The sequence below is a fragment of the candidate division WOR-3 bacterium genome (assembly GCA_039804025.1).
Classification (GTDB): domain Bacteria; phylum Hydrothermota; class Hydrothermia; order Hydrothermales; family JAJRUZ01; genus JBCNVI01.
In genome coordinates, this window is the sequence record JBDRZP010000004.1 from 1 (window position 1) to 57,671 (window position 57,671).

Genomic DNA, 57,671 nt, shown 5'->3' on the forward strand with positions numbered 1-57,671 from the left:
GGCATCAAAGTTTCCAAATCTTATTGCACGGAAATGGTCACTTTTTACATATTCTATGTATTCCTTTTCATGACATTTTGAACAGGTTTTAGGAACATTCTGTTTATAAATTGTTGATAAGATATCTCTATGAGTAGCAATATTATGAACTCCATGACAGTCAGAACAGGTTGCTGCTCTTTTGCCTTTAAGTAACATTTCATGATGAATGCTTTCTTCATATAAAGCATAGGGATTTTTTATTGTGATTCCCCATTTTTCAGCAAATTCAGGTTTTGAATGGCATTTTCCACAAGTTTCAGGCAAATTTACATAATAAACTTTTGAATTTTTATTAAAAGTTTCAAGTATTTCGTGGCTATCATGACAGTCCCAGCATTTTGCAGCAGGCTTTTTTTCCTTTATACCTGTTCCATGTATGCTTATCTCATGTTCTTCACATTCCTTCCTGTGACATAACCCGCAATCCTTACAGTTTAATTTTTTTACATGTTTTTTGTCAGGTTCAAGACTGTATACAGTTCTATGACAATCAACACACTCATGATTTTTGTGAACTGAATTTCTTAGTTTTTCTTTTATTTCTTTGTCATGGCATTCAAGACATTTTTCTGAAGGGTACAAAACAGCATGGTATTTTTCAGGAACAGAAACTGAAGGATGGCATGTTGTACAAAATTTATCCAGATTAAGGGGATGAAGTTTAGATTTTACTTCTATCACAGGTTCTATATCATGGGTTCCATGGCAATCTGTGCAACCAGGAGCTTTCAAATTTCCCTTTTTCCTTGCCCTCTCATGTGGATCCATTTCAAAAACTCCCATTTCCTCTTTATGACAGAGATTACAATTTACATTACTCAATGGAACTTCATGGGGTAATTCTTTAATCCCGGTATGACAGTCAATACAATTAATATTCTCATGGGCTCTTCCTGGCATTTTTATATCTTCGTGACATACCAAACAATCACTGTTTTCAAATAAAATTAAAAAAAAGATTAAAATCATTTTCCCCCTCCTTTTAGTTAGTAATTATACTTTTTAATTTTTTCTAAAAATTCCTCCATAAACATTATATTGTGTGTTCCGTAAGAACCTTCTTTTTTGAATTTTTCATATTCTTCAAGAAAATTGTAAAAATCAATAATTTCTTTTTTATTTCCCCTTTCTTTTAATTTATTTACTATTTCTTCAATTTTAAATTCAAATTTTCTTATTTCTGATTTGATAGAATTTAATTTCTCAGTAAAGTCTTTTTCATAACTTGTTTCATGGCAATTGGAGCAAACATTTGGTTCTGGTTTAATGATTTTTCCTCCTTCAATGTGACAATCCGAACAATCTATTCCAGCTTCTTTCATTACATCCATTGATTCTGAAAGATATTCACCACTATAAAATTCCTTCTGTATTTTATGGCAATCTTCACAATTTTTTTCCTTTTGGTGATGACAGGAATTACAGTCTTCCGATATTTTTTTTAAATTGCCGTGAAGATCCTTTGAAGGTTCATCTTCTATATGACAGTCATTACATTTATAATTAAATAGATGGGGACCGTGTAAAAATTCTTTATTTTTAAAATATAAATTTTTATTTTCTATACCAAAATGACAATCAATACATTTTGGATTATTACTATAAATTCTTTCAATATCTGGTTTTTTTGTATCAATTTTTAATTCTTTTTCAACTTCATCAAGTAAAAGATTTATATATCTTATGTTATGGGCTCCGAAACTTTTATCCTTATTAACAAGTTCAAGATTTAATTCAATCTTTTTTGAATCATATTGAAGAATTTTTAAATCTTTTAACAGGGAATAAATTTTTTCTCTCTTCTTTATTCTTTCAATTCTCTCTTTTACAAGGTTTTGCCATTTTAAAAGGAGTTTATCAAAATTTTTCCCATGGCAGAAAACACATTCAGAAGGATTAGCCTTTGGTAGTTTAAAATGAGGACCAGTTAAAGTTCTCTCTAAATTAACTTTATGACAGCCCTGGCATATAACACCTGCAATAAACATTCTATCAGGAAGATTTGGTACTCCAATTCCTCCTGTTCCTGAATAAATTTTTTCCTGAACAAAGTGGGCATTTCCGTGACATTCCTGGCATTGTGGTGAGAAAACCTGTGTCACCATTATTTTTCCGTGTTTAATTTCCTCATGACACCTGAAACAAGAAATATTTTCTTTTCTGACATGAATATCATGTATTTTTCTTCTATCAAGAAATTCCCTTTTAACTTCAATGTGACAATCAAGACATTTTTCCGATTTTACATCGCCTCTGCCGGATATAACATTTAAGTGACAAGTAAGACAATCAACACCACCCTTAATATATTCATAGTGTTTAAAAGGAACCCCCCAAATAAGAAGTTCTTCCTTTGGCGGTCCGTGACAGATTCCGCACTCACCCTTTTTCCCAAATTCTCCACCAATAAAGTGACATAAAATACATACCTTGATTGAAACTGCAGTATGTTTTCCCTGAACAAGTTCTGAATGACAGTTCTGGCACCTGAAGTTAAGGTTATCTATTTTATCATTTAAATGGAAATTGTGGTTAAAACTTATTTCTTTCTCAGTAAATTTAATTTCCTTATCTAAAAATTCTTCTTTTTTATGGCATTCTAAACAAACCTCGTCCTTTACTTTTGTTTTTATTTCCTTTGAATAAAATCCTGCAAAGTATCTTAATATTTCTCCTGTTAACCTCAATTTTCCCCCTATGTAATCCTTTTTTCCTGGTCCATAATGGCATTTATAACATGGGACTGTATTATGTGAAGAACTTGCCCAATTATCATAATAGGGTTTCATAAAATGACAGCTATTGCAGAAATCCGGATTATCGGTTGCTTTAAAGAAAATTATCGAGAGGTAAATTAGGAGTAAAAGGGATAGTAGAGAAAAAAAAGTAAATTTTCTCATTTTTTAATCTCTTTTTCTTTAATTATTTTTTCATATTCAAGGGGATGTTCCTTTAGCATTCTTTCCTTTGAAATTTTTCCAGTAAAAATGGTGGGATTGAAGGGAAATACCTCAGGGTTAAAATGGGCATTATACCAGTGCCATATAACAATGGCAAGAGTTGCGAGCATTGCTTCATCTGAATGGGCTTCTTTTGCAATATCTATTACAAATTTTGGAAGAATACCGAGAAAAAAGTTATGAAACCACAGGATAGAACCAGTAGAAACCATTATAACCATTCCCCAGTAAACAGCCCAGTAATCAAATTTTTCTATGTAGGAAAATCTACCAAATTTTGGCTTTTCCTTTGTAAGTCCTAGAAAATATCTGATATTCTGGAAGAAATCTTTAAAATCTTTTATTCTGGGTAAAAGTTCCCAGAATTCCCTTCTGCCTTCTTTTGTAAAAAGAATGTAAAACATATGCCAGAAGGAAACGAAAATAAGTATACTTGCTCCTATTCTATGAAGCACCCTTGATACCTGTATTCCCCCCATTATTTTAAGGAACATCTTGGCCCATCCTGCTTCATGAAACTTTATAGGCAGACCTGTAAATATAAGAATCAAAACACCAATAGCAAGAAATAAATGCTGAAGTCTTACATTTAAGCTGAATCTTATAAAATATTCTTCTTCTTTTATCTTTTTTTCCTTTTCTTTTTTTTCTTTTTCCTTTTTTAACCTTTCAAATTCTTTTTTATATTTTTCCTTGATTTCCCTTTTTATTTTTTCCTTCAATTTTTCATCTATTTCAATTTTTTCTTCCCTTTCAATTTCTTCAATTAATTTTTCTTCTAATTCTTTATTCTCCATGCTTTCTCCTCCTTAATCTACCATAGAGGTCAAGTAATATATGGATTATAAGACCTGTTATAACAAGAAAGGTAAAGATTTTAAAAAAGTTATAAACATAAAATATAATACCTGATTCCTTTTCTTGGGGTAAAACATGAATTCTTCCTTTTGCTACATTCTGTGAAGCATTGGGGTGACATTTGCCACATGTTTTGGGGAGATTGTCAGGATGAATTGGAGATCTGGGGTCTCTTTGAGGCAAAATTTTGTGATATTCATGACAGGAAGTGCAGTTTGCAGCTTTTAAAACACCAAACTCAAGGGCAATCCCATGAAAACTTTCCTTGTAAGCTTCTACCTGTTTTACAGGCACACCGGTTTTTTTCATTAACTCTACATTTGCGTGGCATTTCTCACAGGTTTTTATAACATTCCTTGGATTTAGACTTGACCTTGGATCCTCAGGTGGCAAAACATCATGTTCTCTATGGCAATCATTACAAACAGCAGATCCCATTATTCCTTTATTTATACCCTGCCAGTGAATTGATATTTCATATTCTTCCCTCTGATTTACATGACATTTTCCACATGTTGAGGGAACATTCTTTTTATATACACTTGAAAGGCTATCCTCAGGTGCTCTTACATTGTGAATTCCGTGGCAATCCATACATTCAGGGACTTTTTTTCCTTCCCTTTTTCCCTTTTCATGAATACTTTCTTTATATTTTTCAGGTTTTTTCTCAGTGGGTGCTCCAACAACATTTCCTTCAAAATGACATTGTAAACAGTGAATTTTTTTTGGTTTTATAAGGTGAGGTATTACTCTAACATCATTATGACATTGTTGACATAAAAATTTTTTATGGACAGAATTTTTAAGTTCTTCATAACTTACATATAGACTTTTAAATTTACCATCTTCAACAATTCCAAAATCTTTTTTACCGTGACATAAAAGACACCTTCTATCTTCTTCTAAAGGTGCCTGTAAAATAAAAATGAAAACTAAAAGTAAGCTCATTTCTCCTTTATCTTTTTATATTCTAAATAATGATTTTCTTTTAACCAGTCTTCATCTACATAACCATCCCAGAAGGAAAAGTTTATAGGAAAATTTGAAGGTGAAAGATGGACTATATAAAAATGCCACAAAATTAAAAATATTATAACAATTGTAGCAGTCCATGAATGAAGGGAAAAGGAAAGGTCGATAATCCATTTTGGAAAAATAGTGAAGAAGTAGTTGTGAAACATAAGAATTATACCAGAAAGAACCATTATAAGTATTAAAAAGGAAATTACCCAGTATTGCATTTTTTCTTTGTAGGAATACCTATCAAATTCGGGTTTTTTATCTGTTTTTCCTATATCATATAAAATACTATCAATGAAATCTTTAAAATCCTTTTTGCATGGTAAAAGCAATTTAAATTCCCTTCTGCCTTCTTTTGTAAAAAGTATGTAAATAAAGTGATATATTGTTGTAAAAATTAATAAAAAAGCTGACATTCTGTGAAGTGCTCCCCTTGCTTCAAATCCTCCTTCAAGAAAAATCAGTATTTTACCGAAAGTGGTGTGGGAATATTTAAGTGAGAATCCCGAAAGTATGAGTAATAAAACGCTTATCATTAAAAGCATATGCTGAACTCTCCAAGACCTTGAAAATCTTAATATTTTATTTTTCATTTTCCCTCCTTTTTTTTCTATATCTTATAATATCAAAAATTATATGCATAATAAAACCAAGAACAAGAATTGAAATAAAAATTGTATAAAATAATCTGACTGCGTAAACATAGGGGGCTATTTCTCTTTTGGCTTCCACATGGATTTTGCCCTGTGTAAATTTTATATCTGCACCAGGATGACATTTTCCGCAGGTTTTTGGAAGATTTAAGGGGTGTATCGGACTTCTATCATCCTTTGCTGGTAAAATTAGGTGATTTCCATGACAGGAAGCACAATTGGCAGATTTTAAAATGCCTTCCTCTAAATAAAGACCGTGATAACTTTTTAGGTAGGTTGAAAATCTTTTAGGTGGTAATCCATATTTTTCAGTTATGGCTTTATTTTCATGACAGTTAGCACATGTCTTTGGAACATTTTTGTAGTAAACAGGCGATTCTCTTTTTAAGGGGGATAAAATATAATGTTCTGAATGGCAATCAATGCAGGATGGTGCATCCTCTATGCCCTTTTTAAGAGATAAAAAGTGTATACTTTTTTTGTAATCATCACCTTCTTTTAAGTGACAGGTTGAGCATTTTTCTGAAATTATAATTTTAGAACCATAAATTTTAAATGATAAAGTTTTATGGCTTCCGTGACAGGAATAGCAATTAAGATGTTCAAAATGGTCACTTCTGTAGAAAAAGACAACAACATCTGTGTGACAATTTTCACAAATTTTCCCCTTTTCTGGATGCGGATATTTATCAAAGGATATATGGCAGTCAAGACAATTTAAAATTCTATGGGGAGATTGAATAAGGGAATCATAAATGCTTTTTAGGTGGCAGTCTAAACAGTTTATTGAAAAAATTAAAATTAAGAGTGACACTGTGAACAGGTATCTTCTTTTATTAAAAGATTTTTATCATGACACTCATTACATTTTAACTCCATTTCCTTTACATGGATTTTGTGGTAGGGGTTTATTTCTTTACCATGACAGGTAATACAATCTTTTTTTATATTCTCTTTATGATGGCAGGGCACACAGTCTTTTTTTTCTTTCAAAAGGGTTATCATATGTGGTTTTTCTTCCTTATTTTCGTTGTGGCAGTTATTGCATTCTATTTTATTTAAAATATGTATATAGTGAGAGAAAGTTTTTCCGTCAAAGGTGCTTATTTTCCTTTCAACTCCGTAGTGGCATCTTGTGCATTCAATTATTGCTTCTGTTATAATAAAAGTTTCAGTTTTATAAGGGCTAATTCCTTTTTCCTTTAAACCTTCATTAATAAAATCAACTGCTTTTTTCAATAATTTTTCAGAATACAAAACATTGTGCAAACCACCTCCTTCTTTTACAAGTTTGAGATTATATTCAGCATTTTCTAAATATTCTGAGTTCTTCAATTTACTTTTTGCTTCATTTATGATTTTCTCAGTCTCCTTTATTCTTTTTTCAATATTTTCTTTCCAGGAGTTGTATATTCTATAGTAGGAAGCACCATGACAGTTCATACAGGAAAAAGGACCTGATTTTTTTATTTTCCCTTCTTTACCTATTATATGGCATCCTTCACATCTTACACCTGAAAGAAACATAACTGAAGGAGTTGGTTCTACACCTTTTCCTCCAATTCCCATATAAAGGTCCTTCTGCGGGGTATGTCCCTCCAAATGGCATGTGGAGCATGGAGTTTTTATTACCTCTTCTATTTCTCTTGGTTTTCCATGATAAATTTCCTGATGACAGTTTAAACACTCCACCTTATGTATAGTGACATGAATTTCGTGTATTTTTTCAGTGTTTTTATACTCCGATATTCTTGCTGGTTCATTATGACATGTAAAACATCTTTCTTCAGGAACTGAGCCAGATCCTTCAACAGAATGAGCATGGCATAAGAGGCAATCCATACTGTATTTTTCAACATCGGAGTGATCAAATGTAAAAGAGGCGATTTCTATTTTTTTTCTTGGCATACCATGACACATTGTGCATTTTGCAGTTTTTTTCCCCAGTTCTGTTCCCTTGAAGTGGCATATAAAACATGTGCTTTCAGTAACTTTTATATGTGCTCCCTGAACAATCTGAGAGTGGCAGGAGGTGCATTTCAATTTTTTCCCCCTCCTTAGCATTGTCAAGTGGGGTTGATGGTCAAAAAGAATATTTTTAAAGTACACCTTTCCGTATAAAAGTCTCTTTTCATGACACTTTAAACAGGCAGCATCTTCAATTTCAGCCCATGGATTTGTGCTATAAGTTCCTGTAAAATACCTTACAACCATTGCAAGGGCTTCATATTTTTTTCTAAATTCAGAAGTTATACCAGGGGGAATGTGACATTCAACGCATGGAATACCATTATGGGATGATGTTTTCCAGGATTCAAAGTAAGGTCTCATATAGTGACAGGAACCACAAAAATTAGGATGGGAGGTAATTTGAAATGAAAAAATTATAAAAATTATAAAAATTGTGAAGGTAAGGAAAGAAAAAAAGATTATTATGTAGACTTTTCTCATGCTTTTTCTACCCTCTTTTTGAATTCAAAAATTAAAAAAACTGTAACTATAATTAAAATCCATAAAATAGGTATTATTATGTATCTTGTCTGGAAAAGTTTATATTTATTTATTGCTTCATGTTTTACATCGTCGTAAACTCCCTTGTATTGAAGATAGGTTTCCTTTATTCTTTCAATATTTAATGTATGAAGAATACCTATTTCTTCTGCAAGAGAATTATTTGCATCTTTAATTCTTTCCTTTAAATCCTTTGTTTCAAGAGGAATTTTTTCTATTTTTGAGACCCATTCAGTTGCATCTTTATAGGAATTTTCAGTTTCAATAAGAAGTGTTTTGATCTCTTCTTTTAATTTTAAGGAATTATTATCTTTTTCGTGACAGTTTATACAGCTTTTATCCCAAGTGGTAAGATCGGCTTTGCCTATATTGTGATTTCCATGACATACTTCGCATTCTTTAATTTTTATCTCAACAAATACCTTATAATGGGGACTTTTCAAAAAATTTGCTCTTACATTTTCATGACACTTACCACAAATTTTATCAATATCTCTGAAACCTGGCGGATAGGCTCCATGGGAACCATGGCAATCAGGACATGTGGGAGAGTCTTTTATTCCTCTTCTAACATATTCAAAATGTATGCTTTTAGAATATTCTTCAAATTCTTTTTTGTGACAATTTCCGCATAAATATGAGACCTTTGATTTATTTACAGGAGAATTTATATCATTTGCTTTGTAAACATTGTGGTAATTGTGACAATCGGAGCAGACAGGAATATTATTCTTTTTATCTAAAAATCTTCCGTGAGCGGAAAGCATATAAAGTTCAAATTGGTCAAAGGGTATGCCGTAGGGAGCCATTTTTTCTGCTGAGGAATGACATTTAGAGCATAAATTTAAAATTTCTTTTTTTGAGAATTTGCCTTTAAAATTCCCTGAATGGGCTTTTTTTATGTCAAAGGATTTTTCATTTCCACCATGGCAATCAGAACAGTAAACATTTTCATAATAGTGAATGCTCTTTGTGTAGTTAAGTCTTATTTCACTGTGGCACAAAAAGCAACCTGTTGAATCTATCTGTGATAAGAATGATAAATAAATTATTATTCCTTTCATTTCAGGAATTCTAAAAGGGATATAAAAATTAATACACTGAAAAAGAAGATATAAAGAAAAAATGTAATTGGTTTCTTTATGAGGGGAATTGGTGGGGTTCTATCAATCCAAGGGAGAAAGAATGGAAAAATAATAAGGATAAAGGATATAATTGAATAAGAAATCTGGTTAAGATTTGTTCTCAGAAAATCAAAAAACAGTAAAAAGAATGGAACTTTATAATTTACATAGTTTTTATAAGGAACAAAAGGTTCTGAGATTTTTCTCGGGAAAATGTTGCTGAGTGTGAAAATTATAGCGAAAGCAAGGAACACTATTATTAAAATTTCAAAAAAGTATCCAGGGAAAACTTTATCGCCCCTAAAGTATCCATCTGATAAACCCAGTTTTCTTACAGAAAGAAAATGTAGATAGAAAAGGAAAAAAATAAAAAAGGGTAAGATAATTATGTGAAAAATGTAGCTTCTTAAAAGGAAAAAATCTGAAAGTTCGCCTGCAAATAGAAAAATTTTATAAAGGCTCCCGATAATTGGTATTGGTGAAATTATTTCATAAATTCTAAAACTTAAAAATCCTGAGCTTCCGTCCATTGGTAAGGAAATTCCTGTAATATACTCAAACACAATAAAAAGAAAAATAAGGTATGCTAAAATCCAGAAAAATTCCCTGGGTGGGGAGAAGACTTTATGATAAATAAATCTTATAAGGCGGAAGATAAGTATAACAAGTAGTGTTATGCTTGAAAAGTAATGGAAATTATATATGAAAAAGCCAAAGGGTTTATTTATTATTGTATCCACAGTGGAAGAGTATGCATTTTCCTTTGATGGAATGTAATAAAAAAGGAGCATAGTTCCTGATACTACACAGAAGATAAATAAGATAAAAGTTAGAATTCCGAGAAGATATGGCCATCTTGTATATGATGGAGAAGGGGTTTCCATTGCATCTTTTATTGCTTCTTTAACAGGTTTATCATGGGGAACGGGTGTATAGAAAATTCCGAAGGAGGTTATAAATGATATAAGCTCATTAAGGGAAATTCTTTTCTCAAGAAACTCAAGTATTTTATTCAATAAGGACATATATTTTCCCTCCCTTTATTCTAACTTGATACTTTTTGAGTGTTTTTAATTTTTTATTTAAAGGATTACCGTTAAGGTCAAATTTTTCTCCGTGGACAGGACAAAATAAGACATTTTCATTTTCCTTGTATTCAAGTATAGCCCTTCTGAATGTGCAAATAGCTGAGATAGAAAAAAATTCTGAGCCATTAAAGTATAAAAAAATAGGTTTCTCTAATTTATAAAATTTTACTTTTGGTTCATGAAAATTTTTTAGTTCATCTATCATAACCCACAGGGGTTTTTTATCATCCCTTGAGCTTAAATATGTTAAAGAAGTTCCAAAAAGGACAATTATCCAGAAAAAAATAAAAAACCAGAAAAAAAGTTTAATAAAGTCAATTTTTTTCATAATCCCCTCCAGAATTTAAATTAATTAATTATGTTTAATTATACTCCCCCATTTTTTAAAAATTCAATTTATATTTTGAAAATAACTTCCTGATTGATAAAAGAAAAGAGCTGATTATCCTTTAAGTTCAATAGATGAGGAGGCGGGGAATATTATATTTCCTTATGAAAGTCAGGAAGGATGGGGATATGAGATAGGGGAGAGGATAGAAAAGGTTCTTAAAGAATATTATGGGAATAACTGGCAAGATAATCCTAATGCAAAAGTAATAATTATTTCACACTTAATGGGCGCACATTAATATGAAAACTTGGAAAAAATTTATCATCTTGTTTGAAAATAATAAAAAAGATTTTTTTAAATTAAATTTTAAAGTAAGAGAAAATATGAAAAAGTTAATTTTTATTTTTTTAGTAGTTTTATTTTTGAGTTGTAATTACAAGGAGGAAGTGTCAGTTAAGTATTTTGCGCCGAGTTGGACTTCAGATAATAAGATAGTGTTTATAGAGATTTATTGGTATCAGAAATACAGGGAGGGTCCGATTGGGACTGATCTTGTTGAGAATAGGGAAATAGGTTATCTTTGGGAGGTTGATACAAATCAGGTTTATAGGAGGATAGCGAAGTTATGGGATAGTGAGTATAATCTTGCTTTAACGAATACGACAAGTGCTTTGGATTGGGTAGCGTTTTCAATACTTGGGGAAGATGGGGAATATGAGATTTGGGTTATAAGGAGGGATGGGACAGGTTTAAGGAGATTGACAAAAGGAAATTGGCCAGACTTCTCACCAGATGCAAAAAAAATCGTATTTGAAAGAGATGACGGACTATATATAATAAACATAGATGGGACAGGGGAGCATAGGATAGTAAATGATCCAAGAGCAAATTATCCTGATTGGAGTTCAGATGGGGGGAGAATTGCATATGTAATCTTTTCTCCTGTGAACGATAATCTTATAATAATAGATACTATGGGAAATTTTTTGAATAGTTATAATACAAAAATAATTGCACCTGATTGGGGGCCTATAGATTCAAATGCTATTTCCTTTAATAATTGGGATTATGGATGTATCCTACACTTAACCAATGGGAAAATAGATACTTTTTATACTGAAAATACTTGGGAGGGTTTATTTTTGTGGTCCCCTTCGGGGAATTTATTTCTTAGAAATACAACTGTTATTAAATATGATGGCACAACACTTTTCAAAATCAACCCTAAAGGAAAACTATGAGGAAAATATTAATATATATTTTTTCATTATCTTTTCTTTACACAGAGCCATATAAGCCTTATCCTATTCTTTTTGTTCATGGAGCAGCGGGTTCATCTAAGGACTGGGGAGTAAAAATATATAAATTACCAGATAATCCAAGGCCAGATACAATCATAAAGGATTCAATTATCCCAGGGCATACTTTTAAATTCTTCCTAAATGAAATGACCCCCTATTGTATAGTTTGGGATGCGATTGATAAGACCTATACTAAACCTGGGGACACTTTTCCCATTCTTTACCCTAACAAATCTTTTTTAGAGGTTATTAATTTTGCTGATCCTATAGGGTCAGTGGATCCTGACTCTGGGAATTATCCTGAACCTTATAAAGGATGTGGTGATGAACTCTCTCACAGAATTCAAGAAGTCCTTAAAGAATATTATGGAAATAACTGGCAAGATAACCCTAATGCAAAAGTAATAATTATTGCCCACTCAATGGGTGGTGTTGCAACCAGAGAAGCATTGAAAGAAAAACCAGAGCTTATTCCCCATGTCTCGAAAATAATTACACTTAATACCCCCCACCTTGGGACAATCAATGCGAATTTAGGAATGAGAGACTGGATGCTACTTACTTTTTTCGTATGGCATCCAATAGTGCCCCCTTTGAAAGTGTTTGTGGAGAAAATAATACCAGATAATTTACGATTACCTGATTGGCTTGCAAATTCAATAAAAATTGATCTCCAAAAACACTCTATTATAATAGGAGGGAAATTTGTACTTACCTTACATGGTGATAAAATAGCAGAGATAATAATAGAACACCTTCCCTCTTTTGTATATGAGATACCCTATTTGGGAGAGTTTTTCACAGCTTTTGCTCTTTTTGAAGGTATAGGCGCACCACTTATTATTGAAATGTGGCGAAAGATGAAGATTACAAATGGCGCTATTCCTGATTTAGCCGAAGGTTCAACATTTATAAGAAATCTTGGAACCTATGGAGCAGGCAAAATTCCTTTTGTATCAGTGATGGGAAGAGGTTTTTATGATGATGATAAATATCTCTTTAAAAAATCTAAATTAGCGGTCACCCCTTCGGATATAGGAAAAGGACTAAATAGAGGAATTGGACTCCCACTTACAGCATTTTACTGGATTAAGAGTATATTCGAGCCTAAACCATTTCTGGAATGGGCAATAAAATCTACTATTTCTGAGGTTATGTGGGAATGGTGGAATTCTGATTCAGATTTCTGGGTTAGATGGGGTTGCCAGAGTGTCAATCATGTCTCAACAGAATTCAACGCTGAAGAGATACAATTATGGGGAATGTTTCACGGAAGAATAACAAGAGAACCTAATATTATCCTAAAAGCTCTTGAAGACCGTCCCTTCATTGACTCCGTCATACTCATACAAAAAATTAAGGATTCAACAGGTAATATTATTAAAATTGACACTCTATTCCTCTCCGAAAATAAAATTGACACAATCATCGCTGACCTTAAAAACACTAAATTCAGAATTGAAGGTGTCCTTAAAAATGTATACTTCTTAGCTCAAACCGACTTTAATTTGTTAATTAACGGATTAGGGAGTAGATTCAAATACCCGGATAACCTTGGATACCAAAACAGAAGGTTCTTTGACACAACCTCATTAAATAACTTCCTCGGAGCAGGAATGAATTTAGTCCAGATAAAAGCTAAAAACATCGTCGGAGAAGAATTCACAAGAAACTATAAACTATGGGTAGTCCCAGCCGGATGGTTCTGCATGCAAGAAAACCCTGAATACAGAAAAGTCTTACCAACAATCAACACAGAAGATACCTTCAAAATAAGACTTATTAAACTCGGAACATCAGATTCACTTGAAAGAATTGCATGGGATACACTAAAAATAAACTTCGTAAGATTAATAAAAGATACAAGCGGAAACTACACACCCAACCCCATTGATACCTCCTTAATTTTAATTCCAAAAAACTATTATAACTATCAGGACGTAGAAGGAAATGACATAGAATGCTCACAAAATAGAAACTATTTAACCTGTCCAGGGAAAAGACTTTTATTACCTTTCACTAACCTAAAACAAATCATACAGGAAAAATTCCCGGATATTTCACCCGATACATTTGAGGGAGTTATCAATATATTTTATAAAGTCAATGATTACTATAAAACCTTTAAATCATTCTTCCAGTTCTATGTTGATAAAAAACCACCCGAAATAAAAATAATAGGACCAAAAGGCTCATTCTCAATTAATAGAGATACAACTTTACCAGTTATCATAAAAGCAAAAGATAACCTTCAATCTGAATGCATGACCCCTGACTCACTTTTAATTGAAATAAAAGATAAAAATAATAACATGATATATAAAAAGAAATTTGATACCCCAGGCTTTTACTACTACGGAGACCTTTTCTTCCACAATATTCCAAAATATATATTCCAAAACCTAAATGACGGAATATACAGAATCTTTGTAAAAATAACAGATAGGGCAGGAAATTTTGATACCTTAACTAAAAAATTCAAAGTAGATAATACACCACCTGAAGTAATACTTGTTGAAAAAATGGATTCTATTTTAAATACAAAAAAGAATTTCCTTGGAATAAAATTCAAAGTAAATGAATGGGCAAAAGCTAAATTAATTCTTTTTAAAAATAATGAAATAAAATATGAAAAGGAAATAAATGCATTACGAGAAAACTACTATGAACCTCAACCAATGAATAATGATTTTGAATTTGTTAACTCCTTTGTTATTATGAAAAATGAAATAATAGAAGACGGAATTTATACAGCAAAACTTGAAGTGCGCGATTCCGCCGGAAATGTAATAACACTAAATACTAACGATTTAACTGGAAATGCTTACTTAAGGATAGATAGAAAACCACCTGAAATGAAAGATATTTATATCCAACCACTTGTTGTTGATGATAACGATAACCTTAATCTTTATTTTAAAGTAAGCCAGAAAAAAGATGATAATGATAATAAAAAAGGAGCAAAAGTAAATGTTTATATAGATGAAGATTCAATAAATACATTTATTCTGAAACCTGAAGATGATACATTAAATATTCAAACATATTTCAGAATTAATTCATCACTTACAGATGGAAAACATAATATAAATCTCATTGCCCGCGACCCATTTGGAAATGAAAAAAGAAGCTCGTTAATTTTCTTCAAAAAAACATATGGAACTGAAATAACCTTTCCTGATAGAGACACCCTTAAAAGAGGAACTGTTGTTATAAAAGGAAGAGCTTCTGACCCTGATATATTTGATGAAATTCCCTTTAAAAATTTTGAAATTTACTGGACAAGAATTATAAATGCACAGGTTAACCCTGAAAATATAGATACAACAATCTGGAAAAAGAATTTTATTAAGGTGAGGGAAGATTTAAGAAGGGAAAATGAGCTACTTAATTATGGATTTAAAGAAGTTATTGAAAATGGAATACTTGCAACCTTTGATATACAGAATATTTTCCGCGATGACCGTAAGCCACAGCCCTTAACATTGCCAAGAATTAAAATTCTTTTAATATCAAGGTCAGAAAAAGATGGAATAAAACTTTCTGCCTTTGATACCACAACAATGTATATTTCTAATGAAATTGCTCAAAATCCTGATATTGATATTTATTTAAGTGTTAAAAAGATAAGAGAAAGAGAAGAAGAAGTCTCACCTTTGAGCAATGACACCCTTATCCTCAATCTAACAAAAGGGGATACATTGCTTGCAAAATATTCTTTAAAAAATGTTCCATCAAATATCTATTTCCAGGTTTTAAGTAAAAGTGGAGATATTCTTAAAAGTGAAATGGATGCTGATATTTATCCAATAAATGGAATACCATCTTTATTGGATAAAAATGGATTTTATCTATTCTCTGATAATCCTGATGAAATTAACATTTGCTACAGGGGTGATTCAACTCAATTTGGTGGTCTTGAGATAAAAGCTGAAAAGATTTTTGATATAGATTCAGTTTCAGTTGACTCAGGATTTGTTGTGAGCTCTTATATGAATACGGTTAATATAATGGCAATAAAAAGCTTTGAAAGAAATCAACAGATAAAGATAAAAGGAAGGGGACCTTTTAAGATAAGTAATTCATATTCAAAAATATATCTCGGAAAAAATAAATTATTAACTGAGGGGAATATTTATGTAGGTTCAAAGCTCCACAAGTGGGATGGCAAGATATTCCCTTCAAATACGATTGTTCCTCCGGGTATATACAGGATTAAGTTTATTGCCTATGGGAAGGATGGTTCAGGTTATGCTGAGAAGGAAAGATTCGTTAAGGTTAAATCAAAATTTGAGATTGATACTATTTATGTGGAACCAAAGGAAATAACTCTCTATGACCCCAATGTTTCAAAAGTTTCTCTTTATTTCAAGTGTAATATGGATTTAAAGGCTGATATATTTGTTGTAGATAGTTATGGGAAAGTTATTGATACTGTTTGTCTTGATAAAAAGTTTTATGGTAGAACAATTACGCATTCAGTTTTATGGAATGCTTATAAAAGCCCAATTATAGTTAGTGGTAATTATTGTTTTAAGCTAAAATTAAAAGCGTTAATGAGTGATAGAGATACTTTATGTTATTCTCCTTATTTTTCAGTTATTAATGTTCCTGTTGAATATGATACTACATCTATTTATATTCCTGATAAATATGCTGAGGGTAATGGTTTTTTAAATGGGGAAAAAATATACGATGCAAAGCCAGAATATTTATTTAATTTGAAGGCAAACGGCATACTTTATAACAGGGTCCCTTATACTCTAACTATAACAAGAAAATCTAAAAAATTACCTTTAGAATTGATATGGAAGACAGAATATTTTACTAAGACAAAAAAATTTTTACCAAGAGAGTTTAAATATATATGTTCTATATCAAAAGGTGGTTCATGGGTTCCAGATAGTTTAGGATCTTATAAAATAATTGGATTAAATCAAGACTCAACAAAGATTGATTCGTTCCAGCTTACTCTTAGTAAAGGTCTACTCTGTGTTTTTAATACTTTGAATATATTAAATAATTGTAATGATACACCACCTTGTGAAGAGGGACTTTACTTTGCACAAGTTATAGAATCTGTTAATTGTGGATCTAAAAAATGTTATAGGGCTACTGCTAAATATAGATTTAATTCTTTAAATGTTGTTAAATTGAAAATTTATAAAGAAAAATATCCCATAGGTTTTATAATTTATGACTCCCTTCTTTCAAATCTCACCGATTCTTCAAAAATAATCTTAATAGATACTGGTGCTATTTATAAGGATTACTCAAATTTCTTCCCAAGCTCTGATTCAAAACGCTACTTTTCATCTATACCAAAATATCCAAAAGCTGAACCTTTTACAGATGTAAATGAATTAACTTACTTTAATCCTTATACAAAGGATAGTGTAACACTCTCTAACTTAGGTTCTGTATCTTTATCCTGGGATATTTTAAAAATAAAAGGTGATACATATGCAATTGTTATATTGAATAATATAAATAATAATAAACTTGATACTCTGATAAAAGTAAGGAAAATTAAAAAATATGATATTTATGTTTTCACAGAACTTAATAACACTAATAAAATAATTCATCTTTCTAACAAAATTCCCTGTAAAGTTTTATTAAATATTTCAAATAAGCCTGTTAATACATGGCGAGTAAGATTTATTGTAAAATACAAAAATCAAAAAATTGATAGTTTGAAATCCAAAATTATAAAGATAAGTAATGAGATATCCGATACCTCTCTGATTAATCCCTCCCAGTTTATAACATTGATAACACGAAGTTCAAACTTCTTTAGAGAATTACAATTTAAAATGAAATCAATACCTGAATTTGTTGAAATGAAAAGAATAAGCGGAATGCTCTCTCAGGGAAATAAAGAAGATACAATTTATTTAGACCAGCTTGGTTGGAATGGAAGTGATGTTTTAGTTAATTACAACTATACATTAAATCCAGGAGCCAGAAATTCTATTAAAGATACTTTTTTAGAAATACCAAATAAGGGGCGGGCTGTTATATTAAAATTGAAATCAAATTCCTTTTACTCTAACTGGAATAGCAATATGGACTCCCTTCTAACCAATGGTGAACTTTTCACTAAAAAACCATTAACATTTGAAAATATCTTTCCAGATTATGGCTATGTCAGTGGAGCTCTTATATCCCAGAAATATAAAGAAAATTTCAGAAAAAATATACCACAGAGATTAAAGAAAAAACCTACACAGATGTTCCACTTTGATTCATGCGGGACCCAAGGTATGTTTAATGAACCACCGGAAGAAGAACCAGGTGTGCCTCCAGGACATGGAGGAGGGAGAATAAACCCACCACCAGTTGATACATGTATTGTTTCTAACCCTGACCTTGATATACAAAATTATGTTGCTCAAATATTTTATATAAATAAAAAAACACACCACGACCTTGTTATCGGAGAAAATTCATTCAAAAAACATGGGAAAGGAAATGGAGCAATGGATAGCTTAAGACCCCTTATTAAACTTACATATCATCCGCGTGAATTCATTCCTTTAAGAGGAAAATTGAAACAATATCAAAAATATAAAATATACATATCAAGGGAAAATAAAATTTATCCACAACATGATTCAATACGCTCAAGACCCTTAAATAAAGATACATTATTTGGGTTCATTGAATGTTCTGAAATCGGTGAAAAAATAAAAGTTTTATTATATGAATACGATAATTCAGGAGATCTTAAACTTATCAGATATAGGGAATTTCAAATCGGAGACCTTTTTGATCCACAGGATAATAATTTCTTAACAGCAAAAAGTCCTTATGCAAGAGCTGTTATTCAATTTTCAAAAAATTCCTTTAATTTTAAAACTCTTACAGGAATATGTCCTATATACCCTGACTCAATCTATCTTGAAGGTGATGAACCATACATAGGTGGAAACTTCGGTCCAATATTTTTCCTCAAACCAAGAGGTGCTAAATTTTATCACCCGAATAAACCAACCCTTTACTACTACTTTACACCAGAAGAAATAACGAAATACAATATTGACCTTAATAATATAAAAATCTATGCAATAAAAGAAAATGGTGCCCTTATACCCTTAAATACCACAATTCACCAGGAAGAAGGTAAAATAACACTAAGCGTAATGGCTGACTCCTTCCCTGGAGATTCCTCACCATACTTTGTAGCCCTTGACAGAAGAGAAACAAAAGATGGAAGAATAATAATAACAAGGGAAAGAATTCATAATGATACAATAAAAATAAGCGGTAAATACATACCTTACAGAAGTGAAAAAGGTGGAAATGTGATATTTCTTGGTTATTCACAAAAAATTAAAAATATTTACAATTTACTTTATAATAGAATTAACAGAAAATTTTATATATCAAAATCTTCTAATATTGGCACAAAAGATGGGAACTTTACTTTAAAAATTCCTCTTGATAAATTATTAGAAAATAGATATGAAGATACAATTTATTATTACATAATACCATGTGATACAATCCCACCTTTAAGGGAAAAAAGTGATACATTAATAAGAGATGATTCCTTTATATTAAGGGGAATAAGAAAATATTTCCTTAACTTTCCTGTTGCCTCAGGTAAAATTGAAATTGGAATCCCTTCAATAACTATTTTACCTCCTTTAAATCCTTCAACTGGAATTGAAATTGGAAAGCTCAAATTCTTTTTAAATAAAAAAGGAAAAATATTTTATACCCTATATAACTTAAATGGAGATATCATAGAGCACTTTGAGTTCAATGTCCTTCCATACGATACAATAACTGTAATATGGGACGGTAAAATAAATAACCTGCCTGCTGAAGAAGGTGAATACATCTATACCCTTAAAGGACTTTCCGAAAACGGAAGATATTCTGATGTAAAAACAGGATACTGGCAGGTAAAATGGAACTATTATGCTGTTATCCTTTCTCCAGAAGAAGGAGAGAGATTCATTCCAGGAAATAATATTAATCTCAGAGCAAAGGTAATAGGCTTCAATAAACCTTTAAAATGGGAAATGATAACACAAAAGACAAGGATAATAGGAATACAGGAAGATACATTAACTTCAATTAACTTTACAATACCTGACACAATATTTGAAAGAATTATTTTTAAAGCAACCCCATTACCAGAAGGATCCCCTGATTACACAAGTATATACCCGCTTATTTATAACTACTTAGTGGCAATTAATGTGGATACACCAAAGGTAATAAAAAATCAAAGAACTTATATTTCATCAAAAACAAAAATTTCTTTTAAAACAATTCCAGAAGATAATTCACCAAAACCTGCGGAAAGATACAAAATTTACTATAAAATAAATGAAAATCCATATAAGCTTTATGAAAATCCCTTTACAATTAATGGTGAGGATGGAAAGTATCATATTTCCTATTACCTTGTCTCAAATCGTGGAATAACAAGCGGTGAAAAAGACCTTTACCTTGATAATTCTCCTCCTATTTCACAATTGATTCCGCCTGTTCCTTTCATAAATAAAGAGGAATCAATAATATTTAAAGATGGGAAAATTCAAATAAAGGCTTTAGATCCAATAGGTGTTAAAAAAATACTATATAGAATAGGCTCTGAAGAAATAGTCCCTAATTGGAAAATATATAAAGGACCTTTTGAAATTAAAAAAAGGAATTTTACTGTTGAATTCTTTTCAGTAGACAGTCTATCAAATAAGGAAAATGTAAAGGCGATAAATTTCATAAAAGATACAATACCGCCTTCTATATCAATTTTAATTAAAAAGCCAAGCTGGAATAACAGAAATATATCAACTAAAACACCAATTTCAATTTTATCTATTGATGAAGACGCAGGAGTTTTAAATGTATTCTATTCCATCGATGACTCAATAAATTATTCCCCCTACAATAAAGAATTCTTTTTACAAGGAGAGGAGGGAATCCACAGGATATACGTAAAAAGTGAAGATAAACTTGGAAATGTTATAAAAATCAATAAATCTTTATACCTTGATAAAACACCACCTAAAGCAAATATATTTATTCTTGGAACACACCTTGATTCAATTTTAGGACCATTGAGCAGAATAGGTTTTGAAATCTTACCTGACTCAACACCATCCTATGTAATCTATAAATTGGATGAAAATGAACCTGAAACATATACAGATCCCTTTATCCCACCCCTTATAAATGGATTGCATCAAATAAAATATTATGCAGAGGACTCTGTTCTTAACAGGGGCGGGTTAAAATTCTTCAAATTCTATGTGGATGCTCAAAAGCCTGAAATAACAATTTTATTTCATCCCTTTTCAATTTTTAAAAATTCAATATTCTATATAGGTGATAGTTTTAAAATTATCATAAAAACCAATGATGAATTTACAGGTATTGATAGTTCAATATTTAAAATTGATGACATAAGTAGAATCAGATTTATTGACTCTCTTGAATATAGATTGAGAGGTTCTGGTTTTCATAAGTTAAAAGTTTTATCATACGACAGAGTAGTAAATAAAAAGGATACTTCCATCAATATCTTCATAGATTCTTACCCACCCACAATTAAACTGAAAATTGGTAATCCTCAATATATCTCAGATAAAATATATATAAGCTCAATAACACCCTGCTCTCTTAAAGCAAAGGATAATGAAACATATGTAAAAAATATAACATATAAAATAAATTCTGACTCATTCATTATAAATGCTTCTTCTTGCAAATTCAACCTGCAGGGAAAGGATGGAATATATTTAATAAAATATTATTCAAAAGATACCTTTAATAATAAATCATTCACTGAAACTGAATTCTTATATCTTGATAATACACCACCATCCCTTTCCCTTGAAATACCATCTCCCTTTATAAGAAAAAATGATACCATATATTATAAAACAGGATTTTTCTCAATCTTTGCATCTGATACTGGCTCAGGATTAAAAAATATCTATTACATAATTAATCCAAGAGAAACGATTGAATGGATGGAATATACAGGACCATTCAATGTAGAACTTAATAAATTCATACTCGGTATAAAGGCAGCTGATAACCTTTCCAATATGAGTGCTCCTAAATACTATATCATCGTAAAAGATAATAAACCACCAAAAGGTGAATTCTTAATTGGAAAACCAAGATGGCATAATAATATATCAAATAAAACACTGATTAGCATAAATTTCAAAGATTCTTTATCAGGTGTGGATACTGTATTTTATTCAATTGATGATTCTCTTAACTTTTCTATATATACAGAAAGCTTCAATATTCAGGAAGAAGGGAGACATAAAGTTTATGCAAAAGCAAAAGATAAACTGGGGAATATATCGGGTTTGATTAAGAGGAGTCTTTATGTTGATAATACACCACCAAAATGCTCCCTTGTTATAGAAGGACCCCATAAAGATACAATTTTTGGAAAGAAAACTTTTATTTCATTTATCATATCAGAAGACTCAACATTTTCTTTTGTAAAATATAAGTTTGATGATGACACATTTAATCTATACACAAAGCCTTTTAATCCCATTTTATCACATGGGCACCATTTTCTTTCCTATTTTGCACAGGATTCTGTATTAAACATATCAGAAATAACTACAATAAAATTCTTTGAAGACACAATACCACCTATTATAACCTTTAAGGTTGATTCACCTTTTTATATTTTTGAGGGGACTACTTTTATCTCTGATTCTTCAAAAATTCATATTTACGCCCTTGACAAAAATGCAGGTGTAGAATCTTCCTTTGTTTATGAACCTATAAACACTTTCTTTACTGATAGCATAATTTTTAAAGGTAATATTCTTCAAAGTGGAGAAAATACAATTCAGGTGATTTCAAAGGATTTTGTAAAGAATGAAAGAGATTCATCTTTTTATGTCTTTCTTGATGACAATCCTCCTCAGGTCTTTTATAAAATAGGAGAACCAAAAAGAAGAGTAGGTGATACAATTCAGGTTTTACCCTGGACTCCTGAAACATTATTTGTAGAGGATAAGGAATCAGGGGAAAGGGGGATTTTTTATCAAATAAAAACAAGGGGGAATACAATATCAGGTTTTGTTGAAAATTACTTCTTTATTCCTCCCCTTTCTTCACCAGGGTTTTACACAGTTAAATTTTCAGGAGTTGATAATGTTTTAAATAAATCTGATACAATGAAAATATTTATAAGGGTTATTGAACCGTTGCCTTCAATTGTTAAAATCACTTTCCCTTATGATTCTTTAATTGTAAATAGAAATTTCTCAGTAAGGGGATATGCTTATAGACTTTCAAAATGGAGATTAATGTATGGTATAGGAATAGAGCCTTCAAATTACATACTTTTAAAAGAAAAAAATTATGAGGTATTTGATTCCTTAACAATCCTTGATACATTTCCTTCTATTTTCTTAAATGACGGAATTTACACACTTAAACTTGAGGGAATAACATGGTGGGGAGATACAAACTTCCATAAAAGGATTTTATATAAGGGTAAATTTAGAAAATTTTTAAAAACTGATGTGCCTTACGCCGGAGATATTGACGGTAATAAAGAAATTTTATATTATGTAGAAAGAGCATCTCCGGTAACAAGGGATACTTTTCAGATAAGAAAATACATAATTACTGATTCTTTCAACCTTGTTAGAGAGGATACTATCCTTGCCCCATCCATGAAACCCTGTGACATATCATTTTTTCCTGATGACAAAGTTTATATTTTAAGTAATCTTGAAACATCATTAGAGGGAAGTGTAATAAAATATAAAAATGGTATTAAGAATGTTTACCGTCTCTCTCCAAAACCTTTAAGGTGTGAGCCAATGGGAAATAAACTAACTATACTTATGCATAATGAAATAGATTTTGAACACTTTTTAATTCTTGATACATCAAATTTACAAGGTGAGATGTTTGGTGAATTTTACTTTGGAATTAGGGATTTTTCTGTTAAAGATTCATATTACTTTTATATTAAAAGTAATAATAAAATTTATAAATTAAAAATTAAGAGGAATTCTCCTGAAGATTCAATTAAGGTTGATATTACACCAATAAGAATAAAGGTAAATGAAAAGGGAATAATATGGATAAGTTCTGATAATGGAATTATTGCATCATACTCTCCATTTAAAGAAAAGATATTTGAGCAAAATCTTAATTCTCAAATTTTCTCCTTTTATATAAAAAGTAGATATCTTTTCGTAAATGAAAAACCTTTCGAACTTCCAAATTACTATTTAACACTATATACCTACGATATGGGAATTCCTAAATTTCTTGAAGTTTTCTCAAAAAGTAAAAATGAAGATGAAATTAAAATAGGTGAAATTATTCCTTTCCCATCCCCTTATAATCCTAAAAAAGGATTTTTAAATATAAGTTTTTATCTTTCAACTGATTGTGAAGGTGAAGCTCTAATCTATACTCTATCAGAAAAACTTGTTAGAAGAATAAAATTTTTCGGAAGAAGAGGAGAAAATAATATAATGTGGGATGGAAAAAATGAAGCAGGAATTGATGTTAGAAGTGGTATATATGTTATCTTTATTAGGGTTAAAAATGGAATATTTAAAGAAGAAAAATATACTAAATTTCTTGTTATAAACAAATGAATATATTTTTAATTCTTTTGTTCCTCAATATAGGAGGAATTGGGTATGATATTTTTGAACTTGCAGGTTCTGCAAGAGCAAAAGGAATGGGTGATGCTTTCCTCTCAATAAGTGATGACCCTTCCCTTATTTTTTATAATCCAGCTGGACTTTTATCAATAAATAAAATAAAAATTCTTTATATGCATTCTGAACTATCCTTTGATTCCTACTTTGATAACATATCAGTTTCAAGAAAAGGAATTGGTATTGCATACCTTAGACTTTTTTCAAGTGATATACCCATAATTATTTCAAAAGATACAAATATAATTGATAGCACAAATATTTATATAGAAAAAACTAAATACATATCACATGCTTTTTACCTTTCAACAGGATTTTCTTTAAAAATCATTAATTTTGGTATATCAGCAAAATTTATTGAAAATAAAACAAAATTTTTTTACGAAAAGAAATTTTTATACGATATAGGAACTTTTAAAAATATTAAAAAAATTAATTTTGCCTTTGTTTTAAGAGACATAGAATTTGAAAAAAATAAGATGTCATTTATTGAAGGAGGACTTTCTCTATTTCCTTTTGATGACCTTTTAATATCATTTACAGTTCAGAGAATTTTTGAGAAAGATATATTCAGTATAAAAGGTGGAATTGAATTTAAATTCTCCGATTACCTCCTTTTAAGGGCAGGTTTAAATGAGGATGAATTTTCATTAGGAACTGGTTTTTTTAAAAATTTTATGGAGGTGGATTATGCCTTTATTATACATTCTGAATTACCTTCTTCTCACAGAATATCCATTCAATTTTCCTTTTAAGGAAATAGAAATTGAATTTAGTGGTGAAAGGATACTTGCACTAAAAGATGAAATAATTATTTATTCTGATAAAGAATCAAAAATTTATTTTCTTAAGGAAAATGGAGAAATAGATTTTATAATCTTAATATTTGGATTTGAAAAAGGTAAAACAAGAGAAGTTAAAGATTTAACAACTGATGGAAATGATCTTTTCATACTTGGTGAAGATAAAATAATTATATATAACATACACGGTGAATTAATTAAAGAATTTAAAATAGATGAAATTAATCCATCAATGATAAGAACACATTTTTCCTTTGGAATTTTTGTTCTTGACAAAAATCAAAACAAAATAACACGATATAACATTGAAGGAATAAAAGAAGAATCATTTATAATGGAAATATACGATAAAGAGATAACAGATTTTGAAATAGAAAATGGTTTTATCTATGTTTTTTATGAGGATGGGAGCCTTTTTAAATATACCCTTTACGGAAATAAAAATAATGAGGTTAAAATTGAAAAAGGGGAAAAATTTAAAATTAAAGATGACCTTATTTTCCTTCTTTCAGATGATAAAATAAAAATTCTAAAAGATTATAATATTGAGGGCACTATTGAAATGAAAGTAAAGGATTTTTTTATTCAAAGGGAAGTCTTATACATTCTATCTGATAGAATCTACCTTATTAAGTTATGAAAATTTTATTTATTTTTTTATTCTTAAAGGAATCAATTGATATTCATGGAGCAAAAGGAATATTCTATGAATCAAAAAATTATTTTGGAAATTATCCAAAGGGTTTTTACCCCTATTTCTTAAGACAGGAATATATGAATATTAAAATAAATGGAAAACTTAAATGGCAAACAGAAATAGAAGGTGATATAACACAAAATTCAAATCCACTAAAACCTAACCATATATTTTTCTCTTTAAAAAACCCTTTTTCAATTTTTACTCTCGGAGAGCAGAATATGTTTTTAGAAAGTAATTCCCTTTTACTTTCTAATATATATTCTGAAGGAATAAAAGGAAAAATAAATTTTGAAAATTTAAAGGGTGAATTTTTATATTCAAGAAAAAAGGGGGAAACTCAATACAAAAGATTTAGAGGAAATAATAGCCAGGGTCCATTCCACCTTGATAATCCACCTATTGTTCCTGAAAGTGAAAAAATAAAATTAATTAAAAATGGAAATTACACACAACTAAAAAGGGGAATTGATTATGAAATTGATTATTCAACAGGTGATATAAATTTCATAAACAGAATAATTAAAGAGGATGAAATAATAGAAGTAACATATGAGACACAAGAAGAATTATTTAAAGAAATTTATGGGATAAGTTCAAATATTTATTTTATAGGATATTCAGAAGTAAACTTAAGAGGAAAGGGAATAAAAGAAGGAAATATGGGACTTAATTTTTTTATTCCCCTTCTTAAATACGGAAACATAACCATTCTTTCTGCCTTTGATAAATATACAAATAAATTAGGAGCATATGGAGCAAAGGGAAAATTTAATTTTAAAGAGATTAAAATAAACGGATATTCAAATAAATACTTTAACTTCTATAAACCTATTGAAGAACCTTACATAACAAAGGGAGGAATAACAAATTCAGTTGATATTTCATATAAATCTTTATATTACACAAGATATGAATTTATAAATGAAAAGCGAAATGAAAAAAACTATAAAACAGGTATAAGTTTAAATACAATTTCCTACAGCTTCTCAGAAAACTATCTCAAAGATATAACAGAACAGAATTCTTCCCTTAATAATTTTGCAATAAATAAAAAAATAAAAAATACTGAATTCAAAACAGAATATATCTTTGGAAAGGAAAAAATAAAGGGGATTATTGAAGAAAAAAGTTCTGTAAATATTTTAAAAATAAAAATAAATTCAAATTTCTCAAATTTTTATCTTGATGGTGAAAATAATTTTAAATTATCAAGTAATTATAAAGAAGAAAATACAAAGATTAATTTGAGCTTCTATGATAAGAAAATTAATCTCTATACAAAAGGAGAATACTTTATAAATTCAAAGATTAAGGGAATTTTATTAATTACGTCAGGATACAAGATAAAATTATCAAACTCTCTTGAAACAACTGGAAACATAAAAAGAGAATATAAAACTTTATCGGAAAATAATTCAAGGGGAAGCATCACAGATATATCAAAAAGATTCACATTTTCAATAAAAAGAAATAGTTTTTCAACTTTTGTTAACCTTAAAGAAGCAAAGGGAAATAATTTTTACTTTAATTATATAAACTACGGTGGAATAATGAATGTTATTCTTTTTAAAAATATTTTGACCATTTATTCTCTTTCTTTAGGAAAATCAAAAAATATAAAGGATAAAAAAGATAATTTAATTGTTTCCAAAAGTATAAAAAATTTTCTCTTATCTTATGAATATTATCTTGCACTAAAAGAAGGAAAAAATTATTTTGACACCCTCAAAGTAAGCTCTAAATTAAAATATAATAAATTTTCATTAAATTATTCAGGAATAAAAAAGAGTTTTAAGATTTTTCTTATCAATTCAGATTCTCTTTCAAAAAGGGAAAATTACTTTATTAATATGAAAACTAAATCTATAAATTTAACATTTTCAAAAGATTTATTGGAGGGTATAAGTATGATAAGCGGAATAAATTTATCAGAAAAAATAGGTTATAACACCTATCTTTCAGATAACTTTCTGAAATTCAAAACAATATACCCTTTGATAGGTGCAATGGGAAAAATAAAAGATTACCTTACAGTAAAAGGGAAAATAGGGATTGAAAATTCCATTACAAGAAATATAAATTACGGAAGAAAAGAAACAGAGATAATATTTTCAAGTATTTATAAAATTTTAAATCTATCTCTATACCTTAAATATACAAAATTTTTAGTCCCTGAATACGGGGATTTTAAATTCTCCTTTAATGGAGAAATAAAATTTTAAGGAGGAAAATATGTTAGCCTTATACTTTATATTTTTCCTAACACAGGAGGAAATTGAAAAAAAAATAAGAAAAAATTTTGAATGGATAAAAAATATAAATGAAATAAAAGGAAAGATTGAATTTATAACCACAAAAAAGGACACTCAGTTTATAGAACCTATGACCTTTAATTTTGAAATAAAAAGAAAAGAAAAAAATTTTGAATTTGAAATTGAAAGTAATAAAGAAAAAATTATAATGAAAGAAAATCAGATAATTTTCAAAGATAAGAGTATGCCTATTCCCACCATTAATCCACCGATACTTGATACTCAAAGCATATTCCCAAAAGGGAAAATAGAAATTCAAGAAATAAAAGAAAGAAAAATTATTGAATTAGAGTCAATACCAAAAGATACCTTACAAGGTATTCTGAAGTGTAGATACACAATAAATACTGAGAAATGGCTGATAGAAAGTGCTGAAATTTTATCATTTATGGGCACTATATATGTATTTTTTGAATATGAGGAACTTAAAAAGAACAATTACTTTTATAAGAAAATTACATTAATTTTCCAGGAGGGAGTAAAAAGCGAAATTATATATAATATCTCTCAAGTAAAGTAACTTTAAAGGTTTATTAACCTTTATTCCACTTTTGTCCTTTTAATCTCAAAATTTTAATTTATACTGCTTATTTAATAAACTTTAAAAAGGTGAAAAGAATGGCAGTTATAACACCTATTTCACCTACCCAGAATATAAACATCCATTTTATTATATTTGAATAACTCCTTGCAATTTCAATCCTTAATCTTGAGGATTCTTCAGTTATTCTATTATCAAGTTTCAAAGTTTCTTCAGTTATTCTCTTATCAAGTTTTGTTATATCCTCTGATTTTAATTTGTTAATTTCTTCACTAATTTTTTTATCCAGTCTATTAGTTTCTTCACTAATCTTTTTATCAAGTTTATTAATTTCTTCAGTAATTTTTTTATCAAGTTTTACGGTTTCTTCACTTATTTTTTTATCCAGTTTGTTAGTTTCTTCACTTATTTTTTTATCCAGTTTGTTAGTTTCTTCACTTATTTTTTTATCCAGTTTGTTAGTTTCTTCAGAAAGTCTCCTCTCATATTTTTCAGTTTGTAATTCAACTAATTCAATTTTTAAAGTTTCATTAGAGGCATTTAAAAGTTCAATTAATGCCTCAACTACATCTTCACCCAATTTTTCTCTCAATAACTTTGGAATAGTTATTATTTTCATATTTAATTATAATATTAAAAATAAAAAAATACAAATTTTTAGTAGGTTAATTTATTTTAATCTATGTTAGATAAATTACCGAAAAGAACTTCTCTCAATAAAAATCCTATAAGGAAACTTAAAAAAGAAACGACTAATATTATTAAAAACATCTCAAAAAATCTTTCCTTATAGTCCTCGTCATAAACAACCGAAATATAAAAGGTAAAAAGAGAAATTATAATAAAAGAAAAAACAAGGGAAAAAAATAAAGAAATAAAAGGATTTTTCAAAATTAAGTAGGGAAGTAATAAAATTAAAACAACAGCTATATACATAAACCCAGTATAAACTGCTGATTTTAAAGGATTCCTATCACCAATTCTTTCTGCCTTAACTGATAAATACTCTGAACCCGCCATTGATAAAGCTGCTGAAAAACCTGTTATAAAACCTGCAACAACAATTAAAAGGGAATTTCTTAAAGCAAATGTTAAACCTGCAAGAGCACCAGTAAGCTCAACAAGAGCATCCGATGTCCCAAGAACCATTGATCCAAGATATTTCAGCCTTTCTTCTTTAATAAAGGAAATAAGTCTCATTTCATGCTCTTTTTCCTCTTTTCTTATATCTTTAAAATCTTCAAAATGCTTTTCTAATATATCATAAGTTTTTTCAGATAATTCTTCCCCTTTTTCCATTAATTTGAGACCAAAAACAATACCAAAAATTTTTATGATTGTTTTATAAAGAAAAATTTTAAAAAAACTGGGTTTAATCTCTCTCTTCGTTATTCCTTTTATTTTTTCATAATGTTTAAATTCATCCTCCCCTATTGCTCTTATTTTCTCACTTTCTTCACCCTTTATTTTCTCTGCTAAATACAAATATACATAATATTCTGTAATTTCTTTTCTTTGAGCCTCTAAAAGAAGATTTAAAACTTGAGGTGAAATACCTAAGCTCATATTTTAAGAGCTATACTGTTCCTCCCGTTTGTATAGTAAAGTAATCTATGGGGTGATTTCTCCTCATAATAAGCATCATGTTTTTCAACTCCAAAGTCAAAAATAACATGATATCCCCTGAATTTACTATCTTTAAAACTTACTTCCTCCAACCCAACAATATTTATTTTAACATCAAAAATCTGAGCTCTTAAAGGAACAAAACTTTTTACTTCGTAAATTTTACCACTCTCAAAAGGTAAAGCCCTTGGAATCATAATCAGAAAATCACTGTGATAAAAATTTTCTTTTGTTTTCAGAACTGTATCTTTTATTCCACCTGGAAACCTGGCTTTTAGTAATATTTCCCCCTTTTTAAATTCCGAGCTTATTTCAACAGGTCCCTGAGGCAAAAAAATTCTCAAAATTGATGAAACTGGTTTAAGCGTCTTTAAATCCATCTTTACCTCAGAATTGGGTAAATCTTGTTTAAAATTAATAAAGTTCTTCTCTTTTTTTATTGAAACATTCAAAACACCAAGAGAATCACCCTGAACAGTTTTTACTACATAGATAAGATTTTCATTTTCAGGAAATATGTTCGTATTAAGAGCCCCTTCTTTACCTTTACAGTAAAGAAAAAAAATAAAAAATAAGAAAATAAATTTTTTAAACACAATAAAAATGTAATTAAAAGGGATTTGAACCCTCTTTGTATTAGATTATTGAGCCTTTACAGGATGTTTAATTTTTTCAAAGAATTCTGCAAATTTGAATTCCTTATAGGTTGGGGAATCAGGATTATGACACTTTTTACAGTATTCCTCATTTGGACGAATTAACCCAACATCTTCAGGCTTTATCTTCTTTTCATAAAGGTCTTTCATTACCTGCATAGATTTATATTCAGAACCAGGTCCATGACAATCCTGACAACCAACTCCCTCTTCACCATCCCATCCATTGTGACAGGTTAAACACTTTTCAGATGTTGAAGGATCATCTATTTTCATTTTTTTGGCAATTTCCTTTGCCTTATCTGTTTTTAAAGTTTCAAAAGCCTTTGCATGGTTTGAATTTTCCCATATTCCCCACTGGTTTCCCCTTGCTTCTGATTTATGACACATTTTACAGGTTGTGCTTTTAACATATTCAAATTTCTTTGCTTCTTCTGCATACAGGGATAGTATTCCAATTGTCATTGATAGGTAGATTATTTTTTTCATTTTTCTCTTTTTATTTTTCAGGGAATTGGACCCTTAAATTGTATAAATTATTATGTATAAATTATTATAAAGTAAAAATTGAAAAAAATCAAGGGAAAGGGTATAATATTCTCACGGGTTAAAATCCCCTTAAAAAAAATTATAAAAATGACACAACTTGAATTTGCAAAAAAAGGTAAAATTACAGAGGAAATGGTTTATATTGCCCAGGTTGAGGGCAAAAGTAAGGAAGAGATAAGGGAACTTGTTGCTTCAGGAAGAGTAGTTATTCCAAGAAATATAAATCATAAGAATCTTACAAAGTTCTGTGGAATAGGTGAAGGACTTAAGGTAAAGATAAATACAAATATTGGAACTTCCTATGATTATGTTAATATTGAGGAAGAAATAGAAAAAGCTAAAATAGCCATAGAATACGGAACGGATACTCTTATGGACCTTTCAACAGGTGGTGATATTAAATATATAAGGCAAAAGATTTTAGAGGTATGTACTGTCCCTCTTGGAACTGTGCCTATTTATGAGGCTGAATTTAAGGTTGCCAAAGAGAAAGGTTCAATTTATGAGATGACCCCTGATGATTTATTTGAAGTTATTGAAGAACATGGAAAACAGGGTGTTGATTATATTACTGTCCACTGTGGAATTACCTGGGAAACATTAAAAATATATCAGAATTCAGAGAGATTAACCGGTATAGTATCAAGGGGAGGAGGTCTTATAGCAGCCTGGATGTTTGAAAATAAAGAGGAAAATCCCCTTTATAAGTATTTTGACAGACTTCTTGAAATTGCAAGGGAGTACGATATGACACTTTCTCTTGGAGATGGTTTAAGGCCAGGTTCTATTAATGACTCAACTGATAGAGCTCAGATTGCTGAACTTATGGTTATAGGGGAGCTTGTTGAAAAAGCCAGAAAAAGCGGTGTTCAGGCAATGGTTGAGGGTCCAGGACACATACCCTTAAATGAAATAAAAACAAATGTTCAGATTCAGAAGAAATTAACAAATTATGCTCCCTTTTATATTCTTGGAATGCTTCCCACTGATATTGCAGCAGGTTTTGACCATATAGCAGGCGCAATAGGTGGAGCCCTTGCTGGATGGTATGGTGCCGATATGCTTTGTTATATCACACCAGCAGAACATCTTGGACTCCCGACTGTTCAGCATGTTAAAGAGGGGGTTATTGCCTTTAAAATCGCTTCTCACATAGCAGATTTAGCGAGGGGAAATAAGGAGGCTATTGAGAGAAATAGAAAAATGAGTGAGGCAAGATATAAACTGGATTGGGAAACACAGTTTCAACTTGCTCTTTTCCCAAAAGAAGCAAGGGAAATATTTGAAAGGAGAAAGAGTGGAACTAAAGCCTGCTCAATGTGCGGCCCCTTCTGTCCAATGAATCTTGTTGAAAAAACATTAAAGAAACAGAAAATTGAAGATTTAAAAAAAGAAGAAGAAATAAAAGTTAAGATTTAAGGATTTCCCTTAAAATAGGAATACTTTTAATTTTTTCTTCTGTTAAATACTCTTTTAAAATTCTATCAGGTTTTTTAAGTTTTTCTCCAGTTTTAATTACCCTATCCTGAGTTATAATATAATCCACAGGTATATCATGGGGTAAAAGCGGGATTTCCTCATCTATAATCTGAATTTCATGGACTGTTGTTACTATCGGGGTATTTTCTTTTACAAAACCAAAATGTCTTCCTATTGCATATTCAAGGTCAGAGTATCCTCCGCCTTTACCGAGTCTTTTACCATCAATATTTAAGGCTACAGAACCAACAACTATTAAGTCAATTTTTTCAATTTCTTCTGGATGAACAGGTTTTCCAAGGATAAATGCTCCTTTTATTGTTGATGCAAATCTTTTATCTTTTATTTTATCCGGTTCAAGTTTTATAAAACATTTTAATTCTTTAAGTTTTGGAACAGCCATATAAACCGTTTTTCCTTCAAGTAAGGCTTTTTCCCTTATAATTCTTTGAGGAGAATCGGGATTTGATTTTATAAAATTTGCCTTTTCCCATATTTCTAATTTAAATAGATTTTCTCCTGCTTTTAAAGCTTCTTCAAAATTAGGTATCCTTCCAAAAGCTCCTGGAAATTTAGCTATTTTTCTTTGCTCTAACATTTTCCATACTAATTCTCTTAATTTTTGTTTTCTATTCATTTATCTTTCTTTTAAAGAAGCTTTAGAGATTGAGCCGGGTCCCCTTTTATTTTTCTGATTAATTAAAATTCAGGAACCTTTTCTTTAAATTCCTTTAATTTGGGAATAGCTCCCTCTGCCTGAATTTCTCCATAAGGTGTTATTACCTGTGCTTTTCCTACTATTTTAAAAGCAGAGGTGTATTCTGTCAATTGACATATTATGATTTCTCCATTGGAAAGTATTTCAGTATGGGAGACTCTTGTCTGTAAACCTCTTGTGAGACCCATAACCCTAACTCCATCTTCAAGGGCTTTAATCACAAGGTATGGATTCCCATGGACAGGGTTCCTGTCCTCATAAACATTCTTTTTTGTTTGTTGTTCTCTTTTAGTTCCTTCTTCATAATTTAACATACTTTTCCTCCTTTTTAATTCTTTCTTTTAAAGGTCTTTTAAAACCTTTTTAAAATGGGAACCCGGCTCATTCATAATTTTAATTCATTTTTAATAAAATCTTCAAGAACTTTCAAACTTCTATTTGCAACAAACTCCATTTTTTTTCTCTTATTTTTTATTTTAGGAATATCAGGAAATAGGGAGAGATTAATGTTCATCGGTGAGAACCTTTTTGGATCTGATGATGTTACATAGTTAATAAGAGCACCTATTGCTGTTTCTTTTGGAAAAACAATTGTTTTTCCTGTTCTTTTATATAAAAAAGCATTTATACCTGCTACAAGACCACCTGCTACTGCCTCAGTATAGCCCTCTGTTCCTGAAATTTGACCTGCAAAAAATATTCTTCTTTCTTTTTTTAAACTTAAATCAGGATTTAAAAGTGCAGGACCTAAAATATAGGAATTTCTGTGAACTGCCCCATATCTTAAAAACTCAGCTTTTTCCAATCCTGGAATCAGCCTGAAAACCCTTTCCTGTTCTTTAATTTTTAACTGTGTCTGAAATCCTACAAGAGAAAAGGCAGAACCTTCCATATCTTCCCTTCTTAACTGCACACAGGCAAAAGGAGTTTTACCGGTTTTAGGGTCTTTAATTCCATCCGGTCTTAAGGGTCCAAACCTTAAGGTATCAAATCCCCTTTTGGCCATCTCTTCAATTGGTAAACAACCCTCAAAAAATTTTATTTCTTTTTCAAAATCATGAACCCTTGCAATTTCAGCATTAGTTAGCTCCTTCCAGAATAGTGTATATTCTTTTTCATTCATTACTGAATTTAAATATCCTTCATCCTCTACTCCGTGTCTGTCTTTAAAGAATAATTTTTTCATATCAAGGGAATCTGCGGAAACAATTGGTGAAAGAGCATCATAAAAATAAAAGAAATCTGATCCCGTTATTCTTTTTATCTCCTCCGCAAGTTCCCCTTCTGTTAACGGACCTGTTGCTATTATAACAATTCCGTCATCAGGTATATTTTTGACCTCTTCCCTTATAACTTCTATATTGGGATAATTTTCAATTATTTCTGTTAGATATTTTGAGAATTTTTCTCTATCAACAGTTAATGCCTTTCCCCCTGGTAGTGAGAATTTAAAAGCGCTCTCCATTACAATTGAACCGAGTCTTTTTAGTTCTTCTTTTAAAAGACCGTGGGGATGAATTAATTCTTTTGATTTAAAGGAATTGGAACACACAAGTTCAGCCAAAAATCCTGTTTTGTGTGCAGGAGTATGTGAGAAAGGTCTTTTTTCATAAAGTATAACCTTTTCTCCCCTTTTAGCTATCTGCCAAGCTGCCTCAACTCCAGCTAATCCTCCTCCTATTACATAAATTCTATCACTCATCAGTTATAAAATTATCTATAAGTTTCTTTGGCACCTCCTCAAAAAATTCATTTGTTTTTGGTAAGTTTTTAAAATTGTTTGAAATTTTCATTCTGCTTGTTAGACAAAAGGAGGGAACTTTAAAATGGTTACCAATCAAAACAAGGGAATAGGTTCCAACTTTGTTAATTATCTTATCTTCGTAAACAGCGTCTGCTCCAAAGATTATAGCATTTAATTTGTCTATAATTTTTGTGACATAAAGATCAGGAATTAAATCAGTTTGAAAATCTGCTTTTTTTAGTTCTTTCTCAGCTAATCTTCCTTCATCTCCTGGTCTTGATTCTGTGCAGTATATAAAGGGGTTAAAGTTCTTATCCATTTTCTTTATTTCTCTTAGAACTTTAATAACAGTTGAGCTTCTTGAATGGAGTAAAATACTTTTTTTATCCTTTAAAAGTGGGTAAACCTTTTCAGAAATTTTTTTTGGAGCTTCTTCTACTTTTCTTGTTAAGTCAATAAGAAAATCTTTTAATTTATCTTCAGGAATTTTAACTGTTTCTTCCATCAGTTTATAGAAAACAGCCATTGAAGGGTGTGCTTCAATGATTTTGGATACGGCTTTTAAAAATTCTTCTTTTTCAATTTTTTTTCTCGAAGTTAATACTCCCTTTAAAAAAGTAAGAAGAAGCTCCTCACTTCCTGATTTAAAGTCTTTTAAAACTTTGTAAACGATAGATTCCATAGATAAATAAAAGCGGGGGACGGGACTTGAACCCGCAACCATCGGCTTGGAAGGCCGATGCTCTGCCTATTGAGCTACCCCCGCTTCTAATGGGAGGGGAAGGATTCGAACCTTCGTAGGCGTAAAGCCAGCGGGTTTACAGCCCGCCCCCTTTGTCCGCTTGGGTACCCTCCCATAAAAAGCCGGGGGAGGGATTTGAACCCACGGCCTGCTGATTACAAATCAGCTGCTCTACCACTGAGCTACCCCGGCCTGTTTATATTATAAAGTTATATTTTAAAATTTTTCAAGATAATGTTCGATATATAATTATTCAAGAAGTGAAATTTTACCGATGTATAGATTTTTTAGTGCGATTTAAAATTGTAGATACCATATGATTAAATAAAATTATGGGGATAAAAAAACATCCTTAAAGAATTTTTGCGCACCCTAAAGGGTGAGGCTACCATAAAATTATAGAATATGAGAATAAATGTTAAAAATTTTAAAAAAATTGTAGGCGCAGGTTTTAGCCTTCGAAATACAACCAGAGAATTAATTTAATGCACCCTGAAGGGTGCGCAAAAATTCACTTTAAGATTAAAATATGAAAAAGAAAAAAAGTTTAAAAAATAATGATAGAGAGGAAAAATTGAGGGAAGTTATTAAATTTTTTGAAAAATAGGCAACAAAGTAACGAAAGATGCTCTTTAAAGTTGAAAGATTTAAAGAGGAATATACAAGAACATTTTGTAGTAGGAACTTTTGAAGATCTTATTGAGCCAGAAAATTTCAATATTTTCATGGTATTCTACATTTCTTTGACAATTTTTTTCTTTTTTTGATAAAATTAAATTTCTTTTAATACAGGGAGTTTTTAAATGTTTTTGTGGTTCTTTTTTATAATTTTTTCACAAGGAGAAGTGTTAAAAATAGAAAGAGTTCTGAATAAAAATTCAAAACCGGAAGAAAGGATTGAGATTGCTAAAAAATATAAGGATGTTGATATAGAGGTAAAGGAGCCGTTAAAAATTTTAATAAAGACAAATAAGGGTGAAATTCTTTGCGAGCTCTATCCTCAATATGCTCCTAAAACTGTTAAAAATTTTGTAAAACTCTCAAAACTCGGATTTTATGATGGACTCATCTTTCACAGATATGTTCCTGATTTTGTTATTCAGGGAGGCGATCCTTATGGAACGGGTTACGGGGATGCAGGATATAATATTCCATTAGAGGTTAATGAAAAGGCAAGGCATATAGAAGGGGCACTTGGTATTGCAAGGGCTCAGGAGCCAAATTCTGGTTCATGCCAGTTTTATATTACTTTAAAAGAAACTCCGCATCTTGATGGAAATTATACGGTTTTTGGGAAAGTTATAAAGGGAATGGATGTTGTTAAAAAATTGAGGAAAGGTGATATAATTAAAAAAATAGAAATAATTGAGAAAAAAACAAAAGAAAAATAAATGGGTAATTTTAGCATAAATGTTCATGGTGGAGCAGGAAAGCACAGAGAGAAAAAACAAAAGAAGAAGTGATAAAGGCACGTAAGGAAAGATATTAGATTTTAGAAAAAAGTTATTCTCCAAAATTAGACCTCTCTATATAAGTTTCTTTTCTGACACATTCGTGGTATAAAAAATTTTCTTTATTTTCTTCTTCAAAGTAATATCTTTTAATTTTTTCCTTATAAAATTTTTCAGTAGAGTTTAAGTTCCTTCGCTTTAAAATTTATTCAATATTCAAAATTTTTATTGTTTCTGTTTTTTCTCCAAAATTTACTTTTAAAAAGTAGATATTTTTATTTATCTCGTTCTTTTTAAATTCAATTCGGTGCATTCCCTTTTGAATAGTTCCATATTCTCTTTTTTCAATTAATGAACCATTTTCACTATAAAAACTCAAAGATAAATCAGATGGATCTTTAATATCAAAAACTAAAACAAGGGACTTTGGATTTTGTAAGACATAGAGACCATTATCTTCAAAAGGAAATCTTTTAGATAAAAATTTCTCTTCACCAATTAAACCAACTCCAAACTTTAAAATATATGCATCGACACCTCCTGCAAATCCTTGAGAATATGCGCCACCACCAGGATTATAGGTTGGGAAATTTGTTGACCAAGTCACTCCTGTTAAAAATATATTACCTGAGGTATCTGTTGTAATTGAATAGCCATAATCATAATCATTTCCTCCGTAGTATGTTGCCCATTGCCTTTCACCAGAATTTGTAAACTTTAAAATAAATACATCATACACTCCTGCAATTTGTCCCTGAAAGTAACCACCACCTGGATCATAGATTGGGAAATCTGCTGACCAAGTGTATCCTGTTACAAATATATTACCTGAGCCATCTGTTGTAATTGATCTGCCATCATCATGACTATTTCCTCCGTAGTATGTTGCCCATTGCCTTTCACCAGAATTTGTAAACTTTAAAATAAATACATCATACCATCCTGCCCATGTTTCCTGAAAATATGCACCACCACCTGGATTATAGATTGGAAAATTTGTTGACCAAGTTGCTCCTGTTACAAATATATTACCTGAGCCATCTGTTGTAATTGAATAGCCATAATCATAATCATTTCCTCCGTAGAATGTTGCCCATTGCCTTACACCTGAATTTGTAAACTTTAAAATAAATACATCCGAAAAACCTTGATTTGATGCCTGAAAATATGCACCACCACCTGGATTATACGTTGGGAAGTTTGTTGAAGAAGTCCCTCCTGTTATAAATATATTACCTGAGCCATCTGTTGTAATTGAAAAGCCCAAATCAATAAAATTTCCTCCGTAGTATGTTGCCCATTGCCTTACACCAGAATTTGTAAACTTTAAAATAAATATATCCTCATACCCTGCATCTCCCTGAAAATATGCACCACCACCTGGATCATAGGTTGGGAAATTTGTTGACATAGTGTATCCTGTTACAAATATATTACCCGAGCCATCTGTTGTAATTGATCTGCCATAATCATGACTATTTCCTCCGTAGAATGTTGCCCATTGCAGGACACCAGAATTTGTAAACTTTAAAATAAATACATCATAACCTCCTGCATTTGTTCCCTGAAAATATGCACCACCACCTGGATCATAGATTGGGAAATTTGTTGACATAGTGTGTCCTGTTAAAAATATATTACCTGAGCCATCTGTTGTAATTGAAATGCCATAATCCTTATTATTTCCTCCGTAGAATGTTGCCCATTGCCTTACACCTGAATTTGTAAACTTTAGAATCACAGCATCAGTGCTATCATTAAAAGACCCATCAAAATAAGCGCCACCACCCGGATTACGTGTTGGGAAATTTGGTGACAAAGTCCATCCAGTTACAAATATATTAGCCCCATCTGTTGTAATTGAATAGCCATAATCATCACGGCTTCCTCCGTAGTATGTTGCCCATAAAAGTGAAAGGGGTGGATCAATAATTAAGGGTTCTTCCATAAGATAGTCTTTAACATCAAAAGAAATTGTTTTATCATTATTAATTCTGTAAGAAACATCCACAAGATTTTTTCCCCCTTTTTCTCCTTCATAAGAAAAAATAGGTCCTTCCAGTATATCTCCAACAGGTGTCCTAAAAATAATCTCCTTATTCCCTTCTTTAATCTCATAATCAGCCCATTTAAATTTCATCTTCACCACGTTTATATCAGCGTAAGGCTGAACAATAAACTCATGATGCATCTTCCCATCCTCATATTTCCATACCCAATCCACACCAGGATAAATTTCTTTTATTTTCACTTTTCTATAAGTTATAACACCAAGAATTCCATCAGGACAGGATGAAAGATAATAGTTTGTATAACCTGGTAAAGGGTCTTCAAATTCTATATTTTCTTCTTTTATATTTGCATTTAAAAGGTCAACATCAATCCTTGCATATTTATCTTTTGAATAAATTACATAAGAAGCTCCTTTTTCTGTTATGAATATACCAAATCCAGGAAGTTTTGCCCTTAAAAGAACCTCTTTTGCAAATTCTCCTTCCAAATTCTGGGTTTGACCAAGATTTTTTTCAAATCCTATATAATCAGTCGTCCAGCTTTTCACCATTTTTTCCGGAATAACAGATTGATTACCTTCAAAGGCATAAAGCCCTATTAACGTTAAGAGCATTGCAACCATTTTTTTCATTTATAACCTCCTTTTTGGTTTAATTTTAAATTTGAAATAATTTTTATATTATATTAAAAAAAAAGTTTTTGTCAAGTTAATGTAGAATACCATGAAAATATTGAATTTTTCTGGCTCAATAAGATTGCAAGGAGTGCCTACTTCAAAATGTTCTTATATAGTCTTCTTTAAAGCTTTCACCATAACCATATAGGCGCTCTTGATTTAGGAATAAAAGATTCTATTTTACCTTGCGATTCACTAAATCTCTTTTTCCATAAATATTAGATATTGAGGAATGTTAAAATTTTAATAATTTTTTTAAAGCACTAAAAGACCCGGTTCAGTATCTTTCTCAGTTGTTAAAATAGTAATTTTTCCACTTTTATCCTCAACTGCTAAAAGCATCCCCTCTGAAATTACCCCCTTTATTTTCCTCGGTTCTAAATTTGAAACTATTATAACATTCTTTCCCTTTAATTCTTCCTTACTGTAACTTTCCTTTATACCTGCAACAATTGTTCTTACCCTATCTCCTGTATCTACCTCAAGTTTATATAACTTATCTGCTCCCTTTATATCATAAACTTCGAGGACTTTTCCAACAACAAGTTTTACCTTTCTGAATTCTTCATATGTTATAAATTCCTCCTTTTCCTCACTAATAACCTCTTTTTCAACTTTTTCTTTAATTCTTGGAAATAAAATAGGTGGTGTTTTTAAAATTTCACCTTCCTCTAAATGTATCTCTTTAATTTCATCCCAAGAAGGTTCTTTTAAATTAAAGGAATCTCTCAAAACTTTCATTGTTAATGGTAAAAATGGATACAAAAGCGAAGATAAAAGTTTTATTGCTTTAAGTGAATTGTAAATTACTTTCCCTCCAGAAACTTTATCCCCTTTTAAAACATCCCATGGTTTAGAGAAGTCTATGTATCTATTTACTTCCTGACTTATTTCTATTATCTCCTGTAAGGCCTGTCTGAATTTGAAATTTTCAAAATATTCTTCAATTCTTATAATTTTTTCCCTTACAATACTCCACAATCTATTTTCCCTTTCTCCCTCCTTTCCTTTTTGTGGAACCCTGTTATTAAAATATTTTTCAAATAATTTAAAAATCCTTGAAACAAGGTTTCCTATATCATTTGCAAGATAAGTATCACAATCCCTTTCAAAATCATTAACTATGAAATCTGAGTCCTTTGTTTCAGGTAAAACCCTTGAAATTCCAAATCTTATGTAATCAGGATGATATTTCTTTAAAAAATCATCAAGCCATAAAGCAGCTCCCCTTGAAGTGGACATTTTACCACCTTTCATTAGTAAATACTGATTTGCAGGTATCTCTGAGGGAAGAATGAATTCACCATGAGCAATAAGCATTGCTGGCCATATTACAGCATGAAAAACAATGTTATCCTTACCAAGAAAATGAACGAGTTTGGTATCACTATTTTTCCACCATTCCTCCCAGTTTTCAAAATTTTTCTCTGCCCATTCCTGAGTAATAGATATGTAACCAATAGGAGCATCAAACCAGACATATAAAACTTTTTCTTTAGCTTCCTCAAGGGGAACAGGAACACCCCAGGATAAATCCCTTGTTATTGAACGTGCCTTTAAACCCTCCCTTACCCAGGATAAAGCAAAATTTCTAACAAAATCCTTCCAGTTTTCCTTTTTCTCTAACCATTTTTCAAGTTCATTTTTTAATTTTGGTAATAAAAAGTAATAATTAAAGGTATCTTTTAAATAAGGAGTTCCACCACATATTTTACATTTTGGTTCAAGGAGTTCAAAGGTTTCAAGCCATCTTCCACATGTTTCGCACTGATCACCTCTTGCTCCTTCTGATTTGCAATAGGGACATATTCCTTCAATGTATCTATCCGGTAAAAATCTTTTACAGTTTTCACAATAATAATTTTTTTCTTCCCTTTTTTCTATATACCCTTTTTCATAAATTTTTAAGAAAAAATTCTGAGAAAGAGTTTTATGGTGTTCTCTTGTAGTCCTACCAAAGTAATCAAAGGAGATAGAAAGTTTTTCAAAAGAATTTTTTATTACCTCATAATAGTAATCAACAAGTTCGCGTGGAGTTTTTTTCTCTTTTTCAGCACTTATAGTGATCGGAACACCATGTTCATCAGTCCCACATATATGAATTACTTTTTTATTTTTCATTCTCAAATACCTTACATATATATCAGCGGGTAAATAACATCCTGCAATATGTCCTAAATGAAGCGGGCCATTAGCATAGGGTAAAGCAGATGTTACAAGTATTTTTTCCATGAGATAATTATAAAGGAAAAAAAATTATAAGTTAAATTATACTAACAGAACTAAAATGATTAAGGGAAAAGAAAGAATTATAATTTTCTGGTTAAGTCAATTTATCTCAGCAGTGGGAGATAATCTCTTTTTTGCCTCTCTTTTATTTCTTATTCTCTTAATTGAAAAAGAAAAAGCATCCTTTAAAGCAGGAATAACAAGTTTTTCTGAAACTTTGCCCTATTTAATTTTTGGTATTTTTGCTGGATTCCTTGTTGATAGATTTAAAAAAAAGAAAGTTATGATATATTCTGACTTTTTAAGGGCACTTATTTTATTTTTGGTTCCTTTACTTTATAAGAATAATCTTTTAAATTTTATCACTTTGTCAATTTCCGCTTTTTTGCTTTCAAGTTTTTCAAGCTTTTTCTTTCCTGCAAGAGATTCCGTTATTCCAAAGATTGCTGAAGGAAAAACTCTTTTAAGGATAAATGCTTTTATTCAGAGTTCAACACAGATTGCTCAGGTTATTGGAACCTTTTTGGCTGGATTTTTACTTACAATTTTAAAAGGTGACCCTGTTAATAAAATTCTTAATTTATTTTTAATTGACGGCATAACTTTTCTTATATCTTTCGCACTTATTGGAATTTTATTTATTCCTGAAGATAAAAAAACTAAAATTCCTCTTAAAAGTGATTTTATTGAAGGTTTAAAATTCATTTTAAAGGATAAACTTTTAAGAGGTCTTCTAATTCTTACTGCTCTTGATAATCTCTTTATTATGGGACCTGCTGTTGTTGGTGCAAATCTTTTAATAAAAAATTATTTTAATTTAAAAGCACATCACCTCGCTTACTTTCACTCCTTTTTATCCTTTGGATGGTTAGTTGGAACTATATTCATTGCTAAATACGGAATTTATTATAAAAAGGGACTTTTGCTTATATTCGGAATATTTATGGATGGTATTACATACATCCCATTTATTTTTATAAAGAATTATTATCTTGCTCTTCTTATGATTTTAATTCATGGTTTCTTTATATCTTTTATAACTGTTCCAAGAACAACCCTCATACAGGAATATGTTCCTGAAAGGTTCATTGCAAGGGTTTTTTCAATGATTCAATTAACTGTTATAGGATTTATGGCTCTTTCTTCACTCTTAACAGGAATTTTAGGAGAATTTCTTTTGCCTCCTCTTCTTTTTTTAATAGGAGGTTCAGGGGGTGCTTTAACAGGTCTTTTTGCCTTTTTCTTTTTTAAAACACTTAAGAAAATTTAGCTTTTAATTTTTTTAAAAATTCTTCATCAAAAATACATACAGGATCTTCCTCAAGGTAATCACCTTTCATTGTGTAAGCTCTTGCTCTTGAACCACCGCACATATCTTTGAAATAACAAATACCACATTTACCCTTTAAAAGGTCTGTGTTTCTTAAATTCTTCAAAATTTCATGGTTTTTATAAACATAGGATAATTTATTTTCTTTAACATTTCCAAGTTTTAAAGGTAAAAAACCAGCAGGATAAATATCTCCCTTATAGGAAACAAAAATAACCCCATTACCATCTCTTACTCCTAAACCCATTTTTCTTGAATCCATCATTATTTCTTCAAATTTTTTCCCTTCTTCCATTTCCTTTAAAAAATAGAAGACCTTATAAAAAGGGGCTTCAGTTGTTGTTATATGAAAAGGTGCTTCCTTTGATTTTTCGTATAAAAATAAAAGTAAATTTTCAATTTCTCTTTTTGAAGGTAATTCAAGTTCAGCACCTCTCCCCACAGGTACGAGAAAAAAAATACTCCATCTATTAACAGGTGGTGAAAAGTTTTTTAAAAGAAGATAATAAATTTCCTTTATTCTATCTATAGTTTCCCTTGTGCAAGTTGTATTAACCTGGACTTTTATTGAAAGTTCCTTTGCATAATTTAAAACATTCATTGAATTTTCAAAAGTTCCATTAACACCCCTGAAGGAGTCCTGGGTGTTTTTATCCGGACCATCAAGGCTTATTCCAAGGGCATATATTGATAATTCCTTCATTTTCTTAATCTTTTCATAAGTGGCAAGGGGTGATGTGGTAGGTGTAACTGCAACTGGAAGTTTAATATTTTTTGCATAAAGAAGAAGTTCAAATAAGTCTTCTCTTTTTAAAGGGTCACCTCCTGAAATAACAAGATGAGAGCCCATATTTTTTATATCATCCATTAAATTTTTTACCTCTTCTGTTTTAAGTTCAAAGGGTGATCTTTCAGGTATTGCTTCTGCTCTGCAGTGTTTACATTTAAGGTCGCAGGCTATTGTTGACTCAAAATAAACATTTATAGGTTTTTCATATATAAATTTTTTCATCTTTTATTTTCCTCTTTTTTAAAAGTTTTTTCTTCTAAATATAAAATTCTCTGGGGATAGGGAATTTCAATTCCTTTACTTTCAAGTTCTCTTTTAATTTCTAAAAGCATTTTTTTCTTTGTTTCATACCAGGTCTTGGTAGGTGCCCAGAATCTTATTTTTATTTCAATTGAATTTCCACCCAAACTGGAAACAAAAACTTCTGGTTTTGGTTCCTTGAGAACAAATGTATTTTTTTGGAGTAAACTTTCAATAATGTTGATGGTTCTATCCGTATCCTCTTTATAACTTATTCCAATTCTATACTCAATTCTTCTTATAGAATTTTTATTAAAATTTGTTATGTTTGAAGTAAAAACCCTTTCATTCGGGATCCTGACATAAGGACCATCGTAAGTTTTGATTACTGTTGATATTATACTTATATCCTCTACAAAACCTGTTATTCCTTCTATTTCTACTTCGTCACCTATTTTAATGGGTTTTTCAAGTATAAGCAAAATTCCTGATAAGAGATTTGAAATAATTTTTTGGCTGGAAAAACCAATTGCAACGCTTAAAATTCCTCCTGCAACAAGAAGTCCAGAAATATTAAAACCTAAAAGAGGTAAAATAGAAATTATAACAATAATAAAAAGTCCATATTTAACAATTCTCTCAATTAAAATTAATTCCTGTTTTTCAAGTTTATTTTTCAGGATTTTTCTTATATTGAGATTTAAAATTTTTATAAAAATAGCTGTAACAAATATAATTAGAGCTGCAAGAATTAAATTAAAGACTTTTTCATTCATAGAAAATAATTATAAGGATTTTACGGAATTTTTTCCTTTAACGAGGGATAAAAATATGGAAATAAAAAGTATAAAAAGCACAAATAAAAGGGCAATACCTGTATGTATTTTATAAAATTCACTTATAAGCATTTTAATACCTATGAAAATGAGTATAATAGCGAGTCCCTTGTCAAGATATATGAATAAATTCATTAAATTCTCAAGTAAAAAATAAAAGGATCTGAGTCCGAGAATTGCACAAATATTTGATGTAAAAACTATAAAAGCATCTCTCGTTATTGCAAGTATGGCAGGAACAGAATCAACTGCGAATACAATATCTGTTGTTTCAATAGCAACAAGAACAATAAATAAAGGGGTTAACATAAATTTAGAATTAATTCTGACAAAAAATTTTTGGCCATGATAATTTGTGGTAAAAGGGAAAAATTTTTTAAAAAAAATTAAAACAGGATTTTTTTCTGGATGTATTTCTTCTTTTTTTCTTCTCATTAAATTTATTCCTGAAACAATTACAATAATACCAAGAACATAAATAAAAAAATGGAATTTTTTTAGTAAAGCAACACCTGTTAAAATAAAGAAAAGCCTCATAAAAATTGCTCCAAGAATTCCCCAGAATAAAACTCTGTGTCTATTTTCTTTTGGGACATTAAAATAATTAAAAATAAGAGCAAAAACAAAAATGTTATCAGCAGAAAGGGATAATTCAATAAGGTAACCTGTTAAGAATTCAAGGGCTTTTTGATTTCCCCATAATAAAAGAACGATAAAATTAATTAAAAGTGATATTGAAACCCAGAAGAGGCTGAAAAAAAGCGCTTCTTTAAAGGAGAGAATATGTGCTCTTCTGTGAAAAACCCCGAGGTCGACCATTAGTGCGAAAATAACAAAAGACAAAAAAATTATCCACACCCAAATACTTTCAGTCATGTTTTAAAATTAAGTTGATTATTTTACCTTATAAAATTTATTTTTTCAAACTTATTTTAAATATATAATTTTAGAATTTTTTCTTATTTGTTTATTTTTTATAAGAACAAAATAAATTCCTGATTTTAAACTTTTTTCAAGAGAGATTTTTGAACCCTTTATATCAAAAAGTTCCATTTCAGTGTTTGAAGGAAGTTTCTCTTTCATAATTAACAGATCTTTATCACCTTTTGATAATGTTTTAAATTTTATATCATACTTATCAGGAATTTCTTTTTCCTTTACATAAACAGGATGAGGCCACATTAGGGGCAGTAGAATATGTGATGGAAAAGTGCTATTCATATATACCGTATTTGTTGCCTCTACCTGGTTAGGATCATTTCTCATAAAGGGAGCACCTGTTTGTGGATTAACTTCAAATCTTGGATAATTTGTTGAAGAAATTACTATTCTAATTCTGTGATTTTTGTTGAATACATAAGCAGTGCTCCAAAGGGGAATATAAAATGTGTCAATTTGGTTAGGAATAAGTAGCTCTTCATTTTCAAAACCGTGTCTAAACCTTGCTTTTAAAATATTATCCTGTATAAGTATTGTTCTTCCGTCAGGGTAAACATCGGCTAATCTAATAGCAAAATCAGTGTCAAGGGCATCAGAAGAAGCATAGAGAACCATAACTGGTCTACCAACAACAGCATAGGAAGTGTCAAGTAAAGGACTTGTAAAAACTAAAACATCGCTTCTTGAGAGAATTGATGAAATATCCTTTGGACCGTAAGCATCACCAGGTATTCCTATAAACTCATTTCCACCGATTGTTGGAACAGGATCCCAGGGTCTTGAAATATAAGAGGAATAAGTATCACCTAAATCAGGTGGATTTAAGGTAAGGGAAAAATCAGAATGAAGATAAAATTTGTAGTATTTGACCCCTTTTGGTGGGAAGGTATCAGAGTAATACCATCTGTTAAATAAAGTTGTATCAGGGTAATTGACATCTCCCATTAAATAAAATTCAACCCTTGGTCCGAATATCAAAAAAGAGTCATCAGGGTCATTAATCTCTCCCTTTAAATAATAATCAAACCATGTGAACTGTAAGTTAGCTACTTTAAGGTTTGAAATCCAGTCTGCATTGCCTGGGAAAGTTAAATCTCCCTGAGTTTTTTGTCCAAAAGTCTGGTGTCCCCAAGGTCCTATTATAAGTTTCTGTTTTCCTCTTGCGAAGTTATTACCGAGAAAGTTTATTTTTTCAAAGGCTTCAATTTGTGACTCAAGGAATATATCAAACCAACCAGCAAAATGAAACATTGGATAAATTATTGAATCAAGACGGGTATTAAGATTAAGCTTTTTCCAGAGAGGATCATAAAAAGGGTGGTTACATACAGAGTCAATTAAAAAAGGTGTTCCTATACCGTTTAACCAGTTTTCAACAAGGGCTTTTCTGAATTCACCACCCGGAAAAGCAGCATAAAAATACATATTATGACAGGCAATCCAGGGTATAAGAGTTTTTAAATTTGGATGCACAACACCTGATAACATATATTGAGTTATTCCAAGTGCAGAAGGTCCAAAAGTTCCAATATTTCCGTTGCAGAAGGATTGGTTTTTAACCCATTCAACTAAATCGTATCCATCCCTCAATTCACCCCATCCATCGGTTAAGAAAACTGTCGGGAAACCTTGAGATCCCTGATAACCCCTTACACTTTGAATGACAAGAACATAATTAAAAATATCACATATGAGGGTTCTAAGTTCATTACTTAATATCTGATCTCTTGGATAAGGTGTTCTTGAAATTAAAACTGTCGAAGGCTCAGGAAAGTATTGATACCACCAGGGGTAACAGATTTCAGTTACAAGATTTACACCATCCCTCATTTGAACCATAACCGTGTCAACTGTATAGGAGAATAAATTTATTGATATTAATAATTTTGTTAATCCCATTTTGCCTCCTTACCAAATTATAAAGTATTCTATTTTATTATCTCCTTTAAAAACAGATTTTTTAATTTCAATAAAAGCTTTTTTAGAACCAAGAATTTTACCCATTTCCTCTATCCAGCCTGCAATCCTCTCTTCAAAATAAGGGTCCTTAAAAGGAACATCCTCTATTGAAATAATTCCTTCACTTTTTTCTTCGTCAATTTTAATAATCTTCAATTTCCCCATATTGGGATAATACATTTTATAAATGGTCTCACCCCTTCTTAATGCCCAGGGGATGCTTGCCAGTTTAAGTATAAATTTAAAAGCTCCCCTTACAGATTTTCTTGCAGAAAAAGCACCTAATTTTCTTGCAAATTCAGGTTTCCCCTCACCAAATGTTTCACATATTTTTCTGTTTATTTCAAGAAAAAGATTTCCATCATAACTTGCCGCATCCATCAAAGGAGCTTTAAGGAGTTTTCTTGAGCCCTCTGAAAGCACCTCTTGTAACTTATTAAACCCTTCTTCTCCAAAATTCTCTAATACAAACTCCCTAAGCCCCTTCAAAAGAATCCCTTTAACCTTCATCTCAGCCATAACTAATTTTAAATCTATTTAAAAAAATTTTCAAATAAAAGATATTTTCAAAAGAATTTCTCAAAACTTTATAAAAAATTTAAAAAAAACTTGCAAAAATATAAAATAAATGTTATAATTTATAAAATAAATTTTATAAATTTGGTTCAAATCCATTAAAAATATAAAAAAATTATGGAGGAGATAAAAAAAATTTTGAAGATGGTGGAAGAGGGTAAAATAAATGCTGATGATGGATACAGGTTGATAGAAGCAGTTCTTGAAGATGTATTTAAAAAAGGGAAAAAAGTGAAAATGTTTAAAATTTATGTTAAGGATGAAGAGGGTGATGAAGTGAATTTAAAGATTCCTGTATCCCTTTTAAAATTTGGTCTTAAATTTATACCAAAGGATAAAATAGAGGATTTAAAGGAAAAGGATATTGATCTTGAGGAGATTATTTCTTCCATTGATATTGATACTGAAGGTGAGATTGTTAATGTAAAAACTGAAGATGGGGATGTTGTGAAAATATGGATTGAATAGGAGGAAAAAATTATGAAAAGTGCTTTTATACTGATTTTCATAGGTCTTTTAATATGGTTTTTAAATCTTGGTTATTTATCTTTTTTTAAATGGTCAAGGGATTGGCCTCTTATAATAGTTTTTGTGGGAATTTATATGATAATTTCCTCTCTTGGAAAAAGAAATAGAATAAAAAAGTCAAAAAGAAGAAAAGTTTTAGAAATTCTTGAAAGATTGGAAAAGGGAGAAATAAATGTTGATGAAGCAAAAAAGGAAATTGAAGATTTATGAAAAAAAATATACTTACAAGGTGTCCTGTATGTAATTCAGAATTGAAAATAAAAAGATATTACTGTCCTGAATGTAAAACAGAAATAGAAGGAGATTTTTATTTTTCGCCTATACTTAATCTCAGTTCAAGTGATTTAGAATTTTTGATTTTATTTTTAAAAACAAGGGGAAATCTGTCGGAACTCGCAAAAGTAATGGGTGTATCTTATCCCACTGTAAGGACAAGATTTGAAGAGTTTCTGAAAAATATAGGAATTGAAAGTGAAAAGGAAGAGAAAAATAAGATATCAGAAATTCTTGATAGTCTCTATAAAGGTGAAATAAGTGTTGAACAGGCTATAGATAAAATAAAAGGAAAATAATTTCAGGCACCGAATTTTTCCAGTTTACCTGAAAGAGCTAGTAAAAGAGGCATTAATTTATAACCTTTTATTGTTCCAAGATAACCCTTTAAAACTTCCCTTTCATCAAATTTTTCGCATGGGTCAGGTTCCTGTGTTTTCGAATAAATAAGAAGGGGTGTTGGATGCCAGGAATGGCTCTTTAATACAGCAGGGGTTGAGTGATCTGCCGTAATTGCTATAACATCAAATCCAAGATCAACAATTTCAGGAATAAATTTATCAACTCTTTCAATTTCCTTAACTTTACCTTCAAAATCTCCATCTTCTCCCTTTTTATCTGTTTCCTTATAATGAAGGTATATAAAATCATAATCTTTAATTTTTTCTTTTAAAACTTTAATTGCTTCTTCAAATTTTGTTATTCCTTCAGGTGTATCCATTCCAACAAGTTTTGCAAGTCCTCTGTACATAGGATAATAGGCTATTCCACAGGCTTTTAATCCCCATTTTTCTTCAAAAGTTTCCCATTCAGGTAGGGAGGAAAATCCCCTTAAAAGAACAAAATTTGCTCTTTTTTCCCCTTTTAAAATTTCTTTTACTTTATTTAAAAAAGTTTCAATTACCCTTTTTGTTTTTTCTGCCTTTTTATCCCTTGGGATAAGTTCCTTAGGTTTTTTTCCCTCTTTAAGCGGGTCAGTATCATTTAATTCAGGAGAAATGTCCTCACCCCTTAAAATTAAAACAAATCTGTGTTCTTTTCCAGGATAAAGAATTACTTCAACATCTTCTATTTTTTTTATTTCACCTTTTATTTTTTCAACAAGTTTTTTTGATTCTTCGGTTTCAATTCTTCCTGCTCTTCTATCGGTAACAATTCCATTTTCATCTATGGTGCAAAAATTGCATCTTATTGCTACATCTTTCTTTTTAAGGTCAGCTCCAACTCCAAGTGCCTCTAAAACTCCTCTTCCAATCTGGTATTTAAATGGATTATAACCAAAGAGGGAAAGGTGTGCAGGTCCGCTACCCGGTGTTATTCCCCATTCAACGGGTAAAATTCTTCCACAGCTTGAATTTTTTGCCAGGTTATCAAGGTTAGGTTTTTTAGCGCATTCCATTTCAGTTTTTCCGTTTAATGGAAGTCCTGACATGCCATCAATAACAAAAAGTAGAATTTTTTTATTATTTTTTGAATAGATCTCTCTTATAATTTTCATAATTAATTATAAGATTTAATTAAAGGTAAATTCTGTTATAAAGACTTGATTATAAAAAAACCCCTAACTTACAAAATGAGAATTTTCTAACAGGGAGAGAGAACTTTTTTCTAAATTACCTTTTTTACCAAGGTATTGCTCTGAGGATTACTGTTCCTGTAAAGGTGCCTCCTTGAAAGTCTATCACAAGAGATGTGATTTTGGTTGTAGAATCATTCCACCAGCCAATATGATCACCCCGCAATTCTCTATCATCACCTACAGTAACATTATAATATGAATGGGTTCCTTGGTAAATTCTTGCTCTTCCGGTTTCTGCATAAAACATTCCCTCTATAAAAATATCCCCATCTGCATTCCAGTTGCTAAAACCCATAGTAATACCACCAGTATTTCTGATGTAAATATCAGAACCCCCTGTTCCCCCTACTTCCCAAAACCGATGGGATAGGTTTCGGAATCCGGTTGTTACCACATTACCATTTGGTCCGAGTCGAACGCTTCTGATAAGATTTTGTGTATAAAGTCTTCCAATTATAATAATATGGTAAATTTTATCAATATCTCCATCTAAGCCAAAGAAAGGGACAAGGGGTTCATTACTAACATTTTTAATTATTCCATATTTAATCTGACCATTAACATCAAGTTTTTGTTTTGGTGTGCTTGTTCCTATTCCAAGTCTTTCATTTGTATTATCCCACCATAAGTTGTTATTACCACCAATAGTATTTGTTCCTGTCCAGAATGCAATCTGTGTTGCAGAACCTGAACCGCTTATTGTTCCACCACTATTTTCATCTGTTGCTGGGACAAATGAAGCTCCATCCCATTTTAGAACTTGTCCTGTGCTTGGTGCGGATGTTATACTTATAGGCCAGGAATTTATATAGAGGGAACCTTGAATTCTTGAGTTACCAAGAACATCAAGTTTATATTGCGGTGAACTTGTTCCTATTCCAACATTATAATTTGGTAAAGGTGATACTGCTGTCCACAGATTTGTTCCGTTTTCATCCCATCCCCTTTGCCCTTCAATCCATCCTTGCTTAGGAAGTATTTCTTCCCTTTCAGGTGCCCTCTGGGGTGCTAAAAATATAATCCCTAAAAACAAAATTCCTATTATTTTTTTGTTTGATAAATTCATTTTAGCCCCCTTTTTATTTTCGGGAATTGAACCCTTTTATATTTATAAATAAAACTTTTAGTATTAGTATAAAAAATTTTCTCTTTCTTAAAGGAGTGCTGTTGATGATTACAGAATTCTTAAACACTTCTCTATCTTATAATAGTAATTTTCTTTGTTTTTTTAAATTTATTTCCTATTTCCATTTTTATGAAATATTCACCTGAAGGAACTAATAAGCCATTATTGTCTTCAAGTCCCCAGAATATTCTGTAAATACCTTTATTTTGTTCCTCATCCTTTATTTTTTTTACAATACTTCCCTTTTTGTCATAAACATAGATTTTTACATGTGCTTTTTCAGATAAGGAATAATATATTCTTGTGAAATCAGAGGCAGGGTTTGGTGCAATTTTTGTTAGGTCATTATAAATTTTAATTTTAGTTTCTTCAAGTTCTTTTCCAGCTCTTTCCTTTATACCAACCTGGTCTATATCAACAAGGAGCCATACAAAGCCATCTGTATCAGGACCACTTGTATAAAATCTTCTTATGTGATAGCCAGAGACTGCGTAGTTATTGATTTCAGTTAGTTTAAGCTTTGTTCTTAAAATATCGTAACTGTTTCCGAGGTTTGTGATTGCACTCAATGTGTAAAATCCATTTGCATCAGGACCTGAGGTGTTAAATCCAGAAAAGTATTCATTTTCAGGGAGTTGAGATGTTTCGTTAATTTGGAGTCCTTTAACTTTTGATGCAAGAATGTCACCTGTAGCAGTTCCACCACCAGAGAGGGATGCTACTGCCTGGAGAATGACCCATTCACCTGAAGTTGTTGTTGTGAACTGGATGAATTTCTGTAAATGGGTAGGTTCAAATTCCTGGACCTCTATCCCTTTTATTTTAGCACCAAATATTCCATTTGATGGAGGCTGTGAAAATAGAAATAATAAGATAAAATCTATCATATTACTTCCTTGTTTAAGAGAAGGATTCGAACCATATATTTTAATTATAAAAATTACTCAAAATTTTTACAATGAGATATTTAATAAAAAGAATTTTCAAAAAGGCTTTGGGTGCAATCCTATGGTATCGTTTGACTTTTTTCTATAATTACTTATAAAATAAGTTATGAACAAAATATATAAAATAAAAGTTATATTTTTCTTCTTTTTATATAGCGTTTTACATTCTGAAAAAATACTTGTTCTTCCCTGGAATTCTCTTGGAATAGATATTGAACCTACAAAAAATAAAGTCTTAACAAAACTGTTTGCAGGTGAGATCGCAAAATTGGGTAAATATCAGGTTATAGAAGGCACTGAGATTTGTGAGGATGTTGAATGTGCGATTGAAAAGGGTAAAGAAAAGGATGCTCAAATTGTTATTTTTGGCTCCATTAATGCACTTGAATTTGATAAATATTTTTTTGATTTAAAAGCTGTTCAGGTATCAAATGGAGAAGTATTTTATTTTACTCAATATCCTCTTGAATCTCTCGAAAATATAGATGTTGCCATTAAACTTCTTGCAAAATCTTTTGTTTTGGGAAAACAGGCAGAGGAGGTTGCTCTTGAGGAAGAGGGGGGCTGGAGAAGAAAGGCAAGGTTAGCTCCGAGTGTAAAAATTGGATATAATTACTTTGTAGGAAAAAATTCTTATAGAAAGGAACACACAGAAGATATCATAAAGAAAACAGGAGAACAGTTTGCAGAGCCACAGCCTCAAAGGGCTTTTAATCTTGATTTTGTTTTTACTTACTTTATGACAAATGTCCTAACAGTTGATTTTGATTTTAGATTTGAAATTTCTTACAGAGGTATCCAGATGATTGTTCCTGTTAACTATTTTTTCTATCAATCAAATTTTTCTCCCTTTGTCCAGGGTGGTGTTCTTTTTGGTTTCGGACCAACGAAAAAGGAAAGTGTTCATGACTTCTGGTCAAGCGAGAGGGACGGTTTTGGTTTTGTTCTTGGAGGAGGAATTTTATTCTTTCGTAAATATGATTTTAATTTGATATTTAATTCAAGATATACAATAATTTTCAACAAAATAAATGATCAAGGTATAAGTTTTGTTTTTGGAATCTTATGGGCTCCTACTGAAAAATATTAAAAATTATTCAAATGTAATTTCTGTTTTAATAGTCTTATCTGGTAAAAGAGGAAAATCTGCGGATAATTTTAAAAAAATTTTAAAATTTTTACTTTTTGCTATTTTTAATAGTTTTATTTTTTCAGGAAAATAAAATTCAGGAAAGATATAGATATTTTTATCATCTTTCTCAAATAATTTGTAATTTATTTCATAACTTCCTACATCTTCATTTCTTGAAATTAGTTCTCTAACTATGTAAGGATTCCTTATATTCACTTTATTTACCCATTCTATCTCAACTTTAAAGCTTCTTGCTTTTTCTTTATTAGTTATTGATAAATACATTTTTATTTCTCTTTCAGTTATAGAAAGTACTTCAAGATAAGCCCTAACCCCGTTATAAAGTGTCAAGATATTTTCTCTTAGTCTAAATTTTTCTTTTAAAGTATCATCAGAAAATAAAATTATAAATTTCTTTTTAAAAATTCCCTCCAAAACAATTCCTGAACCTTCTATAAAACCCTTTTCTTTTTCTAAACAGCCTAAAACTTTTCTTCTTTCAATTTCAAATTCAATTTGAGAAGTGTTATTAAATTCATATTTTTTATGTTCATTAATTCTGTATTTTGTTACAATATGTGAAGATTTACCTGAAGAAATAATGTATCTTTCTACGAAAATTTCACCACTTTTTAGTTTTAATTTGTTAATAGGTTTATTTAAAATAAGTTTAATCAAAAGTTTTTTATCTTTTTCTTCTGTTTCTATTTTTTTTATATTTTTAAAAAAATCGTCAAACCATTTTAAAGCTTTCTTTTTCTGTATTAGATTAAAAAAAACCAAAAGATCTAAAAAAAGGAAAAAAATTATAAAAAGAAAAATGATTAAAAAAGGGGCTCCAATTTCAAATTTTGCGAAAATTATATATATGATTAAGATCGTGAGGGGTAAAGAAATTATTAAAATGAAAGGAATATATTCTTCTTGAAATTTATAAGGCTTTATATAATTGATTTTCCATTCCATAATCTATATTCTTTAAAAATCACTCTCTAATTTCAACCCGTGCTCCCAATTTTTTCAGTTTTTTATCAATTTTCTCATATCCTCTTTTTATATTTTCTATTCCAATAACCTGAGATTTACCTTCTGCTACAAGACTTGCAAGTATTAAACCTGCTCCTGCTCTTATGTCAGGTGCAAAAAGAGGAGCGCCTTTTAATCTGGTTTTCCCTTCTATTTTTGCATAACCATGTCCCACTTCAATATCAGCACCCATTTTTATAAGCTCTCCAACATAACCAAACCTCTCAGGATAAATTCTCTCTTTTACAAGGCTTTTACCTGTTGCCTGTGTTAAAAGAGCAACAATTTGGGGCTGTAAATCTGTTGGATAACCAGGATAGGGTGATGTTGTTATGTTACAAGAATTTAAATCTTTTTCTCTTTTTAAATAAAGAAAATCACCTTTATCTTCTATATAAACTCCCATTTTTCTTAATACCCTTATAACACTTTCAAGATATTTAGAAGGGTTTGGTTTTAAAATGATTTCACCACCTGTTCCTGAAACAAACATCATATAAGTTCCTGCTTCTATTCTATCTGGTATGTTTTCAAAATTTAAAGGTGGTTTTAAATTACTATTTCCCTTTATAATTGCTCTTCTTCCCTCAATCTCAATTTTTACACCGCAGCTTTTTAAAAAATCAAAAAGATGAATAACTTCTGGTTCAAGAGATATATTTTCAAGAATAGTCTCTTCTTCAATTCTTGAAGCTGTTATTGCAATATGAGCAGTTGCTCCCACACTTACTCTTTTAAATTTTATTTTTGTTCCTTTAAGTTTATTTGCTCTTGCAATTATAAATCCTCCCTCTATATCAATTTTTGCCCCCATTTTTTTTAAAGCCTCTAAATGAAAGTTTATAGGTCTTGGTCCAAAGGAACATCCTCCAGGAATCCCAACTTTTGCTTTACCTTCCATTACAAGAAGAGGTCCTAAGACATATATTGAAGCCCTCATTTTCTGAATAAAGGAAATAGGTGCTGACACATCTTTAATTCCTTTATTTTCAATTTCCACACATTTGTTCTTTTTATCAATATTTATATTTAACCCAAGATGTGATAAAAGGGAGATCATTGTTTTAACATCATCAACAACTGGAATTTTAGTAAACCTTGTTTTTCCATCCATTACAAGCATTGAGGCAAAAAGAGGTAAGGCAGAATTCTTTGCACCCTGAATTTCTACTTCTCCTGTTAAAGGATGAGAACCCTCAATTAAAAGATACTTTTTACTATTCAAAGTAAACGAAAGTATTTTTATAAATTTTATTACCCTGTTTTAAAACAACAATATAAAGTCCCTTTTTAAGCCCTATATTATTTTTTGTTAATTTAATAAGTTTTGGGAAATTTATAACTTGATTTTCAAAGAATGTATGTTTTAAAAATCCAGCAGAATCGTATAAATAAAGGGATGATAATTCCTTGGATGGAGAAATCCATATTTCAATTTCCTCATCCTTTCCATCATTATTTGGAGTAAACCTTCTTCCCTTTAAAATCAATTTATTTTCCCCCATTTCAATTTTATAGGGACCTCTTCCAGGTGTTGCACCCTTTGGATCCTGTGATGAACCCCAGTTTTCCTTTAA

Annotated in this window: 44 protein-coding genes and 3 tRNA genes (1 of these 47 running past the window's edge); 13 read left to right on the forward strand and 34 right to left on the reverse strand. The window is 30.4% G+C overall.

Annotated elements, in window-relative coordinates:
* The 10 genes from ABIN73_02275 to ABIN73_02320 all read right to left on the reverse strand — a co-directional run.
* On the reverse strand, positions 1-1,011 hold a 1,011-nt coding region (locus ABIN73_02275), incomplete at its 3' end, for a cytochrome c3 family protein (protein MEO0268551.1).
* Positions 1,012-1,028: 17 nt separating this feature from the next.
* A complete protein-coding gene (locus ABIN73_02280) occupies positions 1,029-2,942 on the reverse strand; it encodes a cytochrome c3 family protein (protein ID MEO0268552.1) in 1,914 nt (637 codons plus the stop codon).
* Positions 2,939-3,799, reverse strand: a complete 861-nt coding sequence (locus ABIN73_02285; GenBank protein MEO0268553.1) for a cytochrome b/b6 domain-containing protein — start codon at positions 3,797-3,799, stop codon at positions 2,939-2,941. The genes ABIN73_02280 and ABIN73_02285 overlap by 4 nt, the downstream gene beginning before the upstream one ends.
* Positions 3,789-4,808 (reverse strand): hypothetical protein, encoded by a 1,020-nt coding sequence (locus tag ABIN73_02290; GenBank protein MEO0268554.1) that lies wholly within the window; start codon positions 4,806-4,808, stop codon positions 3,789-3,791. Before ABIN73_02290 ends, ABIN73_02285 begins: the two co-directional genes overlap by 11 nt.
* Complete coding sequence (locus tag ABIN73_02295; GenBank protein ID MEO0268555.1) at positions 4,805-5,473, reverse strand: cytochrome b/b6 domain-containing protein; 669 nt, start codon at positions 5,471-5,473, stop codon at positions 4,805-4,807. The genes ABIN73_02290 and ABIN73_02295 overlap by 4 nt, the downstream gene beginning before the upstream one ends.
* Complete coding sequence (locus ABIN73_02300; protein MEO0268556.1) at positions 5,463-6,347, reverse strand: hypothetical protein; 885 nt, start codon at positions 6,345-6,347, stop codon at positions 5,463-5,465. The genes ABIN73_02295 and ABIN73_02300 overlap by 11 nt, the downstream gene beginning before the upstream one ends.
* Entirely contained in the window at positions 6,335-7,984 is a 1,650-nt protein-coding gene (locus tag ABIN73_02305) for a NapC/NirT family cytochrome c (GenBank protein MEO0268557.1), read from the reverse strand. The genes ABIN73_02300 and ABIN73_02305 overlap by 13 nt, the downstream gene beginning before the upstream one ends.
* Positions 7,981-9,108, reverse strand: coding sequence for a hypothetical protein (locus tag ABIN73_02310; GenBank protein MEO0268558.1), 1,128 nt, complete (start codon positions 9,106-9,108; stop codon positions 7,981-7,983). The genes ABIN73_02305 and ABIN73_02310 overlap by 4 nt, the downstream gene beginning before the upstream one ends.
* A complete protein-coding gene (locus ABIN73_02315) occupies positions 9,105-10,193 on the reverse strand; it encodes a cytochrome b N-terminal domain-containing protein (GenBank protein MEO0268559.1) in 1,089 nt (362 codons plus the stop codon). The genes ABIN73_02310 and ABIN73_02315 overlap by 4 nt, the downstream gene beginning before the upstream one ends.
* Positions 10,177-10,584 carry a Rieske 2Fe-2S domain-containing protein gene (locus tag ABIN73_02320; GenBank protein MEO0268560.1) on the reverse strand — a complete coding sequence of 136 codons (408 nt, stop codon included), beginning with the start codon at positions 10,582-10,584 and terminating at the stop codon, positions 10,177-10,179. Before ABIN73_02320 ends, ABIN73_02315 begins: the two co-directional genes overlap by 17 nt.
* Before the next feature lie 386 nt (positions 10,585-10,970).
* Here ABIN73_02320 and ABIN73_02325 point away from each other — a divergent pair, with 386 nt between their 5' ends.
* From ABIN73_02325 to ABIN73_02350, 6 genes are read left to right on the forward strand one after another with little or no spacing between them, the layout of a single operon-like run.
* Complete coding sequence (locus tag ABIN73_02325; GenBank protein MEO0268561.1) at positions 10,971-11,828, forward strand: hypothetical protein; 858 nt, start codon at positions 10,971-10,973, stop codon at positions 11,826-11,828.
* Positions 11,825-24,508 carry a hypothetical protein gene (locus ABIN73_02330; protein MEO0268562.1) on the forward strand — a complete coding sequence of 4,228 codons (12,684 nt, stop codon included), beginning with the start codon at positions 11,825-11,827 and terminating at the stop codon, positions 24,506-24,508. The genes ABIN73_02325 and ABIN73_02330 overlap by 4 nt, the downstream gene beginning before the upstream one ends.
* Entirely contained in the window at positions 24,505-25,329 is an 825-nt protein-coding gene (locus ABIN73_02335; protein MEO0268563.1) for a hypothetical protein, read from the forward strand. Before ABIN73_02330 ends, ABIN73_02335 begins: the two co-directional genes overlap by 4 nt.
* Complete coding sequence (locus ABIN73_02340) at positions 25,265-26,017, forward strand: hypothetical protein (GenBank protein ID MEO0268564.1); 753 nt, start codon at positions 25,265-25,267, stop codon at positions 26,015-26,017. Before ABIN73_02335 ends, ABIN73_02340 begins: the two co-directional genes overlap by 65 nt.
* Positions 26,014-28,299, forward strand: coding sequence for a hypothetical protein (locus ABIN73_02345; GenBank protein MEO0268565.1), 2,286 nt, complete (start codon positions 26,014-26,016; stop codon positions 28,297-28,299). Before ABIN73_02340 ends, ABIN73_02345 begins: the two co-directional genes overlap by 4 nt.
* A 10-nt stretch (positions 28,300-28,309) precedes the next feature.
* Complete coding sequence (locus tag ABIN73_02350) at positions 28,310-28,909, forward strand: hypothetical protein (GenBank protein MEO0268566.1); 600 nt, start codon at positions 28,310-28,312, stop codon at positions 28,907-28,909.
* A 67-nt stretch (positions 28,910-28,976) separates the two neighbouring features.
* Here ABIN73_02350 and ABIN73_02355 read toward each other — a convergent pair whose 3' ends face one another.
* From ABIN73_02355 to ABIN73_02370, 4 genes are read right to left on the reverse strand one after another with little or no spacing between them, the layout of a single operon-like run.
* Positions 28,977-29,549 carry a DUF1640 domain-containing protein gene (locus ABIN73_02355; GenBank protein MEO0268567.1) on the reverse strand — a complete coding sequence of 191 codons (573 nt, stop codon included), beginning with the start codon at positions 29,547-29,549 and terminating at the stop codon, positions 28,977-28,979.
* 56 nt (positions 29,550-29,605) lie between these two features.
* Positions 29,606-30,496 carry a VIT1/CCC1 family protein gene (locus ABIN73_02360; GenBank protein MEO0268568.1) on the reverse strand — a complete coding sequence of 297 codons (891 nt, stop codon included), beginning with the start codon at positions 30,494-30,496 and terminating at the stop codon, positions 29,606-29,608.
* The gene (locus ABIN73_02365) at positions 30,493-31,152 is read right to left on the reverse strand and encodes a hypothetical protein (protein ID MEO0268569.1); all 660 of its coding nucleotides are present in this window, start codon (positions 31,150-31,152) and stop codon (positions 30,493-30,495) included. The genes ABIN73_02360 and ABIN73_02365 overlap by 4 nt, the downstream gene beginning before the upstream one ends.
* A gap of 45 nt (positions 31,153-31,197) precedes the next feature.
* Positions 31,198-31,701 (reverse strand): cytochrome c family protein, encoded by a 504-nt coding sequence (locus ABIN73_02370; GenBank protein MEO0268570.1) that lies wholly within the window; start codon positions 31,699-31,701, stop codon positions 31,198-31,200.
* Between the two features lie 147 nt (positions 31,702-31,848).
* Between ABIN73_02370 and thiC the strand changes: the two genes are divergently transcribed.
* Positions 31,849-33,180, forward strand: coding sequence for a phosphomethylpyrimidine synthase ThiC (gene thiC, locus ABIN73_02375; protein MEO0268571.1), 1,332 nt, complete (start codon positions 31,849-31,851; stop codon positions 33,178-33,180).
* On the opposite strand, the gene ABIN73_02380 is transcribed toward thiC, so the two are convergent.
* The 7 genes from ABIN73_02380 to ABIN73_02410 form a co-directional block, all read right to left on the reverse strand.
* Positions 33,170-33,877 carry a 5-formyltetrahydrofolate cyclo-ligase gene (locus tag ABIN73_02380; protein MEO0268572.1) on the reverse strand — a complete coding sequence of 236 codons (708 nt, stop codon included), beginning with the start codon at positions 33,875-33,877 and terminating at the stop codon, positions 33,170-33,172. The two genes, thiC and ABIN73_02380, sit on opposite strands and share 11 nt — an antisense overlap.
* A gap of 62 nt (positions 33,878-33,939) precedes the next feature.
* The gene (gene mtrB, locus ABIN73_02385; protein ID MEO0268573.1) at positions 33,940-34,272 is read right to left on the reverse strand and encodes a trp RNA-binding attenuation protein MtrB; all 333 of its coding nucleotides are present in this window, start codon (positions 34,270-34,272) and stop codon (positions 33,940-33,942) included.
* Positions 34,273-34,343: 71 nt separating this feature from the next.
* Complete coding sequence (gene trmFO, locus ABIN73_02390; protein ID MEO0268574.1) at positions 34,344-35,660, reverse strand: methylenetetrahydrofolate--tRNA-(uracil(54)-C(5))-methyltransferase (FADH(2)-oxidizing) TrmFO; 1,317 nt, start codon at positions 35,658-35,660, stop codon at positions 34,344-34,346.
* Positions 35,653-36,384: a hypothetical protein gene (locus tag ABIN73_02395; GenBank protein ID MEO0268575.1), complete on the reverse strand. Its 732-nt coding sequence runs from the start codon at positions 36,382-36,384 to the stop codon at positions 35,653-35,655. Before ABIN73_02395 ends, trmFO begins: the two co-directional genes overlap by 8 nt.
* Before the next feature lie 11 nt (positions 36,385-36,395).
* Positions 36,396-36,468: transfer RNA gene (locus tag ABIN73_02400), tRNA-Gly, on the reverse strand.
* 6 nt (positions 36,469-36,474) lie between these two features.
* A tRNA-Tyr gene (locus ABIN73_02405) sits at positions 36,475-36,558 on the reverse strand.
* A gap of 6 nt (positions 36,559-36,564) precedes the next feature.
* Positions 36,565-36,636, reverse strand: a tRNA-Thr gene (locus ABIN73_02410).
* Positions 36,637-37,289: 653 nt separating this feature from the next.
* Here ABIN73_02410 and ABIN73_02415 point away from each other — a divergent pair.
* The gene (locus ABIN73_02415) at positions 37,290-37,835 is read left to right on the forward strand and encodes a peptidylprolyl isomerase (protein ID MEO0268576.1); all 546 of its coding nucleotides are present in this window, start codon (positions 37,290-37,292) and stop codon (positions 37,833-37,835) included.
* Between the two features lie 265 nt (positions 37,836-38,100).
* Here ABIN73_02415 and ABIN73_02420 read toward each other — a convergent pair whose 3' ends face one another.
* Both ABIN73_02420 and metG read right to left on the reverse strand, forming a co-directional pair.
* Positions 38,101-40,539, reverse strand: a complete 2,439-nt coding sequence (locus ABIN73_02420) for an SBBP repeat-containing protein (protein MEO0268577.1) — start codon at positions 40,537-40,539, stop codon at positions 38,101-38,103.
* Positions 40,540-40,839: 300 nt separating this feature from the next.
* Positions 40,840-42,816, reverse strand: a complete 1,977-nt coding sequence (gene metG / locus ABIN73_02425; protein MEO0268578.1) for a methionine--tRNA ligase — start codon at positions 42,814-42,816, stop codon at positions 40,840-40,842.
* Positions 42,817-42,871: 55 nt separating this feature from the next.
* Here metG and ABIN73_02430 point away from each other — a divergent pair, with 55 nt between their 5' ends.
* Positions 42,872-44,083, forward strand: a complete 1,212-nt coding sequence (locus ABIN73_02430; protein ID MEO0268579.1) for an MFS transporter — start codon at positions 42,872-42,874, stop codon at positions 44,081-44,083.
* On the opposite strand, the gene ABIN73_02435 is transcribed toward ABIN73_02430, so the two are convergent.
* Genes ABIN73_02435 through ABIN73_02455 form a run of 5 tightly spaced genes read right to left on the reverse strand, consistent with a single transcriptional unit; the run spans position 44,070 to position 49,426 of the window.
* The gene (locus ABIN73_02435; GenBank protein ID MEO0268580.1) at positions 44,070-45,155 is read right to left on the reverse strand and encodes a radical SAM protein; all 1,086 of its coding nucleotides are present in this window, start codon (positions 45,153-45,155) and stop codon (positions 44,070-44,072) included. The two genes, ABIN73_02430 and ABIN73_02435, sit on opposite strands and share 14 nt — an antisense overlap.
* On the reverse strand, positions 45,152-45,949 hold the full coding sequence (locus tag ABIN73_02440) for a mechanosensitive ion channel family protein (GenBank protein ID MEO0268581.1): 798 nt from the start codon (positions 45,947-45,949) through the stop codon (positions 45,152-45,154). Before ABIN73_02440 ends, ABIN73_02435 begins: the two co-directional genes overlap by 4 nt.
* A gap of 9 nt (positions 45,950-45,958) precedes the next feature.
* Positions 45,959-46,885 carry a TerC/Alx family metal homeostasis membrane protein gene (locus ABIN73_02445; protein MEO0268582.1) on the reverse strand — a complete coding sequence of 309 codons (927 nt, stop codon included), beginning with the start codon at positions 46,883-46,885 and terminating at the stop codon, positions 45,959-45,961.
* Between the two features lie 51 nt (positions 46,886-46,936).
* On the reverse strand, positions 46,937-48,847 hold the full coding sequence (locus ABIN73_02450; GenBank protein ID MEO0268583.1) for a CocE/NonD family hydrolase: 1,911 nt from the start codon (positions 48,845-48,847) through the stop codon (positions 46,937-46,939).
* A 9-nt stretch (positions 48,848-48,856) separates the two neighbouring features.
* On the reverse strand, positions 48,857-49,426 hold the full coding sequence (locus ABIN73_02455; protein ID MEO0268584.1) for a hypothetical protein: 570 nt from the start codon (positions 49,424-49,426) through the stop codon (positions 48,857-48,859).
* Between the two features lie 174 nt (positions 49,427-49,600).
* Between ABIN73_02455 and ABIN73_02460 the strand changes: the two genes are divergently transcribed.
* Genes ABIN73_02460 through ABIN73_02470 form a run of 3 tightly spaced genes read left to right on the forward strand, consistent with a single transcriptional unit; the run spans position 49,601 to position 50,583 of the window.
* A complete protein-coding gene (locus tag ABIN73_02460) occupies positions 49,601-49,951 on the forward strand; it encodes a hypothetical protein (protein MEO0268585.1) in 351 nt (116 codons plus the stop codon).
* A 12-nt stretch (positions 49,952-49,963) separates the two neighbouring features.
* A complete protein-coding gene (locus tag ABIN73_02465; protein ID MEO0268586.1) occupies positions 49,964-50,221 on the forward strand; it encodes a DUF5668 domain-containing protein in 258 nt (85 codons plus the stop codon).
* Positions 50,218-50,583, forward strand: coding sequence for a DUF2089 domain-containing protein (locus tag ABIN73_02470; protein ID MEO0268587.1), 366 nt, complete (start codon positions 50,218-50,220; stop codon positions 50,581-50,583). Before ABIN73_02465 ends, ABIN73_02470 begins: the two co-directional genes overlap by 4 nt.
* Before the next feature lie 2 nt (positions 50,584-50,585).
* Here ABIN73_02470 and ABIN73_02475 read toward each other — a convergent pair whose 3' ends face one another.
* From ABIN73_02475 to ABIN73_02485, 3 genes are all read right to left on the reverse strand, one after another.
* A complete protein-coding gene (locus ABIN73_02475) occupies positions 50,586-51,782 on the reverse strand; it encodes a 2,3-bisphosphoglycerate-independent phosphoglycerate mutase (protein MEO0268588.1) in 1,197 nt (398 codons plus the stop codon).
* A 124-nt stretch (positions 51,783-51,906) separates the two neighbouring features.
* A complete protein-coding gene (locus ABIN73_02480; GenBank protein ID MEO0268589.1) occupies positions 51,907-52,929 on the reverse strand; it encodes a hypothetical protein in 1,023 nt (340 codons plus the stop codon).
* 131 nt (positions 52,930-53,060) lie between these two features.
* Entirely contained in the window at positions 53,061-53,876 is an 816-nt protein-coding gene (locus ABIN73_02485) for a FlgD immunoglobulin-like domain containing protein (GenBank protein MEO0268590.1), read from the reverse strand.
* A 166-nt stretch (positions 53,877-54,042) separates the two neighbouring features.
* Here ABIN73_02485 and ABIN73_02490 point away from each other — a divergent pair, with 166 nt between their 5' ends.
* On the forward strand, positions 54,043-55,026 hold the full coding sequence (locus tag ABIN73_02490) for a hypothetical protein (GenBank protein MEO0268591.1): 984 nt from the start codon (positions 54,043-54,045) through the stop codon (positions 55,024-55,026).
* Positions 55,027-55,029: 3 nt separating this feature from the next.
* Here ABIN73_02490 and ABIN73_02495 read toward each other — a convergent pair whose 3' ends face one another.
* The 3 genes from ABIN73_02495 to ABIN73_02505 all read right to left on the reverse strand — a co-directional run.
* On the reverse strand, positions 55,030-55,851 hold the full coding sequence (locus tag ABIN73_02495; GenBank protein ID MEO0268592.1) for a hypothetical protein: 822 nt from the start codon (positions 55,849-55,851) through the stop codon (positions 55,030-55,032).
* A 202-nt stretch (positions 55,852-56,053) separates the two neighbouring features.
* The gene (gene murA, locus ABIN73_02500; GenBank protein MEO0268593.1) at positions 56,054-57,319 is read right to left on the reverse strand and encodes a UDP-N-acetylglucosamine 1-carboxyvinyltransferase; all 1,266 of its coding nucleotides are present in this window, start codon (positions 57,317-57,319) and stop codon (positions 56,054-56,056) included.
* Positions 57,312-57,671, reverse strand: partial view of a hypothetical protein gene (locus ABIN73_02505; GenBank protein ID MEO0268594.1) — the final stretch only. Its footprint extends 1,296 nt past the window's final position; the window shows 360 of its 1,656 coding nt (coding positions 1,297-1,656); the start codon falls outside the window, past its right edge; the stop codon is at positions 57,312-57,314. Before ABIN73_02505 ends, murA begins: the two co-directional genes overlap by 8 nt.

What these genes read in the sequence shown, in the direction of transcription:
- ABIN73_02280 (MEO0268552.1), bottom strand. Translation starts at nt 2,942, where the DNA reads ATGAGAAAATTTACTTTTTTTTCTCTACTATCCCTTTTACTCCTAATT.
- ABIN73_02285 (MEO0268553.1), bottom strand. Translation starts at nt 3,799, where the DNA reads ATGGAGAATAAAGAATTAGAAGAAAAATTAATTGAAGAAATTGAAAGG.
- ABIN73_02290 (MEO0268554.1), bottom strand. Translation starts at nt 4,808, where the DNA reads ATGAGCTTACTTTTAGTTTTCATTTTTATTTTACAGGCACCTTTAGAA.
- ABIN73_02295 (MEO0268555.1), bottom strand. Translation starts at nt 5,473, where the DNA reads ATGAAAAATAAAATATTAAGATTTTCAAGGTCTTGGAGAGTTCAGCAT.
- ABIN73_02305 (MEO0268557.1), bottom strand. Translation starts at nt 7,984, where the DNA reads ATGAGAAAAGTCTACATAATAATCTTTTTTTCTTTCCTTACCTTCACA.
- ABIN73_02310 (MEO0268558.1), bottom strand. Translation starts at nt 9,108, where the DNA reads ATGAAAGGAATAATAATTTATTTATCATTCTTATCACAGATAGATTCA.
- ABIN73_02315 (MEO0268559.1), bottom strand. Translation starts at nt 10,193, where the DNA reads ATGTCCTTATTGAATAAAATACTTGAGTTTCTTGAGAAAAGAATTTCC.
- ABIN73_02320 (MEO0268560.1), bottom strand. Translation starts at nt 10,584, where the DNA reads ATGAAAAAAATTGACTTTATTAAACTTTTTTTCTGGTTTTTTATTTTT.
- ABIN73_02325 (MEO0268561.1), top strand. Translation starts at nt 10,971, where the DNA reads ATGAAAAAGTTAATTTTTATTTTTTTAGTAGTTTTATTTTTGAGTTGT.
- ABIN73_02330 (MEO0268562.1), top strand. Translation starts at nt 11,825, where the DNA reads ATGAGGAAAATATTAATATATATTTTTTCATTATCTTTTCTTTACACA.
- ABIN73_02335 (MEO0268563.1), top strand. Translation starts at nt 24,505, where the DNA reads ATGAATATATTTTTAATTCTTTTGTTCCTCAATATAGGAGGAATTGGG.
- ABIN73_02340 (MEO0268564.1), top strand. Translation starts at nt 25,265, where the DNA reads ATGCCTTTATTATACATTCTGAATTACCTTCTTCTCACAGAATATCCA.
- ABIN73_02345 (MEO0268565.1), top strand. Translation starts at nt 26,014, where the DNA reads ATGAAAATTTTATTTATTTTTTTATTCTTAAAGGAATCAATTGATATT.
- ABIN73_02350 (MEO0268566.1), top strand. Translation starts at nt 28,310, where the DNA reads ATGTTAGCCTTATACTTTATATTTTTCCTAACACAGGAGGAAATTGAA.
- ABIN73_02355 (MEO0268567.1), bottom strand. Translation starts at nt 29,549, where the DNA reads ATGAAAATAATAACTATTCCAAAGTTATTGAGAGAAAAATTGGGTGAA.
- ABIN73_02360 (MEO0268568.1), bottom strand. Translation starts at nt 30,496, where the DNA reads ATGAGCTTAGGTATTTCACCTCAAGTTTTAAATCTTCTTTTAGAGGCT.
- ABIN73_02370 (MEO0268570.1), bottom strand. Translation starts at nt 31,701, where the DNA reads ATGAAAAAAATAATCTACCTATCAATGACAATTGGAATACTATCCCTG.
- thiC (MEO0268571.1), top strand. Translation starts at nt 31,849, where the DNA reads ATGACACAACTTGAATTTGCAAAAAAAGGTAAAATTACAGAGGAAATG.
- ABIN73_02380 (MEO0268572.1), bottom strand. Translation starts at nt 33,877, where the DNA reads ATGAATAGAAAACAAAAATTAAGAGAATTAGTATGGAAAATGTTAGAG.
- mtrB (MEO0268573.1), bottom strand. Translation starts at nt 34,272, where the DNA reads ATGTTAAATTATGAAGAAGGAACTAAAAGAGAACAACAAACAAAAAAG.
- trmFO (MEO0268574.1), bottom strand. Translation starts at nt 35,660, where the DNA reads ATGAGTGATAGAATTTATGTAATAGGAGGAGGATTAGCTGGAGTTGAG.
- ABIN73_02395 (MEO0268575.1), bottom strand. Translation starts at nt 36,384, where the DNA reads ATGGAATCTATCGTTTACAAAGTTTTAAAAGACTTTAAATCAGGAAGT.
- ABIN73_02420 (MEO0268577.1), bottom strand. Translation starts at nt 40,539, where the DNA reads ATGAAAAAAATGGTTGCAATGCTCTTAACGTTAATAGGGCTTTATGCC.
- metG (MEO0268578.1), bottom strand. Translation starts at nt 42,816, where the DNA reads ATGGAAAAAATACTTGTAACATCTGCTTTACCCTATGCTAATGGCCCG.
- ABIN73_02430 (MEO0268579.1), top strand. Translation starts at nt 42,872, where the DNA reads ATGATTAAGGGAAAAGAAAGAATTATAATTTTCTGGTTAAGTCAATTT.
- ABIN73_02435 (MEO0268580.1), bottom strand. Translation starts at nt 45,155, where the DNA reads ATGAAAAAATTTATATATGAAAAACCTATAAATGTTTATTTTGAGTCA.
- ABIN73_02440 (MEO0268581.1), bottom strand. Translation starts at nt 45,949, where the DNA reads ATGAATGAAAAAGTCTTTAATTTAATTCTTGCAGCTCTAATTATATTT.
- ABIN73_02445 (MEO0268582.1), bottom strand. Translation starts at nt 46,885, where the DNA reads ATGACTGAAAGTATTTGGGTGTGGATAATTTTTTTGTCTTTTGTTATT.
- ABIN73_02450 (MEO0268583.1), bottom strand. Translation starts at nt 48,847, where the DNA reads ATGGGATTAACAAAATTATTAATATCAATAAATTTATTCTCCTATACA.
- ABIN73_02455 (MEO0268584.1), bottom strand. Translation starts at nt 49,426, where the DNA reads ATGGCTGAGATGAAGGTTAAAGGGATTCTTTTGAAGGGGCTTAGGGAG.
- ABIN73_02460 (MEO0268585.1), top strand. Translation starts at nt 49,601, where the DNA reads ATGGAGGAGATAAAAAAAATTTTGAAGATGGTGGAAGAGGGTAAAATA.
- ABIN73_02465 (MEO0268586.1), top strand. Translation starts at nt 49,964, where the DNA reads ATGAAAAGTGCTTTTATACTGATTTTCATAGGTCTTTTAATATGGTTT.
- ABIN73_02470 (MEO0268587.1), top strand. Translation starts at nt 50,218, where the DNA reads ATGAAAAAAAATATACTTACAAGGTGTCCTGTATGTAATTCAGAATTG.
- ABIN73_02475 (MEO0268588.1), bottom strand. Translation starts at nt 51,782, where the DNA reads ATGAAAATTATAAGAGAGATCTATTCAAAAAATAATAAAAAAATTCTA.
- ABIN73_02480 (MEO0268589.1), bottom strand. Translation starts at nt 52,929, where the DNA reads ATGAATTTATCAAACAAAAAAATAATAGGAATTTTGTTTTTAGGGATT.
- ABIN73_02485 (MEO0268590.1), bottom strand. Translation starts at nt 53,876, where the DNA reads ATGATAGATTTTATCTTATTATTTCTATTTTCACAGCCTCCATCAAAT.
- ABIN73_02490 (MEO0268591.1), top strand. Translation starts at nt 54,043, where the DNA reads ATGAACAAAATATATAAAATAAAAGTTATATTTTTCTTCTTTTTATAT.